The organism is Streptomyces vilmorinianum, assembly GCF_005517195.1.
Lineage (GTDB): Bacteria > Actinomycetota > Actinomycetes > Streptomycetales > Streptomycetaceae > Streptomyces > Streptomyces vilmorinianum.
The window spans coordinates 7,582,047-7,639,088 of the sequence record NZ_CP040244.1 but is presented as its reverse complement, the minus strand read 5'-3'; the positions used below and the strand labels follow the sequence as shown (position 1 = coordinate 7,639,088).

Annotated in this window: 50 protein-coding genes (2 of these 50 running past the window's edge); 21 read left to right on the top strand and 29 right to left on the bottom strand. The window is 69.9% G+C overall.

The genetic code is table 11. The annotated features are described in order from the left end of the window. The 7 genes from trxA to FDM97_RS35535 all read right to left on the bottom strand — a co-directional run. Positions 1-236, bottom strand: partial view of a thioredoxin gene (gene trxA, locus FDM97_RS35565; RefSeq protein ID WP_137994561.1) — the 5' portion only. 106 nt of this gene lie to the left of the window's left edge; 236 of the gene's 342 nt are visible here — the first part of the coding sequence; its start codon is at positions 234-236; the stop codon falls past the left edge of the window. A 49-nt stretch (positions 237-285) separates the two neighbouring features. Continuing rightward, complete coding sequence (gene trxB / locus FDM97_RS35560; RefSeq protein ID WP_137994560.1) at positions 286-1,260, bottom strand: thioredoxin-disulfide reductase; 975 nt, start codon at positions 1,258-1,260, stop codon at positions 286-288. A gap of 127 nt (positions 1,261-1,387) precedes the next feature. After that, positions 1,388-2,305, bottom strand: coding sequence for a hypothetical protein (locus FDM97_RS35555; RefSeq protein WP_137994559.1), 918 nt, complete (start codon positions 2,303-2,305; stop codon positions 1,388-1,390). Next, positions 2,302-3,006, bottom strand: coding sequence for an RNA polymerase sigma factor SigM (gene sigM / locus FDM97_RS35550; RefSeq protein WP_137994558.1), 705 nt, complete (start codon positions 3,004-3,006; stop codon positions 2,302-2,304). The genes FDM97_RS35555 and sigM overlap by 4 nt, the downstream gene beginning before the upstream one ends. A gap of 25 nt (positions 3,007-3,031) precedes the next feature. After that, positions 3,032-4,744: a protein kinase family protein gene (locus FDM97_RS35545; protein ID WP_137994557.1), complete on the bottom strand. Its 1,713-nt coding sequence runs from the start codon at positions 4,742-4,744 to the stop codon at positions 3,032-3,034. 118 nt (positions 4,745-4,862) lie between these two features. Next, a complete protein-coding gene (gene murJ / locus FDM97_RS35540; protein WP_137994556.1) occupies positions 4,863-7,070 on the bottom strand; it encodes a murein biosynthesis integral membrane protein MurJ in 2,208 nt (735 codons plus the stop codon). Positions 7,071-7,116: 46 nt separating this feature from the next. After that, complete coding sequence (locus FDM97_RS35535) at positions 7,117-9,474, bottom strand: DUF6049 family protein (protein ID WP_137994555.1); 2,358 nt, start codon at positions 9,472-9,474, stop codon at positions 7,117-7,119. Positions 9,475-9,654: 180 nt separating this feature from the next. Here FDM97_RS35535 and FDM97_RS35530 point away from each other — a divergent pair, with 180 nt between their 5' ends. Next, complete coding sequence (locus FDM97_RS35530) at positions 9,655-11,097, top strand: CCA tRNA nucleotidyltransferase (RefSeq protein ID WP_137994554.1); 1,443 nt, start codon at positions 9,655-9,657, stop codon at positions 11,095-11,097. A 74-nt stretch (positions 11,098-11,171) separates the two neighbouring features. On the opposite strand, the gene FDM97_RS35525 is transcribed toward FDM97_RS35530, so the two are convergent. From FDM97_RS35525 to FDM97_RS35515, 3 genes are all read right to left on the bottom strand, one after another. Next, a complete protein-coding gene (locus FDM97_RS35525) occupies positions 11,172-12,431 on the bottom strand; it encodes an MFS transporter (protein WP_137994553.1) in 1,260 nt (419 codons plus the stop codon). 77 nt (positions 12,432-12,508) lie between these two features. Next, the gene (locus FDM97_RS35520; protein ID WP_137994552.1) at positions 12,509-13,591 is read right to left on the bottom strand and encodes an inositol-3-phosphate synthase; all 1,083 of its coding nucleotides are present in this window, start codon (positions 13,589-13,591) and stop codon (positions 12,509-12,511) included. Positions 13,592-13,640: 49 nt separating this feature from the next. Continuing rightward, a complete protein-coding gene (locus tag FDM97_RS35515) occupies positions 13,641-14,330 on the bottom strand; it encodes a PadR family transcriptional regulator (protein ID WP_137994551.1) in 690 nt (229 codons plus the stop codon). Between the two features lie 367 nt (positions 14,331-14,697). Between FDM97_RS35515 and FDM97_RS35510 the strand changes: the two genes are divergently transcribed. Both FDM97_RS35510 and FDM97_RS35505 read left to right on the top strand, forming a co-directional pair. Beyond that, entirely contained in the window at positions 14,698-17,418 is a 2,721-nt protein-coding gene (locus tag FDM97_RS35510) for a transglycosylase domain-containing protein (protein ID WP_137994550.1), read from the top strand. Positions 17,419-17,551: 133 nt separating this feature from the next. Further along, on the top strand, positions 17,552-19,045 hold the full coding sequence (locus FDM97_RS35505; RefSeq protein ID WP_137994549.1) for a glycosyltransferase family 87 protein: 1,494 nt from the start codon (positions 17,552-17,554) through the stop codon (positions 19,043-19,045). A gap of 62 nt (positions 19,046-19,107) precedes the next feature. On the opposite strand, the gene FDM97_RS35500 is transcribed toward FDM97_RS35505, so the two are convergent. The 3 genes from FDM97_RS35500 to FDM97_RS35490 form a co-directional block, all read right to left on the bottom strand. Continuing rightward, on the bottom strand, positions 19,108-20,139 hold the full coding sequence (locus FDM97_RS35500) for an alanine racemase (RefSeq protein ID WP_137994548.1): 1,032 nt from the start codon (positions 20,137-20,139) through the stop codon (positions 19,108-19,110). Positions 20,140-20,236: 97 nt separating this feature from the next. Then, positions 20,237-21,355, bottom strand: a complete 1,119-nt coding sequence (locus tag FDM97_RS35495) for a lipid II:glycine glycyltransferase FemX (RefSeq protein ID WP_137994547.1) — start codon at positions 21,353-21,355, stop codon at positions 20,237-20,239. A 131-nt stretch (positions 21,356-21,486) separates the two neighbouring features. Continuing rightward, on the bottom strand, positions 21,487-21,786 hold the full coding sequence (locus FDM97_RS35490) for a hypothetical protein (protein WP_137994546.1): 300 nt from the start codon (positions 21,784-21,786) through the stop codon (positions 21,487-21,489). Positions 21,787-22,070: 284 nt separating this feature from the next. Here FDM97_RS35490 and rpsF point away from each other — a divergent pair, with 284 nt between their 5' ends. The 4 genes from rpsF (at position 22,071) to rplI (ending at position 23,777) form a co-directional block, all read left to right on the top strand. Further along, positions 22,071-22,361, top strand: a complete 291-nt coding sequence (rpsF, locus tag FDM97_RS35485) for a 30S ribosomal protein S6 (protein WP_004950685.1) — start codon at positions 22,071-22,073, stop codon at positions 22,359-22,361. Positions 22,362-22,435: 74 nt separating this feature from the next. Continuing rightward, a complete protein-coding gene (locus tag FDM97_RS35480; RefSeq protein ID WP_137994545.1) occupies positions 22,436-23,017 on the top strand; it encodes a single-stranded DNA-binding protein in 582 nt (193 codons plus the stop codon). Positions 23,018-23,075: 58 nt separating this feature from the next. Further along, the gene (gene rpsR / locus FDM97_RS35475; protein WP_005315025.1) at positions 23,076-23,312 is read left to right on the top strand and encodes a 30S ribosomal protein S18; all 237 of its coding nucleotides are present in this window, start codon (positions 23,076-23,078) and stop codon (positions 23,310-23,312) included. Between the two features lie 18 nt (positions 23,313-23,330). Next, positions 23,331-23,777, top strand: a complete 447-nt coding sequence (gene rplI, locus FDM97_RS35470; protein WP_137994544.1) for a 50S ribosomal protein L9 — start codon at positions 23,331-23,333, stop codon at positions 23,775-23,777. Between the two features lie 90 nt (positions 23,778-23,867). On the opposite strand, the gene FDM97_RS35465 is transcribed toward rplI, so the two are convergent. Beyond that, the gene (locus FDM97_RS35465; protein WP_137994543.1) at positions 23,868-25,205 is read right to left on the bottom strand and encodes an MATE family efflux transporter; all 1,338 of its coding nucleotides are present in this window, start codon (positions 25,203-25,205) and stop codon (positions 23,868-23,870) included. Positions 25,206-25,630: 425 nt separating this feature from the next. Between FDM97_RS35465 and dnaB the strand changes: the two genes are divergently transcribed. Together dnaB and FDM97_RS35450 are read left to right on the top strand one after the other, a co-directional pair. Next, on the top strand, positions 25,631-27,118 hold the full coding sequence (gene dnaB, locus FDM97_RS35455) for a replicative DNA helicase (RefSeq protein WP_137994542.1): 1,488 nt from the start codon (positions 25,631-25,633) through the stop codon (positions 27,116-27,118). A 92-nt stretch (positions 27,119-27,210) separates the two neighbouring features. After that, positions 27,211-28,593 carry a serine hydrolase domain-containing protein gene (locus tag FDM97_RS35450; RefSeq protein ID WP_137994541.1) on the top strand — a complete coding sequence of 461 codons (1,383 nt, stop codon included), beginning with the start codon at positions 27,211-27,213 and terminating at the stop codon, positions 28,591-28,593. 101 nt (positions 28,594-28,694) lie between these two features. On the opposite strand, the gene FDM97_RS35445 is transcribed toward FDM97_RS35450, so the two are convergent. The 4 genes from FDM97_RS35445 to FDM97_RS35430 form a co-directional block, all read right to left on the bottom strand. Continuing rightward, positions 28,695-29,147, bottom strand: a complete 453-nt coding sequence (locus FDM97_RS35445) for a GNAT family N-acetyltransferase (RefSeq protein WP_137994540.1) — start codon at positions 29,145-29,147, stop codon at positions 28,695-28,697. 32 nt (positions 29,148-29,179) lie between these two features. Beyond that, a complete protein-coding gene (locus FDM97_RS35440; RefSeq protein ID WP_137994539.1) occupies positions 29,180-29,638 on the bottom strand; it encodes a MarR family winged helix-turn-helix transcriptional regulator in 459 nt (152 codons plus the stop codon). A gap of 79 nt (positions 29,639-29,717) precedes the next feature. Next, positions 29,718-30,590 (bottom strand): GNAT family N-acetyltransferase, encoded by an 873-nt coding sequence (locus FDM97_RS35435; RefSeq protein ID WP_137994538.1) that lies wholly within the window; start codon positions 30,588-30,590, stop codon positions 29,718-29,720. 5 nt (positions 30,591-30,595) lie between these two features. Beyond that, the gene (locus FDM97_RS35430) at positions 30,596-31,123 is read right to left on the bottom strand and encodes a DUF2269 domain-containing protein (protein ID WP_137994537.1); all 528 of its coding nucleotides are present in this window, start codon (positions 31,121-31,123) and stop codon (positions 30,596-30,598) included. A 77-nt stretch (positions 31,124-31,200) separates the two neighbouring features. Here FDM97_RS35430 and FDM97_RS35425 point away from each other — a divergent pair, with 77 nt between their 5' ends. Both FDM97_RS35425 and FDM97_RS35420 read left to right on the top strand, forming a co-directional pair. Continuing rightward, positions 31,201-31,854 carry an HAD family hydrolase gene (locus FDM97_RS35425; protein ID WP_137994536.1) on the top strand — a complete coding sequence of 218 codons (654 nt, stop codon included), beginning with the start codon at positions 31,201-31,203 and terminating at the stop codon, positions 31,852-31,854. A gap of 86 nt (positions 31,855-31,940) precedes the next feature. Continuing rightward, entirely contained in the window at positions 31,941-33,128 is a 1,188-nt protein-coding gene (locus tag FDM97_RS35420; RefSeq protein WP_137994535.1) for a globin domain-containing protein, read from the top strand. 16 nt (positions 33,129-33,144) lie between these two features. Here the strand turns inward: FDM97_RS35420 and FDM97_RS35415 are convergent, their stop codons facing one another. The 5 genes from FDM97_RS35415 to FDM97_RS35395 all read right to left on the bottom strand — a co-directional run bounded on the left by FDM97_RS35415 (position 33,145) and on the right by FDM97_RS35395 (position 36,802). Next, complete coding sequence (locus tag FDM97_RS35415; protein ID WP_137994534.1) at positions 33,145-33,624, bottom strand: NUDIX domain-containing protein; 480 nt, start codon at positions 33,622-33,624, stop codon at positions 33,145-33,147. A gap of 35 nt (positions 33,625-33,659) precedes the next feature. Continuing rightward, on the bottom strand, positions 33,660-34,556 hold the full coding sequence (locus FDM97_RS35410; RefSeq protein ID WP_137994533.1) for a LysR family transcriptional regulator: 897 nt from the start codon (positions 34,554-34,556) through the stop codon (positions 33,660-33,662). 216 nt (positions 34,557-34,772) lie between these two features. Beyond that, positions 34,773-35,927, bottom strand: a complete 1,155-nt coding sequence (locus tag FDM97_RS35405) for a cystathionine gamma-lyase (protein ID WP_137994532.1) — start codon at positions 35,925-35,927, stop codon at positions 34,773-34,775. Beyond that, the gene (locus FDM97_RS35400) at positions 35,924-36,415 is read right to left on the bottom strand and encodes a low molecular weight protein-tyrosine-phosphatase (protein ID WP_137994531.1); all 492 of its coding nucleotides are present in this window, start codon (positions 36,413-36,415) and stop codon (positions 35,924-35,926) included. Before FDM97_RS35400 ends, FDM97_RS35405 begins: the two co-directional genes overlap by 4 nt. A gap of 9 nt (positions 36,416-36,424) precedes the next feature. Then, complete coding sequence (locus FDM97_RS35395) at positions 36,425-36,802, bottom strand: phage holin family protein (RefSeq protein ID WP_137994530.1); 378 nt, start codon at positions 36,800-36,802, stop codon at positions 36,425-36,427. Positions 36,803-36,853: 51 nt separating this feature from the next. Here FDM97_RS35395 and FDM97_RS35390 point away from each other — a divergent pair, with 51 nt between their 5' ends. The 4 genes from FDM97_RS35390 (at position 36,854) to FDM97_RS35375 (ending at position 39,179) form a co-directional block, all read left to right on the top strand. Further along, the gene (locus FDM97_RS35390) at positions 36,854-37,171 is read left to right on the top strand and encodes a cupin domain-containing protein (protein ID WP_137994529.1); all 318 of its coding nucleotides are present in this window, start codon (positions 36,854-36,856) and stop codon (positions 37,169-37,171) included. Positions 37,172-37,336: 165 nt separating this feature from the next. Then, positions 37,337-37,555: a DUF5326 family protein gene (locus tag FDM97_RS35385; protein ID WP_137994528.1), complete on the top strand. Its 219-nt coding sequence runs from the start codon at positions 37,337-37,339 to the stop codon at positions 37,553-37,555. 280 nt (positions 37,556-37,835) lie between these two features. Continuing rightward, positions 37,836-38,606: an IclR family transcriptional regulator gene (locus FDM97_RS35380; protein ID WP_175439355.1), complete on the top strand. Its 771-nt coding sequence runs from the start codon at positions 37,836-37,838 to the stop codon at positions 38,604-38,606. 138 nt (positions 38,607-38,744) lie between these two features. Next, positions 38,745-39,179, top strand: a complete 435-nt coding sequence (locus tag FDM97_RS35375) for an SsgA family sporulation/cell division regulator (protein WP_137995219.1) — start codon at positions 38,745-38,747, stop codon at positions 39,177-39,179. Positions 39,180-39,211: 32 nt separating this feature from the next. Here the strand turns inward: FDM97_RS35375 and FDM97_RS35370 are convergent, their stop codons facing one another. Further along, positions 39,212-40,552: a YibE/F family protein gene (locus FDM97_RS35370; RefSeq protein WP_254705874.1), complete on the bottom strand. Its 1,341-nt coding sequence runs from the start codon at positions 40,550-40,552 to the stop codon at positions 39,212-39,214. Positions 40,553-40,732: 180 nt separating this feature from the next. Between FDM97_RS35370 and thiC the strand changes: the two genes are divergently transcribed. Next, positions 40,733-42,505 (top strand): phosphomethylpyrimidine synthase ThiC, encoded by a 1,773-nt coding sequence (thiC, locus tag FDM97_RS35365; protein WP_137994526.1) that lies wholly within the window; start codon positions 40,733-40,735, stop codon positions 42,503-42,505. 87 nt (positions 42,506-42,592) lie between these two features. On the opposite strand, the gene FDM97_RS35360 is transcribed toward thiC, so the two are convergent. The 3 genes from FDM97_RS35360 to FDM97_RS35350 all read right to left on the bottom strand — a co-directional run bounded on the left by FDM97_RS35360 (position 42,593) and on the right by FDM97_RS35350 (position 46,050). Then, the gene (locus tag FDM97_RS35360; RefSeq protein WP_137994525.1) at positions 42,593-43,426 is read right to left on the bottom strand and encodes a hypothetical protein; all 834 of its coding nucleotides are present in this window, start codon (positions 43,424-43,426) and stop codon (positions 42,593-42,595) included. A gap of 159 nt (positions 43,427-43,585) precedes the next feature. Beyond that, on the bottom strand, positions 43,586-44,671 hold the full coding sequence (locus tag FDM97_RS35355) for a metallophosphoesterase (protein ID WP_254706006.1): 1,086 nt from the start codon (positions 44,669-44,671) through the stop codon (positions 43,586-43,588). A 272-nt stretch (positions 44,672-44,943) separates the two neighbouring features. Then, positions 44,944-46,050, bottom strand: a complete 1,107-nt coding sequence (locus tag FDM97_RS35350) for a LacI family DNA-binding transcriptional regulator (RefSeq protein ID WP_137994523.1) — start codon at positions 46,048-46,050, stop codon at positions 44,944-44,946. A 378-nt stretch (positions 46,051-46,428) separates the two neighbouring features. Between FDM97_RS35350 and hisC the strand changes: the two genes are divergently transcribed. Then, positions 46,429-47,526 carry a histidinol-phosphate transaminase gene (gene hisC, locus FDM97_RS35345; RefSeq protein ID WP_137995218.1) on the top strand — a complete coding sequence of 366 codons (1,098 nt, stop codon included), beginning with the start codon at positions 46,429-46,431 and terminating at the stop codon, positions 47,524-47,526. 29 nt (positions 47,527-47,555) lie between these two features. On the opposite strand, the gene FDM97_RS35340 is transcribed toward hisC, so the two are convergent. Beyond that, complete coding sequence (locus FDM97_RS35340; protein WP_137994522.1) at positions 47,556-47,936, bottom strand: cyclophilin-like fold protein; 381 nt, start codon at positions 47,934-47,936, stop codon at positions 47,556-47,558. A 227-nt stretch (positions 47,937-48,163) separates the two neighbouring features. On the opposite strand from FDM97_RS35340, the gene FDM97_RS35335 reads away from it, so the two are divergent. From FDM97_RS35335 to FDM97_RS35320, 4 genes are read left to right on the top strand one after another with little or no spacing between them, the layout of a single operon-like run. Continuing rightward, on the top strand, positions 48,164-49,672 hold the full coding sequence (locus FDM97_RS35335; RefSeq protein WP_137994521.1) for a cytochrome ubiquinol oxidase subunit I: 1,509 nt from the start codon (positions 48,164-48,166) through the stop codon (positions 49,670-49,672). A gap of 18 nt (positions 49,673-49,690) precedes the next feature. Further along, a complete protein-coding gene (gene cydB / locus FDM97_RS35330) occupies positions 49,691-50,698 on the top strand; it encodes a cytochrome d ubiquinol oxidase subunit II (protein WP_137994520.1) in 1,008 nt (335 codons plus the stop codon). 15 nt (positions 50,699-50,713) lie between these two features. Then, complete coding sequence (gene cydD / locus FDM97_RS35325; RefSeq protein ID WP_137994519.1) at positions 50,714-54,385, top strand: thiol reductant ABC exporter subunit CydD; 3,672 nt, start codon at positions 50,714-50,716, stop codon at positions 54,383-54,385. 60 nt (positions 54,386-54,445) lie between these two features. Further along, positions 54,446-56,158, top strand: a complete 1,713-nt coding sequence (locus tag FDM97_RS35320) for a sensor histidine kinase (protein WP_137994518.1) — start codon at positions 54,446-54,448, stop codon at positions 56,156-56,158. A gap of 44 nt (positions 56,159-56,202) precedes the next feature. Here FDM97_RS35320 and FDM97_RS35315 read toward each other — a convergent pair whose 3' ends face one another. Further along, a protein-coding gene (locus FDM97_RS35315; protein ID WP_137994517.1) for an HAD family hydrolase crosses the window boundary here: on the bottom strand, positions 56,203-57,042 show its 3' portion. It continues 21 nt past the right edge of the window; the window shows 840 of its 861 coding nt (coding positions 22-861); its start codon lies beyond the right edge, outside the window; it ends in the stop codon at positions 56,203-56,205.

Here is a 57,042-nt window from a genome sequence, read left to right as displayed (position 1 = left end):
TTCAGCGTCGGGATCGACATGACGCCGTACTTGGCAGCCGTGGCCGGGTTCTCGTCGATGTTGAGCTTCACAACCTCGATCTCGCCGTGCTCGGCGGCGATGGCCTCGAGCGACGGGGCGATCTGGCGGCACGGTCCGCACCAGGCGGCCCAGAAGTCCACCAGGACGGGCTTGTCGCTCTTGAGGACGTCGTCCTCGAAGGAAGCGTCGGTCACGTTCTTCAGGGCGCCGGCCACGGCGACCTCCTTAACTTCGCGGGGTGTGGGGTGGTGACAGCCGGGTGGGTCAGACCGCAGGGGTCGTCGCCGGCTCGGCGAGCTTCTCTCCGTCGGCAAGGGCGGCCAGGAAGCGCTCGGCGTCGAGCGCGGAGGAGCAGCCGGTGCCGGCGGCGGTGATCGCCTGGCGGTAGGTGTGGTCGACGACGTCACCGGCTCCGAAGACACCGGGGATGTTCGTCCGCGTGGACGGGGCGTCGACCTTGAGGTAGCCCTCCTCGTCCAGCTCCAGCTGGCCCTTGAAGAGCTCGGTGCGCGGGTCGTGGCCCACGGCGATGAAGAGACCGGTCACCGGCAGCTCGCTGGTCTCGCCCGTCTTGGTGTTGCGCAGGGTCAGACCGGAGAGCTTCTGCTCGCCGTGGATCTCGGCGACCTCGCTGTCCCAGGCGAACTTGATCTTCGGGTCGGCGAAGGCGCGCTCCTGCATCGCCTTGGAGGCACGCAGGGAGTCACGGCGGTGGACGATCGTGACGGACTTGGCGAAGCGCGAGAGGAAGGTGGCCTCCTCCATCGCGGTGTCGCCGCCGCCGACGACGGCGATGTCCTGGTCCTTGAAGAAGAACCCGTCGCAGGTGGCGCACCAGGAGACACCGCGGCCGGAAAGCTCGTCCTCCTTGGGCAGCCCGAGCTTGCGGTGCTGGGAGCCGGTGGTGACGATGACGGCCTTCGCGCGGTGCACGGTGCCGGCGGTGTCCGTGACGGTCTTGATCTCGCCGGTCAGGTCCACGGCGACGACGTCGTCGGGAACCAGCTCGGCGCCGAAGCGCTCGGCCTGGGCGCGCATGTTGTCCATCAGGTCGGGGCCCATGATGCCGTCACGGAAGCCGGGGAAGTTCTCCACGTCGGTCGTGTTCATCAGGGCGCCACCAGCGGTGACTGCACCCTCGAAGACCAGCGGCTTCAGCGACGCACGCGCCGTGTAGAGCGCAGCGGTGTAACCCGCGGGCCCGGAGCCGATGATGATCACGTTACGGACGTCGCTCACGGGTTTCTTCCTCGTCTCTGCAGACTGCCTACTGCCTACGGGGCGGTCGGATCGGTGACTCTCACCCCACCCAACGGATCCTACGGGGCGAGCATTCCCGAGTCCGCCGCGCGGCACGGCGTCGAGTTCAGGAGCGAGGGTAGGTCTGCGTCAGCAGGACCTCGGCCCTGCCCTTCCCGCCGGCGTCGGCGCAGGAGGCGTCCAGCACGTAGGCCTGCACCTGGGTGCCTTCGGCGGCGTGCGGCAGGACGAGGAGATAGGCAGGAGTCCCCTGGTAGTCGCCCCTCTGGAAGGCGATCACCGGGTCCGTGCGGCCCGTACCGGCCTTGACGCACTCGGGCAGGGCCTCGGTCGGGCCCCGCCTCGTGGCGTCGCCGCCCTCGACCGACATCGACTCCGGCTCGATGTCCTGGGGGGCCTTGAAGGTGCCTTCCGGATGCAGGAGCCCCTGGACCCGGTCTTCGACGGGCTCGCCGTTGAACCGGTTCGTGGCGAGGCTGTCGGCAGCGGACTGCTTGTCGCCCGGATCGCTCCCGCTGAGGGTCTGTACCCCTCCCTGGACGAAGAAGAGAGTCAACCCCAGGGCTGCGGCACCGAAGACCGCGCCGAGCGCTGCGACCCGGCGGCGCCGACCCTTGCCGGGACGACCCGGACCGGTGGCGGCGCGAGCGCGGCCGGCAGGCCGGTCGGTGGCCGCCGTGGCGTGCGTGGCGGAAGGGTGAGCTTCGGCGTGAGCGACCGCTGTTTCACGTGAAACATGACCGCCGGTGTCCGGCGTGGTGGCGTTCAGCAGCGCTTCGGCGGCCAGCGCGGCATCGATACGGCCGGCGATCTCGGCGGGCATGCGCGGTGGGCCGGGGAGCGTGCCGAGCAGTCCCCGGATCTCCTCCAGGGAGGTCCGGACATCCGCACAGAGAGAACAGCCGTCGACATGCCGGCGGACGGCCGCGGCGCGGGACGGTGAGAGCAGCCCCTCGGTGAGGTCGGAGATCTCCGAGACGTCCGGGTGCTGGGTTGTTTCGGCCCTGCCGGTCGTGGAAGTCACGCGCGCCCACCTCCGCCCTTCACAGCAGCCGGACCATTCGGTCCGGTATCCGATGGCCCCGACACCGGTGGGACGGATGTCCCCGGCGTCCGGTTCCTTCCCCGGTCGGGGCCTTCGTTACCCACCGTGTCGGCGCGCAGATGGCTGAGCATGGGCAGCAGTCGTGCCCGCCCGCGCGCGCAGCGGCTCTTCACCGTTCCAGTGGGGACATCGAGGATGCGGGCCGCCTCGGCGACGGGATACCCCTGCATGTCGACCAGGACGAGGGCGGCCCGCTGCTCCTCGGGGAGTTTGGCGAGTGCCGCCAGCAGCTCACGGTGGAGGTCCTGGCGCTCGGCGGGCGCCTCGGCCGACTCGGCGGGCTCGAGGAGCTGCTCGAAGCGCTCCGTGTCGTCCATGGGCGAGGTCCTGCGAGAGGCGGACTTGCGGGCCCGGTCGAGGCAGGCGTTCACCGTGATGCGGTGCAGCCAGGTGGTGACGGCCGACTGGCCGCGGAAGGTATGCGCGGCCCGGAAGGCCGAGACGAGGGCGTCCTGGACGGCGTCAGCGGCCTCCTCGCGGTCCCCCAGCGTCCGCAGCGCCACCGCCCACAGCCGATCGCGGTGTCGCCGCACCAGCTCACCGAAGGCGTCGGGATCGCCGGCGACATGGCGCGCCAGGAGTTCCTGGTCGCTGGTGCCGCTGCCTATGGCTTCGTCCAACGGTGAGCCCCCTCCCCGGATGTCGTCAGCTGGTGATCTTGATGTCCGAGATTTGGCCCCGGTAGCCGGCGCCGCTGTTCGGCAGATCGGTCAACCAGACGAGAACGTAGCGCGTCTTCAGCGGCTTGGCCGGGACGAGGCTCACCTGGCTTCCCGACGTCTCGGCCTGCTTGGTGTAGCCGTCGGGCTGATCCGGCTGGGACGAGGCGTCCTCGGGGGCCGTACGCAGCTCGACGGACGTGGTGCCCTGGAAGGTGACCTCGACCTTGGCGACCTGCTGGACCGTGCCGAGGTCGAGGATGATGCCGACACCGTCCTTCAGGTTGCCGAACTTCGAGTAGCGGTCGTAGCGGCTGGTCTGCCACGAGGTGCTCGGGTCGCCGTCGTAGGCGTTCTTTATCTGGTGGGGGTTCTCCCCGCCGTCGGTGCCCTGCGGGTCGAAGTCGCGGGCGTCGACGATCTTGACGGGCTTGCCGGACGCCGGGTCCTTCTCGTCGTCCTCGTTGTTCTGCGGCTGAGTCGTCTGCGGGGGCTCGGGCGCGTTCTTCTGGTCGAGGAGCCGGTCCGCGATCTGCCAGCTGCCCAGTCCGAGCGCGGCGATGAGCAGCGCCGATACGGCCCACTTCAGGGCCTTGCCCGTGCGGCTCTGGAGCGGCGCGGGGGGCGCGACCACCGGCTGGGCGGCCGCGATGCCCGGGCGGGGCTGAGGACGGCCGTACGTGCCCTGCTGGTAGGTCGTGCGCTGGTACTCGGGCGGAGCGGGGAACTCGGGCTCCGGTGGACGGATGCGGGGCATCGCCGCCACGGCCTTGGCGAGCTCGTCCGGGGTCGTGCAGGGCGGTTCCTGGCGTGAGGCGGTGGCCCCGTCGTTGGCCAGGGCGCGCATGGCGATCTCGGACAGACCGCGGTGCACTCCGGCCCGTACCTGGTCGGGGGCGAGCAGGCCCACGCCCTTGGGGAGCCCGGAGAGCCCGTAGGCATCGTTCTCGTACGGCCAGCGCTGGGTCAGCGCGGCGTAGAGCAGGGCGCCGATCGCCTCGGTGTCGGTGCGCTGGGGCCGCTCGGCGCTGATGCCGCGCAGCGCGGCGTTCACGGCCAGGCCGCGGATCCGGTACTGGCCGGTGGAGCTGCGCAGGACGGCGCTCGGGGTGAGGCGGAGGTGCGCAAGGCCTTCGCGGTGCGCGGCGGCCATGGCCTGGGAGACCTGGCTGACGAGCTGATAGGCGTCGTGCGGCTCCAGCGGACCTGCGGCGAGCAGGGTCGTCAGCTCGGTGGAGTCGGGAAGCCACTCGTGCACCACGTACACGAGGTCGTTCTCCTCGACGGCGTCGAGGACCTGGACGAAACGGGGGTCTCCGAGGAGCGCCGAGGAGCGCGCCGCGGCGAGGACCGAACGCGCCCGGGGGTGGTCGGCCGGCAGCAGATGGACGCCGACCGCACGACGCAGCTTCTCGTCGACGGCACGCCAACTGCTGAAACCGTCCAGACGAGTGACGCACTCCTCCAGGCGGTAGCGCCTGGCCAACTTGTGGCCGCTGTGCAGCTCAGGTGTCTCGATGGAAGGCTGTTCGCCGTTCTGCCGGTTACCGGCCTTGTCCTCTGCGACCTCGGCGGACGTGTCCGCCGTGTCCTGCGCTTCCGCCACCCCGTCGGTCGCGGCCTTGTCCGCCTTCGCGGTCAGCGGGTCGTCACCGCTGTTGTCGGCCACGTCGACGGCAGCCGTGCTACGTTCCGCCACCGTCGTTCCTGCCTCCCCATCCGTTGCGCCACATCCAACAGCCATGCCAATTGTGCCCACAGTCGGCCGCTATGCACGACACACGGCGGCCGACGATGGTTGTGCGTGACTGGCTTTCCTACCGTCCCAGGCGCCCACGGACCATACCGACCATGGAGTTCAGCTCTTCGATCCGCATGCGCTTGGCCGCCACGAAGAAGACGCCGAGCAGCGTGACTCCGCCGACGAGCAGGGCCACGAGCGAGCCGAGAGCGTCCTCGCCGAGGGCCTTCAGGATGCCGAAGCCGACCGCGCCGGCCACGATCGCGGCAGGCAGCGAGGCGAGGCAGAGGCGGGCGTAGGTCCGCATGACATGGGCGCCGTCCAGGTCGCCGCCCAGCCGGTTGCGCAGGCGGCGCCAGGCGACGCCGACGCCGACCGCGTAGGCCAGACCGTACGCGGCGGCCATGCCGACGACGGCCCACTGGGCCGGGAGCACGAAGTAACAGGCCGCCGAGGCAGCCGCGTTGACGGCGGCGACGATGACGGTGTTGTAGAAGGGCGTCCGGGTGTCCTCGTACGCGTAGAAGCCGCGCAGCACGACGTACTGGACGGAGTACGGGATCAGGCCGAGGCCGAAGGCCATGAGGATGAAGCCCATGCCCCGGGCGGCTTCGAGGCCGCTGGAGGCGTAGAGCAGGGTGCTCATCGGCACGCCGAGCGCGAGGAAGGCGAAGGCCACCGGGACGATCGCGACGGCGGAGTTCCGCAGGCCCTGCGAGATGTCGTCACGGACGGCGCCGGGGTCGTTGTCGTGGGCCGCGCGGGAGATGCGGGGCAGCAGCGCGGCCATGACCGAGACGGTGATGATGGCCTGCGGCATGCCCCAGATCAGCTGGGCGTTGGAGTACGCGAGGAAGCCGGCGCCGTCCTTGCCGGACTCCTCACCGGCCGCCGTGGCGAGCTGGGTCACGACCAGCACACCCGCCTGGTTGGCGAGGACGAACAGCACGGTCCACTTGGCCAGTTTGACGGTCTTGCCGAGGCCGTGGCCCTTCCAGTCGAAGCGGGGCCGGAACCGGAAGCCCGTCTCGCGGAGGTAGGGGATCATCGCGAGCGCCTGCACGACCAGGCCGAGCAGGGTGCCGATGCCGAGGAGGCGGATGCCGTCGTCCGGGATGGTCTGCACACCCATGTGGGAGTCGGCGGAGGTGCCGTAGACCCAGATGAACAGGCCGAACGTGACGATCATGACGATGTTGTTGAGGACCGGGGTCCACATCATCGCGCCGAACTTGCCCCGGGCGTTGAGGATCTGACCCATCACCACATGCACACCCATGAAGAAGATGGTGGGCAGGCAGTAGCGGGCGAAGGTCACGGCGACGCTGTTGGCGGCGGCATCGTCGGCGATGGTGTTCGACATCAGCCGGATGAGCAGCGGGGCCGCGAAGACGGCGATGGCCACGATCAGGCCGAGCGCCACCATGACCAGAGTCAGCAGCCGGTTGGCGTAGGCCTCGCCGCCGTCCTCGTCGTTCTTCATCGAGCGGACGAGCTGCGGCACGAAGACCGAGTTGAGACCGCCGCCGACCGTGAGGATGTAGATCATCGTCGGCAGGGTGTACGCGACGGTGAACGTGTCACCGAGCAGGGCGGCGCCGAGCGCGCCGGTGATCACCAGGCTGCGGACGAAGCCGGTGAGACGGGAGACGAGGGTGCCGGCCGCCATCACGGCGCTCGACTTCAGAAGCCCGGAGGCGCGGCCGGACTTCTTCGGGGCGGGGGCGGGCATCGGATTCGGCTCCGGGGCGGGCGGGGGCACCTGGCCGGGGGTCTGCTGGTCCCGGTAGAGGTGCGCGAAGGCGTCCGGCTCGGGCTCCTCGTCGCCGGCCCGGGTCACCAGGTCGTCCACGCCGGTGAACTGGACGGTGCGGGCGTCGTCGCCGTACGGCAGACGACGCGAGGGGCCGTCCGGCTCGGGGGCCGGGGTCTGTGCCCAGACCCGCGGGTCCGGGGCGTGCGGGGGCGTGGCCGGCTGCTGGTACAGCGGCTGCGGCTCCTGGTAGGTGCCCGGAGGGGGCGGGGGGTGCGCGGCGCGGTCGTAGAGAGCCTCGGTCACCGGGTCCTGTGCCGAGAGATCCTGCGCCCGGTAGGGATCGTGGGTGTAGGCGTCCTGGACGTAGGGGTCCTGGGCGTACTGGTTCTGGGCGTAGGGGTCCTGGGCGGGCTGCTGCGGCGGGGGAACCGGCCCCTGGCCGGGTCCCGGGGTCGCCGCGGGCGTTCCGCCGGACGGCTCGGTGCCGCCCGCGCCCTGGCCGCGGTCACCGTCGTACGGCGCGTTCATTGGTTACCCCACCTCATCGTCCCCGGCCGACCGGCCACGACATCGCTCAACGGTCCACTTTCTCACCCGGGCCCGACGGGTCGCCGCTTTCGGGACCGGTGTCCGGTGTCGGGTCACTCGGCTGCTCGGGAACGTCGCCCTCCACGGCCTCCACCTCGGTCTCCGCGGCTTCCGCCCCGGTCTCTGCCGGGACTTCTTCCTGGGCCTCGTCCTGGGTTTCCGCCTCGGCGTTCCTGGCGGCCGCGCGCTTGCGCTGGGTGTACATGCGCGCTCCGGCGAGAACGAGGAGCAGCACGCCTCCGGCGATGACGAGCATCACGGTCGCGGTGATCTCGGAGACCTTCACCGTGAAGGTCATCGGCTCTCCGTACGGCGTGCCGTCCTCGGTGAACAGCTGGGCCGTCATCGGCACCGGGCCGTTGGCGTTGGCCGAGGCGGTGAACTTCACGGACTGGCTGTGCCCGCCGTTGATCTTCACCGGGAGCTCGGCGACGGCGTCGCCGCCGTTGAGCTTCAGACGGGGCTTGTTGCCGGAGGTCAGCCTCAGCACCAGGTGGTCCACGCCTTGCAGCAGCTTGTTCTGCACGGTCACCGGGATGGTGGCGCTGCGGCCCGACAGCGTGAGATCCGACTTCTTGATCAGCTGAACCTCTTTGGTGAGGCTCTTGAGGTACTCGTGGACCGTGATCCGGTACAGCGAAGCCGCGGGGGCCTGACCACGCCAGGACGTGGACATCTCGCGGCTGATCGCGTTGCCGAACGGGGTCACCACGCGGTCCGGCTGGGTCAGGATGACCTTGAAGTCGTCCAGGTCCTCGCGGGTGTTCTTCATGTCGCGGAAGGCCTCGACCGGCAGCTCCTGCTTGCGCAGCGACTGCGGATACCGGGAGCCGCCGGGCACCGTGGTCGTCGCGTCCGGGTCCGGCTTCACGGCGGCGGCCGCGATCAGATCGAGGGGCTGGGTCCAGCGCTGGGCCGAAAGTCCGCGCAGCGCGTTCGCCATGGTCTGCGCCTGGGCGGTCGTCGGGAGCCGCTGCGGAGCGACCACGACGCTGCGCTGCTGGTCGGGCTGCTCCAGGGTCACCGCGAGCGACTGGGCCAGGAACTCCTGGACGGCGAGGGTGGAGTTCCCGGTGGAGAGCATGTCGCCCTCGAACGCCGTCGAGAGGTAGGCGTCACTGACGACCGCGGTGGTGCCGCCGCCGATGGGGCGTGCGGCGGTCGGGGTGTACGGGAGGTCGTCCCGGAAGCTGTCGCTGCGGGCGATCACCTTGCGGGCGCCTGCCGAGGTGGCGACATCCATGATCGAGGGGTCGACGGCCCCGTCGACGGGCCAGGAGAAGTCGGTGGACGGCTTCACATGGAGGATGGTCTCCACGGTCGTCCCGGCCAGCTCGGTCGCCGGCCGGAGGTGGCTCAGCGAGCCGGGGACGTCCTTGCCCCGGTGAGCGAGCGAGGCGATGTCCGGGTCGGCGAACGGCAGGGCGACGATCTTGCGGCCCACCACGGCCTTCTCCAGCGCGTCCAGCCAACGCTCGGCGACCGCCTGGTTGGTCCCCGGCACCGTGCCCGTGCCGTTCTTGACCTGGTAGCTCCTCGTCATGGCATCGACGGTGGCCAGCAGGTCCGGGTCGATCACCCAGGTGACAGGGAGTTCCTTGCCCAGCGTGACCATGTGGTCCAGCCGCCCGCCGGGGGCGAGCTCGGCGGCCAGCTCGTCGTTCTCGAAGACCGGGGTCTGCTGATCGTCCGTGCCGGTCTCCGCCGAGACATGAGCCGAGGAGATCAGCGGCCAGAGGTAGGTCAGCTGGGTCTTCTTCTCCGCCGCCTCGGGCTGGTAGGGCAGGAAGGTCCGCTCGATCCCGAGCACCTGCTCCCCGGACTGGGACTGCGTCTGTCCCGAGAGCGAGACGCCCAGCTGGTAGACACCCTCGTCCTCGAGCCCGAGCTTGGAGACCGGTACGGAGAGCTTGAACTCCTGGCTGAGTCCGGCTGCCAGCCGGGGGATCTTGACCGTGTAGCCGCCGCCCAGGGGGGCGGGATCGCTGCCCGGCCGGAAGCCGGTACGACCCGAGACGTCCTCGATCTCGCTCCGGCTCGTCATCCGGGGACCGACCCTGACGTCGACCGTGGCGTCGGTCACGGTCTGCTTGCTCTGGTTGGTCACGGTCCCGGAGACGGTGACCGTGTCGCCTTCCACCGGAGCGCTCGGCGAGAGCGTGTCGAGAGACACATCGACGGTCCGGGAGCCGGTGGCGCTCTCGGCGGCGGTGACCGAGGGGGTCGCCGCGCCCTGCAGCAGTCCGGCCAGCAGGGGCGCCCCCGCCAGGAGGGACGCCGTGCGGCGCAGCCACAGACGGGCAGGTGAGGGAAGGGTCCCCTGGATGTCTGCCGCCTCGGCCACGCGTTCGCCCATCCTCGTCGTATCAGTGGTGCCGGTGGTTCCCCGTTGCTGTGTCCACGCATGGTAACGAGGCACGCCACGGCCAAGTGCCGGGGACTGCTCCAGCTGATGGGACGAGCCCGTCCGGCCGGGAGAAAACGAGGACGCCGCCGCGGGCCGGGGCACGTACCCTTTTCTGTTGTGCCGAACGCCAACGAAGACACCCCGACTGAACTGAGCCAGGTGCAACGCCGCGCGGTCAGCGAACTGCTGCGTGTGTCCCCTGTCGCCGACGACCTCGCCGTCCGATTCCAGGAGGCGGGGTTCAGCCTCGCCCTGGTCGGCGGCTCGGTACGGGACGCGTTGCTCGGCCGGCTCGGCAACGACCTCGACTTCACGACCGATGCCCGCCCCGAGGACGTACTGAAGATCGTCCGTCCGTGGGCCGACTCGGTCTGGGAGGTCGGGATCGCCTTCGGCACCGTCGGCTGCCAGAAGAGCGGCTACCAGATCGAGGTGACGACCTACCGGTCCGAGGCGTACGACCGCACCTCGCGCAAGCCGGAGGTCTCCTACGGCGACTCCATCGAGGAGGACCTCGTCCGGCGTGACTTCACGGTCAACGCCATGGCCGTGGCTCTCCCGGAGAAGGAGTTCATCGACCCGCACGGCGGCCTCGACGACCTTGCCGCACGTGTCCTGCGCACGCCTGGAACGCCGGAGGAGTCCTTCTCCGACGACCCGCTGCGCATGATGCGCGCCGCCCGCTTCGCCGCCCAGCTCGACTTCGAGGTGGCCCCCGAGGTCGTCACGGCGATGACGGAGATGGCCGGCCGCCTGGAGATCGTCTCCGCCGAGCGCGTCCGTGAGGAGCTCAACAAGCTCCTGATCTCCACCCACCCCCGCAAGGGCCTCGGTCTGCTGGTCGACACCGGCCTTGCCGACCATGTGCTGCCCGAACTGCCGGCCCTGCGACTCGAGAGCGACGAGCACCACCGGCACAAGGACGTCTACGAGCACTCCCTGACCGTCCTGGACCAGGCGATCGACCTGGAGGAGGACGGGCCGGACCTCGTGCTGCGCCTCGCCGCCCTGCTCCACGACATCGGTAAGCCGCGCACCCGCCGCTTCGAGAAGGACGGCCGGGTCTCGTTCCATCATCACGAGGTGGTCGGCGCGAAGATGACCAAGAAGCGCATGACCGCGCTGAAGTACTCCAACGAGATGATCAAGGACGTCTCGCGGCTCGTGGAGCTGCACCTCCGCTTCCACGGTTACGGGACGGGCGAGTGGACCGACTCGGCGGTGCGCCGCTACGTCCGTGACGCCGGCCCGCTGCTCTCGCGCCTGCACAAGCTGACCCGCTCGGACTGCACGACGCGGAACAAGCGCAAGGCCGGTGCCCTCTCGCGCGCCTACGACGGACTGGAGGAGCGGATCGCTCAGCTCCAGGAGCAGGAGGAGCTGGACGCGATCCGGCCCGACCTGGACGGCAACCAGATCCAGGAGATCCTCGGCATCCGGCCCGGCCCGGGCGTCGGGCAGGCGTACAAGTTCCTGCTGGAGCTGCGCCTGGAGAACGGGCCGATGGAGCACGAGGCGGCCGTCGCGGCGCTCAAGGAGTGGTGGACGGCTCAGAACTGAGCCGGATCGGTCGATGTTTCACGTGAAACATCGACCGAGCGGCGCGTGGGAGGGGTGATGTTTCACGTGAAACATCACCCCTCCTGCCGTCCGCGCGCCAGCATCAGCGCGATCGAGGCGTAGAGCGCGGCGACCAGCACGAGCAGCGGGACGGACCGGCCGTCCGGCGGCAGCATCAGCGCCGCGATCCCGGCGGCGCCGACGAAGGCGACGTTGAAGAGCACGTCGTAGAGCGAGAAGACCCGTCCACGGAAGGCATCGTCCACGGTCTTCTGCACCACCGTGTCCGTCGCGATCTTGGATCCCTGGGTGGTGAGCCCCAGCAGGAACGCCGCGATCAGCAGAGGGGTCTGCGCGAAGGGCAGGCCCAGAGCGGGCTCCAGAACGGCTGCCGAACCCGCGCACACGGTCATCCAGCCGAAGGGGCCGAAGCGTCCGATCGCCCAGGGGGAGACGACGGCCGCCGCGAAGAACCCGGCCCCGGAGAAGGCGACGGCCAGACCCAGCAGTGCCAGGCCTTCCGACTCCGTGGAGCTCCAGGCGTAGCGGCAGAGCATCAGGACGGTCACCGTCAGCGCGCCGTAGCAGAAACGCATCAGGGTCACCGCGGCCAGAGCGCGGGCCGCGGGCCGCCGCTCGGCCAGATGGCGCAGTCCTTCCCTGAGCCCACGGGCCGTCGAGGTCAGGGCGGCGCCGAGTCGGGGCTGGACCAGTTCGGGATCGGGGCCGAGGAGGTCCCTGGGCATCCGCAGCGAGGCGAGGGCGGAGCAGAGGTAGAGGAGAGCGCCGAGGAGCACGACGGCGGCATCGGAGTCCTCGGAGAGCAGGCGTACCCCGAAGGCCAGACCGCCGCCCGCGGTCGCGGCCACCGTGCCGGCGGTCGGCGAGAGCGAGTTGGCCACGACCAGCCGGTCGGCGTCGACGACGCGTGGCAGTGAGGCCGAGAGACCCGCGAGGACGAAGCGGTTGACGGCGGTCACCGACAGGGCGGAGCCGTAGAAGAGCCAGTCGGGCACGGAGGCGAGCATCAGTACCGCCGTGACGGAGGCGAGGAGTGCCCGCAGCAGATTCCCGTAGAGGAAGACCTGGCGTCGTTGCCAGCGGTCCAGGAGCACTCCGGCGAAGGGGCCGATGACGGAGTACGGGAGCAGGAGCACGGCCATGGCGGACGCGATGGCGGCGGGGGAGGTCTGCTTCTCGGGGGAGAAGACGACGTACGTGGCCAGCGCCACCTGGTAGACCCCGTCGGCGCACTGCGAGAGCAGGCGGACGGCCAGCAGGCGGCGGAAGTTCCTCAGGCGCAGGAGTACGCGCAGATCACGTACGACGGGCATGGCAGCAAGACTCACATACGAAGAGGGCCCCCGGGCGAAAGACCGGGGACCCTCGATCGACGATGTCGATCAGCGTCTTAGCGCTCGACCTCGCCCTTGATGAACTTCTCGACGTTGGCGAAGGCCTCGTCGTCGAAGTACTGCACCGGCGGGGACTTCATGAAGTACGAGGACGCGGAGAGGATCGGGCCGCCGATGCCCCGGTCCTTGGCGATCTTCGCGGCGCGCAGGGCGTCGATGATGACACCGGCCGAGTTCGGGGAGTCCCACACCTCGAGCTTGTACTCCAGGTTCAGCGGAACGTCACCGAAGGCGCGGCCCTCGAGGCGGACGTATGCCCACTTGCGGTCGTCCAGCCAGGCCACGTAGTCCGACGGGCCGATGTGGACGTTCTTCTCGCCCAGCTCGCGGTCGGGGATCTGCGAGGTGACGGCCTGGGTCTTCGAGATCTTCTTGGACTCGAGGCGGTCGCGCTCGAGCATGTTCTTGAAGTCCATGTTGCCGCCGACGTTGAGCTGCATGGTGCGCTCAAGACGGACACCGCGGTCCTCGAACAGCTTCGCCATCACACGGTGCGTGATGGTGGCGCCGACCTGGGACTTGATGTCGTCACCGACGATCGGGACGCCGGCCTCGGTGAACTTGTCCGCCCACTCCTTGGTGCCGGCGATGAAGACCGGCAGAGCGTTGACGAACGCGACCTTGGCGTCGATGGCGCACTGCGCGTAGAACTTCGCAGCGTCCTCGGAGCCCACGGGCAGGTAGCAGACGAGCACGTCGACCTGCTTGTCCTTGAGGACCTGGACGACGTCGACGGGAGCCTCGGCGGACTCCTCGATCGTCATGCGGTAGTACTTGCCGAGCCCGTCGAGGGTGTGGCCGCGCTGCACCGTGACGCCCGTGTTCGGGACGTCGCAGATCTTGATGGTGTTGTTCTCGCTGGCGCCGATGGCGTCGGAGAGGTCGAGGCCGACCTTCTTGGCGTCGACGTCGAAGGCGGCGACGAACTCGACGTCACCGACGTGGTAGTCGCCGAACTGGACGTGCATCAGGCCGGGCACCTTGGTCGCCGGGTCGGCGTCCTTGTAGTACTCGACGCCCTGCACCAGCGAGGCGGCGCAGTTGCCCACGCCGACGATGGCTACGCGAACCGAACCCATTTCCGGTTGCTCCCTGTGTGATCGTGGAAGCCCTGCGAGGTGCAGGGTTTCACTTGGCGGTGTCGTCGGACGGATCCGGCCGGGTACTGCCCCCGTGCCGGGGCAGGCCGCCCGTTTCTCCAGAATCGTTGTCGTGTCGAGCGGCGCCCTCGGGGGCGTCGGGGCCGGATCGCTGATCCCGCCCCGCCCGCTCGCTCTCGATGAGCTCGTTCAGCCAGCGCACTTCGCGCTCCACGGACTCCATTCCGTGGCGCTGCAGCTCAAGCGTGTAGTCGTCGAGGCGCTCGCGCGTACGGGCCAGAGAGGCGCGCATCTTCTCCAGGCGCTCCTCCAGCCGACTGCGGCGTCCTTCCAGTACCCGCATCCGCACCTCTCGCTCGGTCTGACCGAAGAAGGCGAAGCGGGCGGCGAAGTGTTCGTCCTCCCAGGCGTCAGGGCCGGTGTGGGAGAGGAGCTCTTCGAAGTGCTCCTTACCTTCGGCCGTCAACCGGTAGACGATCTTGGCGCGGCGCCCTGCGAGTGAAGCGGCGAGAGCGTCCTCGGGGGCGCTGCCCGGCTCTTCGATCAACCAGCCGCTGGCGACCAGCGTCTTGAGGCAGGGATAGAGGGTCCCGTAGCTGAAGGCCCGGAAGATGCCGAGCGAGGTGTTGAGCCGCTTCCGCAGCTCGTACCCGTGCATCGGCGCCTCGCGGAGCAGTCCGAGGACGGCGAACTCGAGGATTCCCGAGCGCCTGCTCATCCGTCGCCTCCTCCACCCTCGGGACCCTTATGCCGTACTGATGTATCGACTCGATACATCCTGACGATAGAACGGCCACCCTGCTGCGACAAGTGGGGCTGCAGTGACCGGCGTCACATCGTCAATTCACAGCAATCGACTTGCCTGATTTGGGGTGAACTTCGGCCCTAGGTGGGTTTTGGCCGTGCGTACTCTTGCGGCATGCAGACCACCGGGAACCGAGCGACGCCGCAGGGCGTCAGTGATGCGGGTGACCGGCTGCGGTACGGAGGGGCCTCTGGTGAGGCCCGGACGTACGCATTTCGGGGGGACCGGAACTCAACTGCCGCTTCCAGGCGTACACGCCTGCCCGAGGAGTAGTCGTTCGATGAGCGAGCACCGTCGCAAATTGCCGCAGTCGCAGCCGCCGAGTGGCGGCCGCGCGGCGGCCCGGCGCGCCGCCCAGCAGCCTATGGGCCGCAGGTCGGCTGAGGCCCGGGATGTCAGTACCGGATTCCCTTCGTCAGGGTACGGAGAGGAGCGCCCCTACGGTGGGCGGGCCGAGGCCCGGCGCGCCGCGCAGCGTGGCGGCGGCCGTCGCCGTGCGCCCGACGGCGGAGGCGTGGGCGGCCACGGGGGTGGCCGGCGCGGTGGTGGGGGCGGCGGACAGGGCGGTGGCCCGGGCCGTGGCCGCGGTGGCGGCCGTCCGCCGGGCAGGAAGAGGCTGATCGACTACCCGCGGTACGACAAGTACGGCTGGCGTCGCTGGGTGCCCTCGTGGAAGCTCGTCACGGGGCTGTTCCTGGCGTTCGTCGGCAGTCTGATGGGTGCGGCGACGATCGCGTACTCCCAGGTGGTGATCCCCAAGGAGGATCAGGCCGCTACGGCGCAGAACAACGTCTACTACTGGTCCGACGGCACGCAGATGGCCGCGACCGGTGGCGAGGTCAACCGGCAGATCATCGGGATCGGCGAGATCCCCCTGCACATGCAGAACGCGGTGATCTCGGCCGAGAACAAGACGTTCCGGGAGGACTCCGGCATTGACCCGATGGGCATCGGCCGCGCCGTGTGGAACATGGCCAAGGGCGGTCAGACCCAGGGCGGCTCGACGATCACCCAGCAGTACGTGAAGAACAACCGGCTGAACGACCAGTCGCAGACCCTGACCCGAAAGGTCCAGGAGCTCTTCATCTCCATAAAGGTCGGCGCCGAGCTGGAGAAGCCCGAGATCATGGCGGGCTATCTGAACACCGCGTACTACGGTCGCGGCGCCTACGGCATCCAGGCCGCGGCGCGGACCTATTTCGAGAAGGACGCGAAGGAGCTCAACGTCAGCGAGTGCGCCTTCCTCGCCTCGCTGCTGAAGGGCGCCACCTACTTCGACCCGGCCGGCCTGCCCCAGATCGACCCGAAGGCGGACGCGAAGTCCAACACCGAGCGGGCCACGAAGCGGTGGGACTGGATTCTCGGCGAGATGGTCAAGGACGGCCACCTCACGGCCGAGGAGCGGGCGAAGTACCCGACCTTCCCCAAGGTGAAGCCGCCGAGGAAGAACGCGGCGTTGACCGGTCAGATCGGCTACCTGGTGAGGACGGCCGAAGCCAACTTCATCAACAACAGCGACGTCACCGCGGAGAAGCTGGCCCAGGGCGGCTACGAGATCCACACGACCTTCGACAAGAAGAAGGTCAAGGCTCTCGAGGAGTCCATCAAGAAGGTCTACGACGAGTACATCGACCCGAAGAAGCGGCCGAAGACGGACACCCACGTCCAGTTCGGCGGTGCCTCGGTCGATCCGAAGACCGGCAAGATCGTCGCCATCTACGGCGGCACCGACGCCACCAAGCACTTCACCAACAACGCCGACCAGACCGGTGCGCAGGTCGGATCGACCTTCAAGCCGTTCGTGCTGGCCGCGGCCATGGAGTACGGCGTACGGGACCCGTCCGAGGGCAAGGTGCAGGACGCCACCACCCGCACGATCGTCGACCCCGACAAGAGCCGCTACTCCGGCAAGAACAAGCTGAAGATCAAGAACTACGACCGCACGGTCTGGCACAACGAGAAGGGCGAGGAGTGGCTCCAGACCAATGACGACGACGCGAGCTACGGCCCCATGAGCCTGCGCGAGGCGATGATCCGATCGGCCAACTCGCCCTATGTGCAGCTCGGCATGGACATCGGGATCGACAAGGTCCGCGAGACGGCCGTCAAGGCCGGACTGCGCGAGAACTCGCTGGTGAAGTCGGACGTGCCGTCGTTCTCCCTCGGTATCTCCGACCCGAGCGCGATCCGGATGGCCGGCGCGTACGCGACCTTCGCGAACAACGGTGAGCGCAACGACCCGTACTCCGTGACCGAGGTCAAGGAGAAGGGCGTGAGCATCTACAAGCACGAGGCCAAGACCGAGCGCGCCTTCTCCACGGCCATCGCCAGCAACGTCACCGACGTCCTGCGGGACGTCGTCGAGAACCCGAAGGGCACCGGCCGTAAGGCCGCCATCCCGGGCCGTGACGTGGCCGGCAAGACCGGTACCACCGACGGCAACAACTCGGCCTGGTTCGTGGGCTACACCCCGAACCTCTCGACGGCGATCGACATGTACCGGTTCGACGACGACGAGACCAAGGAAGGTCGCAAGTTCGAGTCCATGTTCGGTACGGGTGACCAGCCCAAGATCCACGGTTCGTCCTTCCCCTCGCGGATCTGGAAGGACTACATGACCGACGCGCTCGAGGGCATGAAGGTCGAGTCCTTCCCGGAGCCGGAGGAGCTGGACGCCGAGGCGGTCTTCGGTGGCGGTGCCCCCAGCCCGACCCCGACCCCGACCGAGACCCCGTCCGAGACGCCGTCGGCCACTCCGTCGACCACGCCGTCCGCGACGCCCAGCAAGACGCCGGGCAAGCCGGACAAGACCTGTGACGTGTGGGACTGGCAGTGCAGCACCACCAGCGGCCAGGACGGTGGCGCCACGTCGGGCAACGACAGCGGTGGGACGACCGACGGCGGTGCGACAGGGACACCCACGTCACCGACGCCGACCGACACGTCGACCGACAGTGGAGGCAAACCCAACGGCGGAACCGGCTGGCTGAGCGGCGGCTGATCACGCTGATCCGTCCGCCGGGCCCCGCCCGGTGAGGCTCTGAGGGCCGCCGTATCCGACACGTACCTCCAGGTGCGTGGCCGGGTGCGGCGGCCCTCACCGTTTCCCGGGGACGTACGGCAGGATGTCCCCCATGCCGAGCCTCCACAAGACGAGTCCGCCGCAGGACGGGCCGCAGGACCCGCCGGTGGTGTGCCCCACCCACCGCGACGAGGTCGCCGCGGCGGGCAGCGCGCTGATCGGCGGGCCGGTCGGCCGCCGGGCCCTGCTCGGTGCCGGCCCCCTCACCCCTGTGCGGGTGATCGCACTGGTGGCCATCGGGATGTTTGCGCTGGGAATGGTGCAGAAGATCCCGTGTTACGACTGGGCCTGGTTCCGGGGCACCACCTCGCAGTACACCCACGCCTGCTACTCCGACATTCCGCACCTCTTCGTCGGGCGTGGTTTCTCCGAGGGCCTGGTGCCGTACTTCGACCGTCTGAGCGGCGACATAGAGTTCCTGGAGTACCCGGTCCTGACCGGTCTGTTCATGAAGGTCGCGGCCTGGCTCACGCCCGGTGGCGGCGACATCATGCACCGCGAGCAGACGTACTGGATGATCAACGCGGCCATGCTGATGGTCTGCGCCGCCGTCATGGCCGTCTGCGTCGCCCGTACCCACCGCCGCCGGCCCTGGGACGGACTGCTGGTCGCCCTGGCACCCGCGTTCGCGCTCACCGCCACCATCAACTGGGATCTGCTGGCCGTCGCGCTGACCGCCGCCGCCGTGCTGATGTGGTCGCGCGGCCGTCCGCTCGCCTTCGGCATCCTGATCGGTCTCGCGACCGCCGCCAAGTTCTATCCGATACTGCTTCTCGGCCCTCTCCTGCTGCTGTGCTGGCGGGCCTGGAAATGGCGGGAGTACGGGGCGGCGCTGCTCGGCGCGGCCGGTGCGTGGCTCGTGGTGAATCTGCCGGTGATGATCCTCGCGCCCGAGGGGTGGAAGCAGTTCTACGCCTTCAGCACCGAGCGGAATGTGGACTTCGGTTCTGTCTGGCTGTTGATCAGCCAGCGCACCGGTGAGGCGATCGCGCCCGGGACGGCCAACACGTACGCGATACTGCTGATGCTGCTGGCCTGCGCGGGCCTCGCCGTGCTGACGCTCACCGCGCCCCGCCGCCCCCGCTTCGCGCAGCTGGCCTTCCTGATCGTGGCCGCGTTCGTGCTGACCAACAAGGTGTACTCGCCGCAGTACGTCCTGTGGCTCATCCCCCTGGCCGCTCTGGCCCGGCCCCGCTGGCGCGACTTCCTGGTCTGGCAGGCGTGCGAGGTCATGTACTTCCTCGGCATCTGGATGTACCTGGCCTTCACCACCAGCGGCAACAAGCAGGGCCTGCCGACGGACGGCTACCACTTCGTAGTCGTCCTGCATCTGCTCGGAACGCTCTACCTGTGTGCCGTGATCGTGCGCGACATCCTGGCGCCCGAGCGGGACGTGGTGCGGCAGGACGGCTCGGACGACCCCTCCGGGGGCGTCCTGGACGGCGCGGAGGACGTCTTCGTACGGGGAAGGGCCGCGCATCCCGCCCGGCACGCGGCCACGGCCGTGGAGGGGCCGCAGGTGGAGTGGGGAGTCCCCCGGGAGTAGCGCGGGACTCCCGGCGGATCAGCGGCGGCTGAGCGGCGGATCAGCGGCGGCTGAGCGGCGGATCAGCGCTCGACGAGCCGGTCGTACTGCGTCGTGGTGTGCCGCAGATGGGCCACCAGCTCGTCGCCGACCTTCGGCTCCTGGGCGTCGGACGGGACGAACAGGATCGACACCTGCATGTGCGGCGGTTCGGCGAACCAGCGCTGCTTGCCGGCCCAGACGAACGGCGAAAGGTTCCGGTTGACGGTCGCCAGGCCGGCGCGGGCCACGCCCTTCGCGCGCGGCATCACCCCGTGCATCGCCTTGGGAGCCTCCAGGCCCACTCCGTGCGACGTACCGCCGGCGACGACCACCAGCCAGCCGTCGGAGGCGGCCTTCTGCTGGCGGTAGCCGAAGCGGTCGCCCTTGGCGACCCGGGTGACGTCCAGGACGGAGCCGCGGTACTCGGTGGCATCGTGGTCGCCCAGCCACAGCCGGGTGCCGATCCGGGCGCGGAAGCGGGTCTGCGGGAACTGCTGCCGGAGCCGGGCCTGCTCCTCGGCCCGCAGGTGGCTCACGAACATGGTGTGCAGCGGCAGCCGGGCGGCCCGCAGCCGGTCCATCCAGCCGATGACCTCCTCGACCGCGTCGGTGCCGTCCGTGCGGTCCAGGGGCAGGTGGAGGGCGAAGCCCTCCAGCCGTACGTCCTCGATGGCGGCGTGCAGCCGGCCCAGGTCCTCCTCCAGGACGCCGTGGCGCTTCATCGAGCTCATGCACTCGATGACGACACGGGCGCCCACGAGGGCGTGCACGCCGTCCACGGACGACACGGAGCGGATCACCCGGTCCGGCAGCGGCACCGGCTCCTCGCCACGCCGGAAGGGGGTGAGGACGAGCAGGTCGCCGCCGAACCAGTCCTTGATCTTCGCGGCCTCGTACGTGGTGCCCACGGCCAGCATGTCCGCGCCGAACCGGGACGCCTCGTCGGCCAGCCGCTCATGGCCGAACCCGTAACCGTTGCCCTTGCAGACCGGGATCAGGCCGGGGAACTGGTCGATCACGGACTTCTGGTGCGCCCGCCAGCGAGCGGTGTCGACATAGAGGGAGAGCGCCATGGCCGGCCCGGAACCTTTCTGATGGCTGCGGTGTATCAAAGGTATGTACGAGACCTACGAGATTACGTACGAGATTACGGGCGAGACTACGCAACCGTCAGCGACGCGACATGTAGATGTCGAGCGCCTTGTGCAGGAGCTTGTTGAGCGGGAAGTCCCACTCGCCGACGTACTCGACGGCCTCGCCGCCCGTGCCGACCTTGAACTGGATCAGTCCGAAGAGGTGGTCGGTCTCGTCGAGCGAGTCCGAGATGCCGCGCAGGTCGTAGACGGTCGCGCCCATGGCGTAGGCGTCACGCAGCATCCGCCACTGCATCGCGTTCGAGGGCCGGACCTCGCGGCCGATGTTGTCGGAGGCTCCGTAGGAGTACCAGACGTGTCCGCCGACGACGAGCATGGTGGCGGCGGAGAGGTTCACGCCGTTGTGGCGGGCGAAGTACAGCCGCATGCGGTTGGGGTCCTCGTTGTTGAGGACGGTCCACATGCGCTGGAAGTAGGAGAGCGGACGCGGACGGAAGTGGTCGCGGACGGCCGTGATCTCGTACAGGCGCTGCCACTCGGCCAGGTCCTCGTAGCCGCCCTGGACGACCTCGACACCGGCCTTCTCGGCCTTCTTGATGTTGCGGCGCCACAGCTGGTTGAAGCCCTTGAGGACATCGTCGAGCGAGCGGTTCGCGAGCGGTACCTGGAAGACATAGCGGGGCTGGACGTCACCGAAGCCGGCGCCGCCGTCCTCGCCCTGCTGCCAGCCCATCTTCCGCAGCCGGTCGGCGACTTCGAAGGCACGCGGCTCGATGTGCGTGGCCTCGACATCCTTCAGGCGCTTCACGTCCGGGTCCTGGATGCCGGACTTGATGGCGGCCGAGTCCCAGCGCCGGATGACGACCGGCGGGCCCATCTTCACGGAGAAGGCGCCCTGCTGCTTGAGATGCGCGAGCATCGGCTGCAGCCAGTCGTCCAGGTTCGGGGCGTACCAGTTGATGACCGGGCCCTCGGGCAGATACGCCAAGTAGCGCTTGATCTTCGGCAGCTGACGGTAGAGCACGAGGCCCGTGCCGACGAGCTCGCCGGACTTGTCGAACCAACCCAGGTTCTCCGAGCGCCACTCGGTCTTCACATCAGCCCACGCCGGGACCTGGCAGTGGCTCGCCGCGGGCTGGCTCTGGATGAATGCCAGATGCTGCTCACGGCTGATGGTCCTCAGGGTCAGGCTCATGTCGGGGCGCTCCTCGGCAGGTGTGTCCCCATCGGTACAGGGGCTCCGGCTCTCGCGCCGAAGCCTACTGCGACCGGGGAGCGCCCCGAGGGGCCGCGTGGCCCTTGGGCCGGCGGCCCACCCGGCATGCCTCAGGCGAGGCCCCCGTAGAACATGCCGAGGTAGAAGCCCACCGCCGAGGCGCCGAGCCCGATGATCAGGACGAAACGTTCCCTGGTGGTCACGGAGATGAACTGGCCGGACGCACCGGTCACGATGCCGATCAGCCCGGTCCAGGAAGCCAGCACATGCAGATCGTGGAACTGCGCTGTGATGAAGGAGAGGACGCCGAGGAAGAGCGTCACCGCCATCAGGGTGTCCTGGAGCGGGTGGGGCTTGCCATCGGTGGCGAGTAGGGAATGTCCGGGGTCGGGTTGCATTGCCTGGGCCATGGGGCACCTCCTGGCGTGCCTGCCGGAAGGCGGCGCATCGTAGCGCCGCCGACATCCGTTGTGTACAGATTGCGTCCCCTCACCACCGGATTTCAACCGGAAGCGGATGTGCGGGTACTCTGTACGGTCTGCACCGGTGTCTGCCCAGGTCCGTCCAGGACCACGACGGCCTCCTCACTCGCTGAGGGGGGTTGTCAGTGGCGGCGGATACCGTTGCTTACGCATCACGACCCTCCTGCCACGGAACGACCGTGGCCGCTGAGTCCAAAGGAGGTGGGTTCCACATGCGTCACTACGAGGTGATGGTCATCCTCGACCCCGATCTCGAGGAGCGCGCTGTCTCCCCGCTGATCGAGAACTTCCTCTCCGTCGTCCGTGAGGGCAACGGAAAGGTCGAGAAGGTCGACACCTGGGGCCGTCGTCGTCTCGCCTACGAGATCAAGAAGAAGCCCGAGGGCATCTACTCGGTCATCGACCTGCAGGCCGAGCCTGCGGTCGTCAAGGAGCTCGACCGCCAGATGAACCTGAACGAGTCGGTCCTCCGGACCAAGGTCCTCCGTCCCGAGACCCACTGAGCACCTAGCTCAGAGGTCATCGGGTTCGAGTAGCAGTAAGCAGCCAGAAGCAATCCCGCCGAGAGGTTCACCCAATGGCAGGCGAGACCGTCATCACGGTCGTCGGCAATCTTGTCGACGACCCCGAGCTGCGCTTCACCCCGTCCGGTGCGGCGGTCGCGAAGTTCCGTATCGCGTCCACCCCCCGCACCTTCGACCGTCAGACCAATGAGTGGAAGGACGGCGAGAGCCTGTTCCTGACCTGCTCGGTCTGGCGTCAGGCGGCGGAGAACGTCGCCGAGTCGCTCCAGCGAGGCATGCGCGTTGTCGTGCAGGGCCGTCTGAAGCAGCGGTCCTATGAGGACCGCGAGGGCGTCAAGCGCACGGTCTACGAGCTGGACGTCGAGGAAGTCGGCCCCAGCCTCAAGAACGCCACGGCCAAGGTCACCAAGACCACCGGTCGTGGTGGCCAGGGTGGCTACGGCGGCGGTGGCCAGCAGGGCGGCGGCAGCTGGGGCGGAAGCTCCGGTGGTGGCCAGCAGGGTGGTGGCGGTGCTCCCGCCGACGACCCGTGGGCGACCAGCGCGCCGGCCGGCGGTCAGCAGCCGCAGGGCGGCGGGGGCGGCTGGGGTGGAAACTCCAGCGGCGGCGGCTACTCGGACGAGCCGCCCTTCTAGGGCACTCCCCTCGAAGGCAGCTCGTACCCCCACTTCTTGATCACACAGGAGAAACACCATGGCGAAGCCGCCTGTGCGCAAGCCTAAGAAGAAGGTCTGCGCGTTCTGCAAGGACAAGACCGCGTACGTGGACTACAAGGACACGAACATGCTGCGGAAGTTCATTTCCGACCGCGGCAAGATCCGTGCCCGCCGCGTGACCGGCAACTGCACGCAGCACCAGCGTGACGTCGCCACGGCCGTCAAGAACAGCCGTGAGATGGCGCTGCTGCCCTACACGTCCACCGCGCGATAAGGGAAGGGTGACCGAATAATGAAGATCATCCTGACCCACGAGGTCTCTGGCCTCGGTGCCGCCGGCGATGTCGTCGACGTCAAGGACGGTTACGCTCGCAACTACCTGGTCCCGCGTGGTTTCGCGATCCGCTGGACCAAGGGTGGCGAGAAGGACGTGGCGCAGATCCGCCGCGCCCGCAAGATCCACGAGATCGCGACCATCGAGCAGGCCAACGAGATCAAGGCCCAGCTCGAGGGCGTGAAGGTGCGTCTGGCCGTTCGCTCCGGCGACGCCGGCCGCCTCTTCGGCTCCGTGACCCCGGCCGACATCGCCTCGGCGATCAAGTCCGCGGGTGGCCCCGACGTCGACAAGCGTCGCGTCGAGCTCGGTTCGCCGATCAAGACCCTGGGCTCGCACCAGGTGTCCGTGCGTCTGCACCCCGAGGTTGCCGCGAAGCTCGGCGTCGAGGTCGTCGCCGCGTAACGCTGCTCTCAGCAGTACGGAAGGGCCGCACCCCTCGGGGTGCGGCCCTTCCGCCGTTTCGCGTGAAACAGGGCGTTTCACGTGAAACATTCACCGTGTGGCTCCGGTGACGATCCACCGGCCCGAGCGCGAGCGCAGCCAGAGCGTCAGCATCCGGACGGTCATCATCAGCGTCATCGCCCACCAGAGCGCGGTGAGCCCGCCGCCGAGAACGGGGACCAGCAGGGCGACCGGGGCGAAGACGGCCAGGGTGAGCAGCATGGCCCAGGCGAGGTAGGGGCCGTCCCCCGCGCCCATCAGGACGCCGTCGAGGACGAAGACCACCCCGGAGATGGGCTGGGACACCGCGACGACCAGCAGGGCCGGGAGGAGGGTGTCCTGGACCGTCGTGTCGCTGGTGAAGAGCGGGATGAAGAGCGGGCGGGCGACAACGAGGAGCGCGCCCAGCACGACGCCGGAGACCGCACCCCACTGGATCATGCGACGGCAGACCTGCCGGGCCCCCTCGGCGTCGTCGGCGCCGAGATAGCGGCCGATGATGGCCTGTCCGGCGATGGCGATCGCGTCCAGGGCGAAGGCCATCAGGCTCCACAGGGACAGGATGATCTGGTGCGCGGCGACCTCGGCATCACCCATGCGGGCCGCGACCGCGGTGGCGATCATCAGGACAGCCCGCAGGGAGAGCGTACGGACCAGGAGCGGTGCGCCGGCCTGAGCGCTGGCGCGTATGCCGGCCGCGTCCGGGCGCAGGGAGGCGCCGTGGCGTCTGGCGCCACGGACGACCACGACGAGATACGCGACGGCCATGCCGCACTGGGCGATCACGGTGCCCCAGGCGGAGCCGGCGATGCCCATCCCGGCGCCGTACACCAGACCGACGTTGAGGAGCGCGTTGGCTCCGAAGCCTCCGATGGCCACGTAGAGCGGTGTGCGGGTGTCCTGCAGGCCGCGCAGGACGCCGGTGGCGGCCAGGACGACGAGCATGGCGGGGATGCCGAGGCTGGAGATGCGGAGGTACGTGATGGCGTACGGGGCGGCGGTGTCGGAGGCGCCGAAGATGTCCACCAGCCAGGGAGCGGTGGGCAGGGTGAGGGCGACGACGGCTCCGCCCAGGAGGAGCGCGAGCCAGATGCCGTCCATGCCCTGACGGATGGCGGCCTGGAGGTCGCCCGCTCCTACGCGGCGGGCGACGGCGGCCGTGGTGGCATAGGCGAGGAAGACGAAGACGCTGACGGCGGTGGACAGCAGCGCGGCCGCGATGGCGAGACCGGCGAGCTGTGGGGTCCCGAGATGGCCGACAATGGCGCTGTCGACCATGAGGAAGAGCGGCTCGGCGACGAGCGCGCCGAACGCCGGGAGAGCGAGCGAGATGATCTCTCGGTCGTGCTGCCGGCGCACGGCTCTGGGGGTCGGGGGAGCCTGGGTCATGGGTTCAAAACTAATCTTCCACAGGTAAGAGATGCAAGTGGGCTAGGGTCCTTACAAATCTGTGGTGTGGAGCTTCGGGTGTGGGCCGTTTGTTCTGATCTTGGTCCGGAGCGAGAAGTTTTTCTCCCCCACAGCCCGTGGATGGAAAAGTCCCAGGTCAGAGCAGTGCCCTGGGGTGCGTTATGAGTTTGTCCACATGGCTGTCCCCCGGTCCGTGCACAGGTTCTGCGGAGTTCTCCACAGCATCTCGCCCGTAACCCACAGGACCTGTGGATAACCAGATTGGCTGACGGTGCCCGCGGGCCTACCGTGGTCCGGCGCCCGACGCGCCAGAAGCGGAGTCAAAGCCTCTTGTTTGTCCGAGCCGTGGCGTAAGAAAGAGTGGCACGGAGAGGTCCGCGGAGCGGACGGGAGGAGGCGGCTCGATGAGCATTCCCGAGCCCTTGGACGACCCCTGGGCCGACAGCGGACCGAGTGACCGGCTGCCCGTCACCCGCCCCCGCGGCGAGGGCCGTGGGCGCGGACGAGGCCGTGAGGACCAGCACGACCGCGGCAGCGACGGCGGCCCCTGGGACGGTGGTCTCTCCGGCTTCGAGCGGGTACCCCCGCAGGACCTCGACGCCGAGCAGTCCGTCCTCGGCGGCATGCTGCTCTCCAAGGACGCCATCGCGGACGTCGTGGAGATCATCAAGGGTCACGACTTCTACAAGCCCGCGCACGAGACGGTCTACGCGGCCATCCTCGACCTGTACGCCAAGGGCGAGCCGGCCGACCCGATCACCGTCGGCGCCGAGCTCACCAAGCGCGGCGAGATCACGCGCGTCGGCGGCGCCTCGTATCTGCACACGCTCGTCCAGTCGGTTCCGACCGCGGCCAACGCCGCGTACTACGCGGAGATCGTCCATGAGCGCGCCGTGCTGCGCCGCCTCGTGGAGGCCGGCACCAAGATCACGCAGATGGGATACGCGGCCGACGGCGACGTCGACGAGATCGTGAACTCGGCCCAGGCCGAGATCTACGCGGTCACCGAGCAGCGCACCACCGAGGACTATCTGCCGCTCGGCGACATCATGGAGGGCGCGCTCGACGAGATCGAGGCGATCGGCTCGCGCAGCGGCGAGATGACCGGTGTGCCGACCGGCTTCACCGACCTCGACCAGCTCACCAACGGTCTGCACCCCGGCCAGATGATCATCATCGCGGCCCGTCCCGCCATGGGTAAGTCGACGCTCGCCCTGGACTTCGCCCGGGCCTGTTCCATCAAGCACAACCTGCCCAGCGTCATCTTCTCCCTCGAAATGGGCCGCAACGAGATCGCGATGCGCCTGCTCTCGGCGGAGGCCCGGGTCGCGCTGCACCACATGCGCTCGGGCACCATGACCGACGAGGACTGGACCCGGCTGGCCCGCCGGATGCCGGACGTCTCGCAGGCCCCGCTCTACATCGACGACTCCCCGAACCTGTCGATGATGGAGATCCGCGCCAAGTGCCGCCGCCTCAAACAGCGTGCCGGGCTCAAGCTCGTGGTCATCGACTATCTCCAGCTGATGCAGTCGGGCGGCTCCAAGCGGGCCGAGAGCCGGCAGCAGGAGGTCTCGGACATGTCGCGAAACCTGAAGCTCCTGGCCAAGGAGCTCGAGCTGCCGGTGATCGCGCTCTCGCAGCTGAACCGTGGCCCCGAGCAGCGCACCGACAAGAAGCCGATGGTCTCCGACCTGCGTGAATCCGGCTCGATCGAGCAGGACGCGGACATGGTGATCCTGCTGCACCGCGAGGACGCGTACGAGAAGGAGTCACCGCGCGCGGGCGAGGCCGACATCATCGTGGGCAAGCACCGAAACGGCCCGACGGCGACGATCACGGTGGCCTTCCAGGGCCACTACTCACGCTTCGTCGACATGGCGCAGACCTGATCGGCCGGAACAACGTCTCCCGCGGTGCCCGGAGTGTCCGCCCCGCGTGAAATATGGTCGACTCCGGCGGGGCCGGGGCGTTGGATCGACCCATGACCTCACCTTTCGACGCTCTGCTCCCCAGCACCGAGCGAGCCCTGCTGCACCGTGTCGCCGTCGCCCAGTCCGAGGGGCGGTCGCCCTCCTTCGTCGGCGCGGTGGCGCGCGAGGGGAAGAAGGTGTGGAGCGGATCGCGCAGTTGTGTCGACGGGCATGCCCCGGACGCCGACACGCAGTACCGGATCGGCTCCCTCACCAAGGTGTTCACCGCCGTTCTGGTGCTGCGGCTCCGTGACGAGGGGCTGCTGGATCTGAACGACCCCCTGGAGAAGCACCTTTCGGGGACGGGCGTCGGTGACGTGACCATCGCGCAGCTTCTCGGGCACAGCGGGGGTCTCGCGGCAGAGACCCCGGCGCCCTGGTGGGAGCGGACGCCTGGGACCGTGCGGCCGGGCCTGGCCGATGTACTGGGCGACGCCCCTCTGGTCCACCCGGTGGGGCGCCGTCACCACTACTCCAACCCCGGCTACACCCTGCTCGGTTCGCTGGTCGAGGCGCTCCGCGGGGTGTCCTGGGAGGAGGCGCTGCGCGGCGAGATCCTGGAGCCGCTGGGGCTGACCCGTACGAGCACGCAGCCGGTCGCTCCCCACGCGGGTGGCTGGGCGGTGCACCCCTGGGCCGATGTCATGCTGCCCGAACCGTCCCAGGACCTGGGGCTGATGGCCCCGGCCGGGCAGCTCTGGTCGACGGCCGACGACCTCTGCCGGTTCGCCGGGTTCCTCGCCCGGGGCGACGAGCGGGTTCTGAGCGCGGCGTCCGTCGAGGAGATGCGTACGCCGGCGGCACCGCCCGGCGCAGGGGACTGGGAGGGCGGCTACGGCCTCGGCCTCCAACTGCTGCGCAAGGACGGCCGGACGCTGATCGGCCACACGGGTTCGCTGCCGGGCTTCGTCGCCTGTCTCTGGGTGAGCGTCGAGGACGGGGTCGCGGCGGTCGCGCTCGCCAATGCGACCTCCGGTCCGCTGACATCGGTGGTGGCCGCGGATCTCGTACGCATCGTGGCGGAGGCCGAACCCAGGTTCCCCGAGCCGTGGCGGCCGCTGCCCGCGGACGAGGTCGACCAGGAGCTGCTGGAACTCACCGGTCCCTGGTACTGGGGAACGTACGCGTACGGGCTACGACTTGGGGCCGACCGGAGCGTGGTTCTCGAGCCGCTGCGCGGCGCCGGGCGGCGGGCGAGTTTCCGGGCGCTGCCCGGCGGTGGATGGATCGGACTGAACGGCTACTACGCGGGGGAGACGCTGCGGGTGGTGCGACGAGCCGACGGCTCGGTGAGCCATCTCGATCTGGCGTCCTTCGTCTTCACGCGCGAGCCGTACGAGCAGGGCGAGGCGGTGCCCGGTGGAGTGGACGAGGCGGGCTGGCGCGGTCTCTGAGCCGATGTTTCACGTGAAACGCCAGGCCGGGGGGCGTGTGTGCCCTCCGGGGGCCTGCCCGTGAAGGCCCTCAAGGCGCCCTCAAGGCGCCCTCAAGGCCTTCAGAGGCTCAGCTTGAAGCCCACATGGGATGCCTCGAACCCGAGTCGCTCGTAGAAGCGGTGGGCGTCCGTGCGGGTGGCGTCGGAGGTCAGCTGCACCAACTGGCAGTGCTGACGCCGGGATTCGTCGACGGCCCACTCGATGAGCCGCGTTCCCAGACCGCCGCCGCGCTCCTCCGCGTGGATACGGACGCCTTCGATGACCGACCGTGTGGAGCCACGGCGGGAGAGCCCGGGAATGATCGTGAGCTGAAGCGTGCCGGCGACCTTGCTCCCGCGCACGGCCACGACCAGATGCTGGTTCGGGTCCTGGGCGAGCCGCTCGAAGGCCGCGGTGTAGGGGGTGAGGTCGTCGGGGGACTCCCGCTGGGCGCCCAGCGGATCGTCGGCGAGCATGGCGACGATGTGGGGGAGATCCTCCGCGGTGGCAGGCCGTATCTCAAGATCGCTCATGAGGCGCAGCGTACGCCCCCGGATCCGTCCGGCTAGGCCGGAACGTGGAGTCCTTCGACGACGCGGACCAGGGGAGCCAGCTCCGGATTCTTCGCCGCCTCGTCGAGGGCCTCGCGCAGCGCCCCGTCGTTGGTGGGCCGGGCCTCTTCGAGCAGCTTCAGACCGGCTTCGGTGACATCGGTGTAGATGCCGCGCCGGTCGGTGGTGCAGAGGTAGCGCGTGAGCAGACCGCGGTCCTCCAGGCGGGTCACCAGCCGTGTGGTGGCGCTCTGGCTGAGTACGACGGCGTCGGCGACCTGCTTCATCTGGAGATGGCCGCCGGGACCGCTGTGCTGGCGGCTGAGCACATCGAGCAGCGAGAACTCGCGCACGCTCAGGCCGTGCGCGGCCTCCAGCGCGCGCTCGATGTGGGATTCGATCCTGCCGTGCAGCAGCGAGAGGGCGCACCAGCCCTGGGAGAGGGCGGTGAGAGCGGGGTCGGTCGCGGTCATGGTCTCTCCTCGGTCCGGAGCGGCTTCTCCCAGGGTAGGCGATGCCTGCAAAAGCCCGCGCGCGCAAATAACCCGGGTTCTATCCGGCCGCCACCGTCAGCGGGGCGAAGCGGCGGGTCCAGTCGCCCGGGAGCCCAGGCAGCGAGCGCACCATGACCGCGTTGAACGCGATGGAGTCGAGCCCGTTCGCCTTGAGCCAGGTCAGCAACGAGGTGTGGCGTACATCGATGTCCGTGCGCAGGGGGCGGTCCGTGGCGGCGGCCAGGGAGGCGACGAGGGACTGCGCTGTCGCCGTGTCGCGGGCGATCAGGGGGCCGATGACATGGGTGTCCATGTTCGGCCAGGCCGCGGCGAAGCCGGTGATCTCGCCGTCCTCCTCGGCGACGCGGAGCTCGTCCGCGAAGGCCGGGAGACGGGTGATCATCGGCGTGCGGTCCAGCCCGAAGATCTCGGTGTCCAGGCGCAGGATCGCCTGGAGGTCTTCCGCCGTTGCAGGGCGGGTCGGGATGCCGGGGGCCGGTTCCGTGGGGGTGAAGCGACCACTGACCATCTCCGCGCGGCCCGTCTCGACGAAGCCCAGCTGCTCGTAGAGCGGCTTCCCGTTCGGGGTCGCGTGCAGCGTGAGCGGGGTGTCCCCGGCCTCCGCGAGCACATGGCGCATCAGCCGGCGCCCCACGCCCCGGCGGGCGTACCGCTCGGCGACCAGCACCATGCCGATCGCGGCCAGCCCCGGCCCGTAGGAGGTGACCACACACGCGGCGATCAGCCCCTTGCCGGCCGGGTCGTCGATGCCGTACCCCATGCCCGCCGTGAGCAGCAGGTTCCACTTGTGCTCCTCACGCGGCCAGCCCCGGTCCTCGGAGAGATCGGCGCAGGCGGTGAGATCGCCCGAGGTGAGACCCCGGATGGGGAGCTGGTCGAGTGGGGCGAGCGGGGCGGGCGACGTCGGCATGGGGATCAGGCTGTCTGATGCACTGATCGTCCGTCCACCGCTTTAGGAGAACTGGCCGATGCCCGCAGCCGACGGCCTCTCCGGGTCAGTCCCCAGGGCTTGAGCACCGAGATCGCCGTCATGAAGAGATATGCCGTCGTCGACACCGTCGGTGCCGCCACGAGGCTGATGTCGGCGACCCCGGCTGTCGCCGCATGCTCGATCTCCGGGCGCAGCGCGAAGACGGTCGCGGCGGCGGTGGCCAGGGTGATCCAGAACTTGATCCAGACCCAGCGGTGCCGGGCGAGACCCCAGGGCGTGCCCAGGGACAGCACCAGGCCACTTACCAGGGTCGCCACGGCGACCGGAGCCAGCAGCCAGTCCGCGAACACCTTCATCGCGCGGTAGGAGGCTTCTGTGAGCGTGGGATCGCCCGTCGTGTAGGCCGTGAGGCCGAGCGTCAGCAGTCCCACGCTGAGCCCGAGCCACGCCACGGAGACGGCGACATGGACGACGAGGAGAGCCCGCCGAGCGGGACGCTTGAGATGTTTCACGTGAAACACCGTGCCGCCCCACCCCCACGCCCCGCGTCTGACCGTGGGAGTAACCCCACGTACTAGCCTCGGCGTACATGACGACGTTCCCGGGCAGAGGCCGACTTCATCTCTTCGATCTCGACGGCACCCTGATCCGGGGGTCGGCGGCAGCCGTGGAGATCTCCCGGCAGCTCGGGCTCACCGAGGAGATTGCCGCTCTGGAGCGGGGATTCCTGCTGCAGGGGATGACGCCGGACGAGTTCGCCGTCCAGGCCCGTGAGCTCTGGTCCGCTCTGACGAAGGAGCAGGTCACCGCCGCCTTCGAGGGGGCTCCTTGGCTGGCGGGGATTCGTGAGGTCTGGGCGGACATCCGTGCCGAGGGAGGGCGGTGTGCGGTCATCTCCCTCTCGCCGGACTTCTTCGTCGAGCGTCTTCTCGACTGGGGTGTCGATTCCGCGCACGGTTCCCGATGGCCGTCGGTTCCGTTCACCGAGCCCATCCACCGGCCGGGCATTCTCGATGCCGCCGCGAAGGTGAGCATCGCGCACCGACTCTGCGCGGAGTACGGGCTGGGGCTGGAGGACTGTGTCGCGTACGGCGACTCGATGTCCGATGCGAAGCTCTTCGCCGCCGTCCCCGTGACCGTGGCGGTGAACGCGGACCGTCATCTGGCCGGGCTCTCCCGCCATGCCTATACGGGGGACGATCTGCGCGAGGCGTACGACCTGGTCCGAAAGAGCGCAGCCTAGTCTCAACCCCGGGGCGAATGCCCGAGAATTCCTCTTTCTGCCCGAACCGGTGGTCGAGCCTGTCACGCTGCGGCGACAAGAGCCGCATGCGCGAGGCGAGGCACACGATGGAAGAGGCCGTGGAGGACGCCGCGGAGGAGCCGCCCCGGATATCTCGGGGGCCCTCCCCCGACGCGATCCTCGTCCGCCGCACCCTGGCCGAGATCGCCCCCGTCGCCGACAAGGTGACCTCCTACTTCTACGCGCTGCTCTTCGTCCGCCGCCCGGAACTGCGCTCGATGTTCCCCGCGGCCATGGACGCCCAGCGCGACCGTCTTCTCAAGGCGCTGCTGACGGCGGCCGAGCATCTGGACGACGCCCCCGTGCTGACCGAGTACCTCCGGAACCTGGGGCGCGGACACCGCAAGTACGGCACGCGGCCCGCCCACTATCCGGCCGTCGGCGAGGCTCTGATCGGGGCGCTGGTCCGGTACGCCACCGGGACCTGGGACGAGGAGACCGAGGCCGCCTGGGTGCGTACGTACACCACGATCTCGCAGATCATGATCGACGCGGCGGCCGAGGACGAGCTGCGGGCGCCCGCCTGCTGGCAGGCCGAGGTCGTCTCGCACGATCTGCGGACCCCGGACGTCGCGGTGATCACGCTCCGCCCCGACCAGCCCTACCCCTTCCTCGCCGGCCAGTACACGACGCTGGAGACCCCCTGGTGGCCGCGCGTCTGGCGGCACTACTCCTTCGCCTCCGCGCCCCGGCCCGACGGTCTGCTCTCGCTGCACGTCAAGGCGGTCCCGGCCGGCTGGGTCTCGGGCGCCCTCGTCCACCGCGCGCGGCCGGGTGACGTCCTGCGCCTCGGGCCGCCCGCAGGGTCGATGACGGTCGACCACTCCACCGACAACGGGCTGCTCTGTCTGGGCGGCGGCACGGGGATCGCCCCGATCAGGGCCCTGGTCGAGGACGTCGCCGAGCACGGGGACCGGCGCTCGGTGGAGGTGTTCTACGGGGCGCGCAGCGACCATGACCTCTACGACATCGACACGATGATGCGGCTGCAGAAGACGTTCCCCTGGCTGTCGGTACGGCCGGTCACCGAGGACCAGGGTCAGCTGCCGGACGCCGTGCGGCAGTACGGGCCGTGGAACGAGTACGAGGCCTATCTGTCGGGTCCGCCCGGCATGATCCGCCGGGGGGTCGACACCCTGCGGGGCATCGGCATCCCCGCCGAGCGGATCCGCCACGACGCCCTGGAGGGCGTCGTGGCCGTGGGCGGCCCGTAGGCGACGCGCCGTGCGGTCAGCCCAGGTCGGGTGCGTGCATCGCGCGGACGCCCTCGATATTGCCGTCCAGGTAGTGGCGCAGGGACAGCGGGACGAGGTGGACGGCGGCGATGCCGACCCGGGTGAACGGCACCCGGACGATCTCGTACTCGCCGACCGGTTCCTCGATCTCGGGTCCGTGACGCAGCGAAGGGTCCATCGACTCGAGCCGGCAGACGAAGAAGTGCTGGACCTTCACCCCCGAGACGCCGCCGTCGACGATGTGCTCGACGGTGTCGACGAAGCAGGGGACCACGTCGGTGATCTTGGCGCCGAGTTCCTCGTGCACCTCGCGGTGGAGGGCCTCGACGACGGTGGTGTCCGAGGGCTCGACCCCGCCGCCGGGCGTCACCCAGTAGGGATCCATCCCCGGCTTGGTGCGCTTGATGAGGATGAGGTCGTTTCCATCGAGCAGAATGGCGCGTGCGGTGCGCTTGACCACAGGACGTTCGGTCATGGGAAGAAAATGGCCCGCCAGGGGTGTCCTGAAACTCACCAGTCTCCGGAGGCCCGCAGGAGCCACTCGTGCGCCCGCGCGATGTGCGGCAGGGCGAGGGTGCCGGCCCGGACGACCAGGAAGTACGTGCGCAGCGGAGGCACCGGCGGATCGAGCAGGGCCACGAGACGGCCCCCCTCCAGGGCTTCCTCGCACAGATAGCGGGGCAGGACGGCGAGCCCGGCCCCGGAGGCCGCGGATTCCAGGACGGCCCGCAGATCAGGCGCTATGACGGTGGCGGCCGCGGCCGGCTTGGTCTCGAAGACCGCCGCCCAGTAGCGGGAGACGAACGGCAGCGACTCGTGCACCTCCACCACCGGCAGCTGCTCCAGGACCACGGCGCCCTTGCGCAGCAGCACCTCGGGTGCGAGCCGGGCGGCCCACCGCGGCGCGGCGACGAGCACGTGCTCCTCGTCGCAGAGCGGGGTGGAGGTGAGCAGCCCGCCGCGCGGGCGGGTCGTGGCGATGGCCAGATCGTGATGGCCCGCGGCGAGTCCGTCGAGGATCTCCTCGGTGGTGCCGGAGAACGAGGCCCGTACGGCCAGGCCCTGGGAGACCAGGGGGGTGAGGGCGGGCAGGGCGCGCGCCGAGGTGAACTCGGGAGGCCCGGCGAGATGGAGGGTGCGTACCCCGCTCTCCTCGTCCAGGCCGGCCTCGGCGATCTCGACGAGCGCGTCCAGATGCGGGGCCGCGCGGTGGGCGAGCTCGTCGCCGATGGTGGTGGGGGTGACCCCACGGGCCTGTCTGAGAAAGAGCGGGCGCCCGAGCTGGCGCTCCAGGGTGCGGATCTGGCTGGTGACCGCGGGCTGGGAGAGTCCGAGCAGGGCCGCGGCGCGGGTGAAGGAGCCGGCCCGGTGCACCGTGACGAAGGTGCGCAGCAGGGCGAGATCCATGTCCGCCCCCTCCCAGCCGTGCGGCCGTTCGACTCAGGCGGTCGGCTGACGGCGCCTCAGGACCGTCCAACTATAAATAAGTCGATAGGTCTCTGTCGCTACCGTGATTGGACACTGACGCAGAGTCAACTAGCCTTGTTCAGGCGGGTCTCCGCGCGTGGAACCGGGGGCGTTCCGAGCCATGAGGGGGGAGGTTCGGAGCGCCCCCGTTCCGTGTCAGCCGGCTGCGGGGCCGGCCTTGTCGAGAGCGCGCAGCACGTCCGCGATCAGGTCGTCCGGGTCTTCCGCGCCGACGGAGAAGCGGATGAACCCCTCCGGGACGGCGTCGCCGCCCCACCGCCCGCGCCGTTCGGCCGTGGAGCGCACGCCGCCGAAGCTGGTGGCGTCGTCGACGAGACGCAGTCCGTCGAGGAACCGCTCCGCCCAGGCCCGGTCGGGGAGGGCGAAGGAGACCACGGGGCCGAAGCGTCGCATCTGCGTCGCCGCCACCGCGTGCGAGGGGTCACCGGGCAGCCCGGGATACCGCAGTCCGGTCACCTCACCGCGCTTGTCCAGCGCCTCCGCGAGGGCGAGGGCCGAGGCGCACTGCCGGTCGATGCGGAGCTGGAGCGTGGCCAGGGAGCGGTGGGCGAGCCATGCCTCCATGGGCCCGGGGATCGCCCCGACGATCTTGCGCCAGCGTCGAACCTCCGCCGCCCGCTGCGGATCACGGCAGCTCACATGGCCGAGCAGGATGTCGCCGTGCCCGGTCATGCCCTTGGTGTCACTGGCGACGGAGAAGTCCGCGCCGAGCTCCAGGGGCCGCTGGCCGAGCGGGGTGGCCAGGGTGTTGTCGACGGCGACCAGCGCCCCGCCCTCGTGCGCCGCCCGCACCAGACGGCGGATGTCGCAGACGTCGAGGCCGGGGTTGGACGGCGTCTCGATCCACAGCAGCCGTGCTCCGTCCAGGACGGAGAGCTGGGCGTCGCCGCCCGTCGGCGCGGTACGGACCTCGATCCCGTACGCCCGCAGCTGCTCGTGGACCAGCGGCAGCGCCTGGTAGCCGTCGTCCGGCATGACGACCGCGTCGCCGGCCTTGAGCTGGGAGAAGAGGACGGCGGAGATGGCGGCCATGCCCGAGGCGAAGACGAGCGTCTCGACGCCCGGCTCGCCCGGTGCCTCCAGCTCGCCGATGGCGCGTTCCAGATGGGTCCAGGTGGGGTTCTCGTCCCGCCCGTAGGTGTAGGGGCCGGTGGGGTCGCCCGGCAGATGGAAGTGGGCGGCGAAGACCGGCCCCGGCAGGGTCGGTTCGTACTTCACCGGCTCGGGGAGCCCGGCCCGCACCGCCCGTGTCCCGTCACCGAAGCCTCCGGCCCTTGCGTCCGTGCTCATACCGCCCGTTCCTCCACGTTCTCGCGCACCGCGGCGAGCAGCCCCTCGCTCGCCGCCTCCACCATCTCCAGGCACTCCTCGAAGCCGTCCCTTCCGCCGTAGTACGGGTCGGGTACGTCGAGATCGCCGGCCGCCGCCGGGTCGTACGAGCGCAGCAGCCGCACCTTCGCGGCGTCCTGCGGGGTCGGGGCGAGCCGCCGCAGAGCCCGCTGATGGCCCTCGTCGAGGGCGATCACCAGATCGAGCGCCGGGAACCAGGAGGCGCGGAACTGACGCGCGGTGTGCGCGGAGGCGTAGCCGTGGTCCTCCAGGACGGCGACCGTGCGCGGGTCGGCGCCGTCGCCCTCGTGCCAGCCCCCGGTGCCTGCGCTGTCCATCTCCACCGCGCCCGCCAGGCCGGCCTCCTCCACGCGGGCGCGGAAGACGGACTCGGCCATCGGCGAGCGGCAGATGTTGCCGGTGCAGACGAAACAGATGCGGTACGTCATCGTCCGCGCTCAGTCCCCGTCGGGGAGCACGACGTTGAGCGCCCAGGACACGACGGAGATGATCAGGCCGCCGAGGACAGCGGTCCAGAAGCCCTCGACATGGAAGCTGAGGTCGAGCTGGTCGGCCAGCCAGGAGGTGAGCAGCAGCATCAGGGCGTTGATCACCAGGGTGATCAGGCCGAGGGTGAGGATGAACAGCGGAAGCGAGATCAGCTTGACGATCGGCTTCACCAAGAAGTTCACCAGCCCGAAGACCAGGGCGACGAGGATGAGCGTCCAGGCCTTCTTGGCTGTGCTGTCACCGGTCAGGGTGATGTCCTGGAGCAGCCAGATGGCCACTGCCAGGGCGCCCGCGTTGGCGAGCGTCTTGACTACGAAATTCTTCATGTGTCTGATCGTGGCAGACATGATCGGGCCAAGGGCAGGGGCTGACGCACGATGAAGGCATTCCGACTGGACGAACTGGAGGCGGAGCGTGCCGCCAACGACGGCGCGTACCTCCAGTTCCTGCGTGAGCGGAACATGTCCGTCGGCCTGTACGCGCTCGACGCGGGCTCGCTCGATCCGCAGCAGCCGCACGGCCAGGACGAGGTGTACTTCGTCGTCAGCGGCCGGGCCTCGATCACGGTCGGGATGGAGACGACGCAGGTGGCGCGCGGCAGCGTGGTCTACGTGCCGGCCGGAGTGGCCCACAAGTTCCACCACATCACGGAGGACCTGCGGGTCATGGTCGTCTTCTCCCCGCCGGAGAGCTGAGATCCCCGCCGCGGGACTGAGGGGTACCCGCACGATTCCCTAGGGGGCGGATCAGGGGAGAGCAAGGGCTGCGAGGCCCCCGAGAGCACAGGTGCCGCCCCTAGCATCGAAGGTGTCCGGCGCAGAGCGCGCGGAACGGACTCTTCGGGAGATGAGGTAGGCGCGATGGCGGTTCGAGAGATTCTCGCGGGGATGCCCTGGTGGGTGAAGTGGGTCGCCATACCCGTCATCGCCCTGTTCGTCTTCGGCGGCCTGATCACCAGCATCGCGATGTTCGTGATCGGTCTGCTCTTCAAGGTGCTGGTCTTCGTCGCCCTCGTGGGCGGACTGATCTACGTCGTACGGAAGTTCATGCCGTCGTCGAGCCGGCGCGAGGACTGGTAGCACAAGCTACCCGTCGGTATGAACCAGCTGCCGGGTGTTAGCCCGGCCGAGGGACGCGGTGGTTGAAAGCGGGTCCCGGCCCCGGGGCTGCCATTAAAGTGGCACATCTCTGCCGCCCCGGGGAAAACCGGCGTAGACCTCAGCGTTGACCTGCGGTTCTTCACCTGTTCCCGGGCGGGTCCGCCCGTGGACCCCACCGGTTCCCAGGCCGCGGCGGGCGCGCGGGGGCGGCCCCCGCGGGCGGGTGCACAGCATCCGTCGTCACGCCTGGGGGTGACCTTTGGCCACGGCTTCGCAGACCGCCGTCCCTACCCTGATCGGCTCGGTGCAGCGGGCACTGAGACTTCTGGAGGCCGTGGGCTCCCATGAGGACGGAGCTCCCGCCAAACAGCTCGCGCGCGAGGCGGGACTCCCGCTTCCCACCGCGTACCACCTGCTCCGCACCCTGACGCACGAGGGCTATCTGCGCCGCGAGAAGGGCGTGTTCGTCTTCGGTGACGCCGCGGGCCGGCTGGCCGGTGGCGGGGTTCTGCAGAATCGTCGCACCAAGATCGAAGACTCCCTCGCGCACTGGCGCGACGAGATCGGCGTCCCCGTCTACTTCGCGATCTACCGCGACGGCGAGATCGAGCTCGTCGCCGTCGCCGACACTCCCTCCGCCCCCGCCGTGGACGAGTGGGCCGACTTCCGCGAGACCGGCCACGCCCATGCGATCGGCCAGTGCCTGCTCAGTCAACTCGATCTGAAGAGCCGTCAAGACCATCTCGACCGCCACCCGGTGGAAGCCATCACCCCGTACACGGTGCGTAACCGGCGTGCGCTTTTGGATCGTTTGGGCGGTATGGGGCGAATGGAGCCCCTGGTGGAGCGCCAGGAATATGCGCTGGGCACGGTCTGTGCCGCGATCCCCATCACCGCGGGGTCCGCGGCGGCCGCGATGGCGATTTCCCTCCCCCTTCACCAGGAAGAACGGTTGCTGCCCGCAGTCGATCGGCTACGCAACGAGATCGGAAGGCTCTTCAGCTCCTTCGCGTTCTCTATCAGTATCTGAAAAATCACTCCTTGTGATCTGCTAGCGGGTGCAGCACGATTGCGTCAAGAGGGCCATGGGGGATCATTCCTGGCCGTTTTCGTCACAGCTTTCAGCAGCTGTCTTTACACAACTGCTTCATCTACTGCGGGGTACATGATGCGAGAGTCGGTTCAGGCCGAGGTCCTGATGAGCTTCCTCGTCTCGGAGGAGCTCTCCTTCAGGATTCCGGTGGAACTGCGTTACGAGACCCGGGATCCCTACGCGGTGCGGATGACGTTCCACCTTCCCGGAGACGCGCCTGTGACCTGGGCGTTCGGCCGGGAGTTGCTGCTCGACGGGATCAACCGACCGAGCGGGGACGGCGATGTGCACATCGCGCCGACCGACCCCGAGGGTCTTTCGGACGTCTCCATCCGGCTCCAGGTCGGCAGCGACCACGCCCTGTTCCGGGCCGGCGTTCCTCCGCTCGTCGCCTTCCTCGACCGTACGGACAAGCTGGTTCCGCTCGGTCAGGAACGGACACTGGGCGACTTCGAGGACAATCTGGAGGCGGCGCTCGGCCGGATTCTGGCAGAGGAGAACGCGGGCTGAGGCGCCCCGCGATTCACCCGGCGCCGCCCCGGTCACTTCGCCCGGCGGCGGCGCCCACCCCTGACTGAACGCTTCTCCAGGGCCCCCGGCCGGTCGGCGGAGACCACAAGAGCCGCGAGAGCGGTGGTGACCGGCACCGAGGCGACCAGACCGATCGATCCCACGAGCGTGCGGACGATCTCCTCCGCCACCAGTTCGCTGTTGGCCACCGTCCCCACACTGCTCTGCGCGATCGAGAAGAGCAGCAGCAGGGGCAGGGCCGCACCGGCGTACGCGAGCACCAGCGTGTTCACCACGGACGCGATGTGGTCGCGACCGATCCGGATCCCGGCCCGGTACAGCGCGCGCGGCCCCATCCGGGGATCGGCCGCGTGCAGCTCCCAGACGGCCGAGGTCTGCGTCACCGTCACATCGTCGAGGACACCGAGCGAACCGATGATGACCCCGGCGAGCAGCAGGCCGGACATGTCGATGTCCGGGTAGAGACCGTGGATCAGGCCGGTGTAGTCGTCCGTGTTCCCGGTGAGCGCGGCCCAGCCGATGAAGAACGAGCCGAGCAGCCCGATCAGCATCAGCGAGATCAGCGTCCCGAGCACCGCGACCGAGGTACGGGCGGACAGGCCGTGGCACATGTAGAGCCCGATCAGCATGATCGCGCTCGATCCCACGACCGCCACGAGCAGCGGATTCGAGCCCTCCAGGATCGCCGGCAGGATGAAGAAGGTCAGTACCAGGAAACTCACGGCGAGCGAGATCAGCGCCATCACCCCGCGCATGCGGCCGACGAGCACGACCGCGAGCGCGAAGATCCCGGCGAGCACCGCCAGCGGAACCTTGCGGTTCACATCGGTGACCGAGTACTGCAGATCGCGCGGGGCGTCGGGGGCGTACGCCACCACCACCCCCTGCCCCTCCTCCAGCTGCCGGGGCGCGTCCGGCTGCACGATCTCGGTGAAGGTACGACCCTTGTCCGCACCGCTGGTGACCTCGATCGTCGCCCTCTCGCACTGCCCCTGCTGGGCGTTGACCGCCTCGCGCCCCTCGGGGGTGGAGGTGTCCCCGGTCGGCGGGACCTGAGCGGCGTTCACGTCCTTGCAGTCCACCTGCTCGACGGAGACGACCGTCCCCTGCTCGGTCTGCCGGTCGAAACCGACACCGGTGCGCGCGTGTTCCGGCGTACCGCCGGGCCACAGGACCACGAGCCCGACCACCACGGCCGTGGCGAACGGGATCAGGACCGCGGCGATGACCCTGCGCAGATGCCGGGATACGGGCGCGGCGGGCCCATGGCTGTGGGCGTGGCCGTGCCCGTGGCCGGCGTCGCCATGGCCGCCGTGCCCGTCGGGTTCTGGGGTCTGCTGCGTGGAAGTCACCGACCGATCATCGCAAGAACGTGGGGGGCCCACTGTTCAGCACGCCCGGGATGACGCTAGCGTGGTGGCACCTTTGCACACGCGGGAGCTCGGAGCACCGGGCTGAGAGGGCGCTGACGATTCGCTGCGCCGACCGCCGAACCTGTTACCGGGTAATGCCGGCGTAGGGAGATCGGTCTCATGACCATTCAGGATGCACGCACGCCTGCCGTCGGCCAGGACGAGCGGAAGCCGGGCTGGCACAAGGGGTACGTCGAGGGCTCGCGCCCCGACCTCAGGGTGCCGGTTCGCCAGGTGCACCTCACCAACGGCAAGGACGTGACCCTGTACGACACGTCCGGTCCGTACACCGACCCCACCATCGACACCGACGTACGGCGCGGTCTCCCGCCGCTGCGCGAGAACTGGATCATCGGCCGGGGCGACACCGAGGAGTACGCGGGCCGCCCGGTCCGCCCCGAGGACGACGGCATCAAGCACACCTCGCCGCGCGGGGGGCTGAAGAACCTCGACGCCGTCTTCCCGGGCCGTCCGCGCCAGCCCCGCCGGGGCCGCGGCGGCCAGGCCGTGACGCAGCTCGCGTACGCCCGCCGTGGCGAGATCACCCCGGAGATGGAGTACGTCGCGATCCGCGAGAACGTCTCCCCCGAGGTCGTACGGGAGGAGATCGCCGCAGGTCGCGCCGTGCTTCCGGCGAACGTCAACCACCCCGAGATCGAGCCGATGATCATCGGCAAGCGGTTCCTGGTGAAGGTCAACGCCAACATCGGCAACTCCGCGGTCACCTCCTCGATCGAGGAGGAGGTGGAGAAGATGACCTGGGCGACCAAGTGGGGCGCCGACACGGTCATGGACCTGTCCACCGGCCGCAACATCCACACCACCCGCGAGTGGGTGCTGCGCAACTCCCCCGTGCCGATCGGCACCGTGCCGCTCTACCAGGCCCTGGAGAAGGTCGACGGCAAGGCCGAGGAGCTGACCTGGGAGATCTACAAGGACACGGTCATCGAGCAGGCCGAGCAGGGCGTCGACTACATGACGGTCCACGCCGGCGTGCTGCTGCCGTACGTGCCGCTCACCGCCCGCCGCAAGACCGGCATCGTCTCGCGCGGCGGCTCGATCATGGCTGCCTGGTGCCTGGCGCACCACAAGGAGAACTTCCTCTACACGAACTTCGAGGAGCTCTGCGAGATCCTGGCGGCGTACGACGTCACGTACTCGCTGGGCGACGGTCTGCGGCCCGGCTCGATCGCCGACGCCAACGACGAGGCGCAGTTCGCGGAGCTGCGCACGCTCGGCGAGCTGAACACGATCGCCAAGCGCCACAACGTGCAGACGATGATCGAGGGCCCGGGCCACGTCCCGATGCACAAGATCAAGGAGAACATCGACCTCCAGCAGGAGATCTGCGAGGAGGCGCCGTTCTACACGCTCGGCCCGCTGACCACGGACGTCGCACCGGCGTACGACCACATCACCTCGGGCATCGGCGCCGCGATGATCGCCTGGTGGGGCACGGCGATGCTCTGCTACGTCACGCCCAAGGAGCACCTGGGCCTGCCCAACCGCGACGACGTGAAGACCGGTGTCATCACGTACAAGATCGCGGCGCACGCGGCCGACCTGGCCAAGGGGCACCCGGGCGCGCAGGAGTGGGACGACGCGCTGTCGGACGCGCGCTTCGAGTTCCGCTGGGAGGACCAGTTCAACCTGGCGCTCGACCCGGACACGGCCCGTGAGTTCCACGACGAGACGCTGCCGGCGGAGCCGGCGAAGACCGCGCACTTCTGCTCGATGTGCGGGCCGAAGTTCTGCTCGATGAAGATCTCGCAGGACATCCGGCGTGAGCACGGCGGCGATCTCAAGTCGGACGAGATCGAGGCCGGAATGGCGGAGAAGTCCGCCGAGTTCGCGGCCGCGGGCAACCGGGTGTACCTGCCGCTGGCGGAGTAGCCGGGCAGGCGTCCGTCCGTACGGGGCGGGGACGGACCGCACGGTCGCGGGGGGCCGTGCGGCACGGGCCCGCCCCCGGGAGCCGGATCACTCCGGCTGGTGCTCCGGGGGACCGAAGTCCGGACTGGTGAAGTCGGGGCTGGTGAAGGTCGGGCGGGTGCCCGAGGCGCCGTCGTTCGGGCTGGAGAAGTCCGGGCCGCTGTAGCCGATCTTCGGTATGCGGTCGGTGCGGTCGGTGCGGTCCGTGCGCTGCGGTGGCAGGGGCGAGGCCGGGGCGGCCAGTGCGTCCCGCAGGAACGGCAGGATGCCCCGTTCCAGCAGGGCGCGGCGCCAGGCTTCGCGGGCGCGGGAGAGTTCGTCGTCGACCTCACCGCCGGATGGATCGCCCGCGGCCACCTCCGTGGAGCGGTTGCGCAGCGCCGTGACGAGCAGTCCGACGGCCGCGCAGAACAGTCCGGCGGCGGCGACGGCACCGAAGAACCAGCCCGCCGTCAGCAGGGTCCCGGCGAACGCCAGGGTGGGTGCGAGGGCCTTGAGAACGGCGCCGACCAGCAGGAAGATCACCGCGGCCGTGCCGGCGAGCACCGGGGCGAGGACCGTGACGACGGCGACGATGCCCGCGCCAGGGCCGCCGCTCGCCCCGTCGCCCTCCGCCGCCAGGACGGCGCTCATGACACTCGTACCGCTCGGTGAGCGGCCTTCTTCGCGGACTTTCACGAAGTGGTCGTACTCGGTCGCCGCCGCAGTGGTGATCAGCGCCGTCGCGTTCAGCGCCATCGTGCGCAGCTGTTCGGCCGTGAGCCGTGTCCCGATCTCGGCGAGATCCGGACGGTCGTGCGCGTTGCGCAGTGCGTCGTCGAGGATGCGCTCGTACTCGGCACGGTCCTCGGTCAGCAGGTGCGGAGCCACGTTCATGTGCATCCCCCGATGCTCCGTAGGGCCGGATCGGCCGTGGAGGACGGCCGGTTGGGCGGAAACGGAGGAGAGCCTGCTACGGATGATCCGATGGTATTGCGGTTACGGCACAGGGTGACAGGGGGTTTCCCGAAATCGACTGCCCCGGATGCGGAGGGTTATGCGTCAGACGGGCAAGGGGAGTTGGACGACCAGAAGCTTTCCGGCCATGGTCACGCCGCCGTCCATGGCGATCGCCAGACCGTCCGCGTACACATGCGGACCGTCGACGACCGGGCCCGATCCGCCCTCGCCGTCCTCGGTGCCGACCTGGCCCAGGAGGTACGGGATGGGGCTGTGACCGTGCACGATCCGGCGGCCGCCGTAGGTGCCGAGCAGCTCCTGGACGGCCTGGGGTCCCCCGTCGTCGCGGAAGGCGAAGCGCTTGGTGAACTTCCGGAACAGGTCCCAGACCTCGTCGGCGTCGTTCCGGTTGAGGACCTCGTGGACCGTGTCGTTGACGTCCTCGATGGTGCCGCCGTAGTCGAGGTAGGCGGTGGTGTCGGAGTGCATCAGGAGGTGCCCGTCCGCCTCCACCATGGCGTCGAGCCGGGACATCCACTGCAGATGGACGTCCTGGAGGCGGTCCATGTCGTGCTTCTGGCCGCCGTTGAGCAGCCAGGCGGCCTGGAAGGTGGCCGTACCGGCGCCGGAGTTGACGGGGGTGTCCCCGAAGCGCTTCGCGCCGATGAGCAGCAGTTCGTGATTGCCCATCAGGGCCTTGCAGTAGCCGCCGGCGGCCGCGGCCTCCGCGGACAGCCGCATGACGAGGTCGATGACGCCGATGCCGTCGGGACCGCGGTCGGTGAAGTCGCCGAGGAACCACAGGCGGGCGTTGCCCGCGGCCCAGGCGCCGTTCTCGTCGATGAGGCCCTGCTCGCGCAGGGCGGCGATGAGCTCGTCGAGGTAGCCGTGGACGTCGCCGACCACGTAGAGCGGTCCGGGGCCCTCGCCGGCCGGGGCGGGCGCGGGGGCCGGGTCGGGGTCGACCCGGACCTGGACCGTGTCCCCCCGGTTGATGACCGGGAGGTCGCGCTCGGTGGGGGTGTAGCCCTCGGGGAGGTCCTCGTCCGGCAAGGCGTTGCCGGGGTGGCCGAGGGCGTGACCCTGCACGGGTACCCGGGCGTACGGCGGTACGCGGAAGTCCCGCAATGTCGCCGTGCGCACCACGGGTTCCTGCCCGGCCCCCTGAGTCATCGACCCCTCCACCACCGTCGCGATGCCCTGCACATCGCGGACCGGCCTGGTCGGGGTGGTCCGCGGTGTCGTGCGCCCATCATAGGAATGAGGGTCCGCCTGTGTGACGCACCAGGGGTGGTGAATCCGGGTCCACTCCGGGTTCACCGGTTGTTTCGCCCGAATTGAGAAGGTCCAGGCCAGGGTCGTCACCGGGTCGAGCCGGGTTTGAGCCCGGCCCGGACCTGTCTTCGGCGCGTGTGGCTGGTCCTCCGTCGGCCCTTCGTCGGCCCTTCGTCGGTCCTTCGCTAGTCCTTCGAGGGTGACCGGGGCGGGCTGACCGTCGTGCGGGGCGAACGCCTCTGGGAGGACGTCCGGACGATGAGCTCGGTCGGTATCACCTGTTCGACCGGTCCGTCGGTGTCGATCCCCTCGATGGCGTCGATGAGGAGCTGGACGACGGCGGTGCCGATCCGGCGGGGCTTGAGCGAGAGGGTCGTGATGGGTGGTTCGGTGTTGGCGTAGACGGTCGACTCGCTGCAGCAGACCAGCAGCAGGTCGTCCGGTACGCGCAGCCCGTAGCGGCGGGCGGCCGCCAGCAGATCGGTCCCGTTGGGGTCGAAGAGTCCGTAGACGGCGTCGGGGCGGTCGGGGCGGGCGAGCAGCCGGTCGGCCGCGACGGCGCCCGCGCACGGGTCGTGCGCCGGGTAGGCCTCGTAGACGGGGTCCTGTCCGACCCGCTCGCACCAGTTGAGGTACGCGGTGGTGGACAGGCGGGTGTAGGTGTCGGTGGTGGTGCCGGTGAGCAGGCCGATGCGGCGGGCGCCGGCGTCGGCGAGGTGGTCGAGCAGGTCGAGTACGGCGGCTTCGTGGTCGTTGTCGACCCAGGCGGTCACCGGGAGGGTGCCGGCCGGGCGCCCGTCGGAGACGACGGGGAGGCCCTGGCGGACGAGCTCGGTGACGACCGGGTCGTGATCGGAGGGGTCGATGACGACGGTGCCGTCGAGGGCGACGTTCGACCAGACGTCATGTCGGGAGGTGGCGGGGAGGATGACCAGGGCATAGCCGCGGGCGAGCGCGGCCGAGGTGGCGGCTCTGGCCATCTCCGCGAAGTACGCGAATTCGGTGAAGGTGAAAGGTTCATCCCCGTAGGTCGTCACGGTCAGGCCGATGAGGCCCGACTTGCCGGTACGGAGCGTGCGGGCCGCCGCGGATGGGCGGTAGCCCAGCCGGTCTGCGACCTCGCGGACGTGGCGGCGGGTGGCGTCCGGGAGCCGGCCCTTGCCGTTGAGCGCGTCGGAGACAGTCGTGATGGAGACTCCGGCGGCGGCGGCCACGTCCCGGATGCCCGCTCGTCCCTGCCGACTTCCCCGGGTCTGTGCCCGGCTCACCTGGTGCTTCCCTGCTGCTGTCATGGCGAGCCGATAGTAGGGCGAGGGCGGGTGGTTGGGCCGGTCGCATATTCACTCGTTGACAGGCACGTTTCTGCATGATCGACAATGGGAAATTGTCTGAGAAGTCAAGGGAGTTAAGGCGTCCGGCGTGGGATCTCTGGTTGTCGACGTGGATGAGCCTGCCCAGGGGGCGATGTCTCGAAGAGGTCTCAACTCACCTCTACGGGGGATGCGCGCCACGGCGCTCGCCACCGGCGCGCACCACCCGCGTCCGCGCTCCCTCACGTTTCCACAGCTTGACCCACCTGTTGTCCACAGCCCATTCGCAGCGGGGGCGAATCCTCATAAGGTGAGGAGTATTGGCGGTACGGACGGTCGAGGAGGACCACAGTGAGCTCAGTGAGCGAGACCGGCGGGACGAGCGCGGGCAGCCCGAAGCTGCGCGCCGTGCTGGACGGCATCCCCACCTACAAGCCGGGCAAGCCGGCCGCCGCGGGCGGCCCGGTCGCCTTCAAGCTGTCCTCCAACGAGAACCCGTATCCGCCGCTGCCGGGCGTGATGGAGAGCGCGCTGGCCGCGGCCGCGAACTTCAACCGGTACCCGGACATGGCCTGCACCGGCCTGATGCAGGAGCTCGCCGACCGCTTCGACGTGCCCGTCACGCACCTGGCCACCGGCACGGGCTCGGTCGGCATCGCGCAGTCGCTGATCCAGTCGACCGCGGGCCCGGGCGACGAGGTCATCTACGCCTGGCGGTCCTTCGAGGCGTACCCGATCATCACGCAGATCAGCGGGGCGACCTCGGTGCGGGTGCCGCTGACCGAGGGCGAGGTGCACGACCTCGACGCGATGGCCGAGGCGATCACCGACCGGACCCGGCTGATCTTCGTCTGCAACCCGAACAACCCCACGGGCACCGCGGTGCGCAGGGCGGAGCTGGAGCGCTTCCTCGACCGGGTGCCCTCCGACGTCCTGGTGGTGATCGACGAGGCGTACCGCGAGTTCGTCCGCGACACCGACATCCCGGACGGCATCGAGCTGTACCGCAACCGGCCGAACGTCGCCGTGCTGCGGACCTTCTCCAAGGCGTACGGACTGGCCGGGCTGCGGGTCGGCTTCGCGGTCGCCCATGAGCCGGTGGCGGCGGCGCTGCGCAAGACGGCGGTGCCGTTCGGTGTGACGCAGCTGGCGCAGGACGCGGCGGTGGCCTCCCTGCAGGCCGAGGATGAACTGATGGGGCGGGTCGGCTCGTTGGTGGCCGAGCGCGAGCGGGTCCGCGCGGGGCTCGTGGCCCAGGGCTGGACCGTGCCGGACACCCAGGCGAACTTCGTCTGGCTGCGGCTCGGTGAGCGGACGCTCGACTTCGCGGCGGAGTGCGAGCGGCACGGTGTGGTGGTGCGGCCGTTCGCGGGTGAGGGCGTGCGCATCACGATCGGTGAGTGCGAGGCGAACGACCTGTTCCTGAAGGCGGCGGAGGGCTTCCGCAAGGACGCCTGACCGGCGTGGTGGAGTGCGCGGGGGGCGGGTCAGTCCTCGACGTGCTCGACGCGGACGGGGTCGCCGTCCCGGACGGTGGCCAGAACGCGGGGGTCGCCGTCCAGCGAGCCCAGGAGATTGCACGGGCTCGCGAGCCGGCATTCGGAGCCCCGGGAGATCGGGGTGGGGCCGTAGGGGAGGGCCAGCGCGTCGCCCTCGGTCCAGAAGGCGACCGTGCCCGGTTCCACCACCTGCCGCGCGTCGGCTTCGACCGCGGTGGAGACGGGTGTGTCGAAGTAGACCTCCTCGCCCCAGGTCCGGGCGGTGGAGGAGATCGGCAGAGCCCCCACGAGCGCCTTGCTCGTGGGGGTTTCGTCGAGGGTGGCCGTGGTGTGACCGGCCGGCCAGGAGATACGGATCCGAAGAGTCATACCCCGAATTCAACAATATGTTGAAGGTCTCGGGAAGGGGGGACCTTCGGCCTGCGCGATGAGGGACCTCTGGGGGGACCCCCCGGTCTTACGTACGGATTTCGTATGAGCAATAATGCTTGTGAATGTGAACGCGTTCACAAGCGTGTCCTTGTTCCTCCCGAAACGGGTGGGTTCGAGGGGTCACACTGCCGAGGTGACCATGGCGAAATGTAAGGAGATGAGACGTGGACCTAGCTCTGGCGCCTGAGACTCTGGCGCGATGGCAGTTCGGCATCACCACCGTCTACCACTTCCTCTTCGTCCCCCTGACGATCTCCCTCGCCGCTCTCACCGCCGGTCTCCAGACCGCCTGGGTGCGTACGGAGAAGGAGAAGTACCTCAAGGCGACGAAGTTCTGGGGCAAGCTCTTCCTGATCAACATCGCGATGGGTGTGGTCACCGGCATCGTGCAGGAGTTCCAGTTCGGCATGAACTGGTCCGACTACTCGCGCTTCGTCGGTGACATCTTCGGCGCGCCGCTCGCCTTCGAGGCGCTGATCGCGTTCTTCTTCGAGTCCACCTTCATCGGGCTGTGGATCTTCGGCTGGGACAAGCTCCCCAAGAAGATCCACCTGGCCTGCATCTGGATGGTGTCGATCGGCACCATCCTCTCCGCGTACTTCATCCTGGCGGCCAACTCCTGGATGCAGCACCCGGTCGGCTACAAGATCAACGCTGAGCGGGGCAGGGCCGAGCTCACCGACTTCTGGCTGGTGCTGACCCAGAACACCGCGCTCACCCAGTTCTTCCACACCATGACGGCCGCCTTCCTGGTCGGCGGCGCGTTCATGGTGGGTATCTCCGCCTTCCACCTGGCGCGCAAGAAGCATGTCCCGGTGATGCGGACCTCGCTGCGGCTCGGCCTGATCACGCTGATCATCGCCGGCCTCGGCACGGCCATCAGCGGCGACCTGCTCGGCAAGGTCATGTTCAAGCAGCAGCCGATGAAGATGGCCGCCGCCGAGGCGCTCTGGGACGGCGAGGCGCCCGCGCCCTTCTCGATCTTCGCCTACGGAGACGTCGAAAAGGGCCACAACAAGGTCGCCATAGAGATTCCGGGACTGCTGTCCTTCCTGGCGAACGACGACTTCAGCTCGTACGTCCCCGGCATCAACGACGTCAACAAGGCCGAGCAGGAGCAGTTCGGGCCCGGCGACTACCGGCCCAACATCCCCGTCGCCTACTGGGGCTTCCGCTGGATGATCGGCTTCGGCATGGCCTCGCTGGCCATCGGCGTCGTCGGCCTCTGGCTGACCCGCAAGAAGTTCTTGCTGTCGCCGGGGATGCGGACCGGTGAGGACGAGGTGCCGAACCTGGTCCTGTTCAAGAGCAAGGCGCTCAACCCCCGGCTGACCACCTGGTACTGGATCATCGCCCTCTGGACCATGGCCTTCCCGCTGATCGCCAACTCCTGGGGCTGGATCTTCACCGAGATGGGCCGCCAGCCCTGGGTCGTCTACGGCGTGCTGCGCACCAGGGACGCGGTCTCCCCCGGCGTCTCGCAGGGCGAGGTCCTCGCCTCGATGATCACCTTCACGCTCGTCTACGCCGCTCTCGCCGTGATCGAGGTCAAGCTCCTGGTGAAGTACATCAAGGCCGGACCGCCCGAGCTCACCGAGGCCGACCTCAACCCGCCCACCAAGATCGGCGGGGACGACCGTGACGCCGACCGCCCCATGGCCTTCTCGTACTGAGGCTCAGGAGATCGAGGCATGGAACTCCACAACGTCTGGTTCGTACTCATCGCCGTCCTCTGGATCGGCTACTTCTTCCTCGAGGGATTCGACTTCGGGGTCGGTGTCCTGACCAAGCTGCTGGCGCGTGACCGCACCGAGAAGCGGGTCCTGATCAACACCATCGGTCCCGTCTGGGACGGCAACGAGGTGTGGCTGCTGACCGCCGGCGGCGCGACCTTCGCGGCGTTCCCCGAGTGGTACGCGACGCTCTTCTCCGGCTTCTACCTGCCGCTGCTGATCATCCTGATCTGTCTGATCGTCCGCGGTGTCGCCTTCGAGTACCGGGCGAAGCGGCCCGAGGAGAACTGGCAGCGCAACTGGGAGCAGGCCATCTTCTGGACCTCCCTGATCCCCGCGGTGCTGTGGGGCGTGGCCTTCGGCAACATCGTGCGCGGCGTGAAGATCGACGCGGAGATGGAGTACGTCGGCACCTTCGGCGACCTGCTCAACCCGTACGCGATCCTCGGCGGCCTGGTCACTCTGGCGCTCTTCACCTTCCACGGGGCGGTCTTCGCCGCGCTCAAGACGGTCGGGGACATCCGGGCCCGGTCGCAGGCGCTCGCCCTGAAGCTGGGTCTGGTCACGGCCGTGCTCGCGCTCGGCTTCCTGCTCTGGACCCAGGCCGACAAGGGCGACGCCTGGAGCCTGGCAGCGATGCTCGTCGCCGTGGTCGCGCTGGTCGGTGCGATCGGGGCGATCAAGGTGGGGCGCGAGGGCTGGTCGTTCGCGCTGTCGGGCATCACGATCGCCGCGGCGGTGGCGATGCTCTTCCTGACGCTCTTCCCGAACGTCATGCCGTCCTCGCTCGACCCCGCGTGGAGCCTTACGGTGACGAACGCGTCGTCGAGCCCGTACACGCTGAAGATCATGACGTGGTGTGCGGCGATCGCGACTCCGTTGGTGCTGCTCTACCAGGGCTGGACCTACTGGGTGTTCCGCAAGCGGATCGGCACGCAGCACATCGCGGCTGACGCTGCTCACTAGTGGGGGATGTTTCACGTGAAACCGATCGATCCGCGTCTGCTCCGGTACGCCCGGGCCACCCGTCTCTTCCTGGCGGCAGTGGTGGTTCTCGGCCTGGCCGGGGCGGCGCTGGTCGTCGCCCAGGCGATGCTCGTCGCCGAGGTGGTGGTGGGGGCCTTCCAGAAGGGCCTCTCGGTTTCCGGCCTGACCACGCCGTTGCTGCTGCTCGCGGCGGTGGCGGCGGGGCGGGGTCTGGTCTCCTGGCTGACCGAGCTGGCCGCCCACCGGGCGAGCGCGGCGGTCAAGTCCGAACTGCGGGGGCGGCTCCTGGAGCAGGCCGCCGCCCTGGGCCCGGGGTGGCTCAGCGGGCAGCGGGCCGGCTCGCTGGTCGCTCTGGCGACGCGCGGAGTGGACGCGCTCGACGACTACTTCTCGCGCTATCTGCCGCAGCTCGGGCTCGCGGTGGTCGTGCCGGTCGCCGTCCTGGCGAGAATCCTCACCGAGGACTGGGTCTCGGCGGCGGTCATCGTCGTGACGCTGCCGCTCATCCCCGTCTTCATGATCCTCATCGGCTGGTACACCCAGGCCCGGATGGACCGTCAGTGGAAGCTGCTGTCCCGGCTCTCCGGGCACTTCCTCGACGTGGTGGCGGGGTTGCCGACGCTCAAGGTGTTCGGACGGGCCAAGGCCCAGGCCGAGTCGATCCGCGCGATCACGGCGGAGTACCGGCGGGCGACGATGAAGACGCTGCGCATCGCGTTTCTGTCCTCCTTCGCCCTGGAGCTGCTGTCGACGCTGTCGGTGGCCCTGGTCGCGGTCGGCATCGGGATGCGGCTCGTCCACGGCGACCTCGACCTGTACACGGGTCTGGTCATTCTGATTCTGGCGCCCGAGGCCTATCTGCCGATCCGGCAGGTCGGGGCGCAGTACCACGCGGCGGCGGAAGGGCTGGCCGCCGCGGAGGAGATCTTCGAGGTCCTGGAGGCGCCGGCGCGTGCGGGCGGTACGGGCGCCGTGCCGGCGTCGCCGCGCATCGAGCTGGAGAACGTGACCGTCCGTCATGCGGGGCGCGCCGAAGCCTCCTTGGACGCGGCCTCGCTGGTCGTGGAGCCGGGCGAGACGGTGGCCCTGGTGGGGCCGAGCGGGGTCGGCAAGTCGACGCTGCTCGATGTGGTGCTGGGGTTCACGGCTCCGGAGGCGGGCGGCCACGTCCGTGTCGGGGGCGTGGAACTCGGCGCGCTGGACGTGGAGGAGTGGCGGTCGCGGATCGCCTGGGTGCCGCAGCGTCCGTATCTGTTCGCGGGCACCGTCGCCGAGAACGTCCGCCTCGCCCGCCCGGACGCCTCCGACGAGGCGGTACGGCAGGCTCTGCGGGACGCGGGTGCGGACGCGTTCGTCGCGGGGCTGCCGGAGGGCATCGGGACGCTGCTGGGTGAGGACGGGGCCGGCCTCTCCGCGGGCCAGCGCCAACGCCTCGCCCTGGCCCGCGCGTTCCTGGCCGACCGGCCCCTGCTGCTCCTGGACGAGCCCACGGCCGCGCTGGACGGCGAGACGGAGGCGGCCGTGGTCGACGCGGTCCGCCGCCTCGCGGCCGGCCGCACGGTGCTGTTGGTCGTGCACCGTCCTGCGCTGCTCGCGGTCGCGGACCACGTGGTGACACTGGGCCCCTCCGGGACCGTCGAGCCCTCCGGGGCGCGGGTCGCCCCGGGTGGGAGCGTCCTGCTGCGCGTGGACGGCGCCGCCGTGGCGACGGCCGCTGACAGGCCCGCCCTGGGCGCACCCCTGGGCGTCCAGGGCGAGCCGTTCGGGGCGTCGTCGGACGGGGGCGGCCGGCCGAGGAGGCCGCTGCCCGCCTCGGCGCCCGCCACGCCTCCGGCGGGCGGGCGTGGCGCTGCGCCCGGTGGGACGGTCGCGCCCCACGGCATGGCCGGGCCCGCCGGGCCCGCCGTCTTCCGGCGTGTGCGTGCCATGGCCGGGGAGCTCAAGGGGCGGATGGGGCTCGCCCTGTTGCTCGGGAGTCTGGCGCTGGGCTCGGCCGTCGGGCTCATGGCGGTGTCCGGGTGGCTCATCTCGCGCGCGTCCGAGCAGCCCCCCGTGCTGTATCTGATGGTGGCGGTCACCGCCACGCGGGCGTTCGGGATCGGGCGGGCCGTCTTCCGGTACGCCGAGCGGATCGTGTCTCACGACGCCGTGCTGCGGATGCTCGCCGAACTGCGGGTCGCCGTCTACCGGCGCCTGGAGCGCATCGCCCCCGCCGGGCTGCGCCGCACCCGCCGCGGCGATCTGCTGTCCCGGCTCGTCCAGGACGTCGACGCGCTCCAGGACTACTGGCTGCGCTGGCTGCTGCCCGCCGGTGCCGCGTTCCTGGTGGGGGCCGGCTCCGTCGGGTTCACCGCCTGGCTGCTGCCCGAGGCCGGGGCCGTACTCGCCGCGGGTCTGCTGGCCGCGGGGGTGGCCGTGCCGCTGCTGAGCGGGGCCCTCGCCCGACGGGCCGAGCGGCAGCTCGCACCGGCCCGCGGCGCCCTCGCGGTCACGGTCGTCGACCTGCTGCGCGGCTGCGCCGAACTCACGGTGGCCGGCGCGCTGAAGGACCGTATCGGGCGGGCCGGGGCAGCCGACCGTACGCTCACGTCCATCTCCTCCCGGCAGGCCGCCGCCACCGCGCTCGGGGCCGGGCTCTCGGCGCTGGCCTGCGGCCTGACGGTCGCCGCCGCCGCGCTCGTCGGCGTCCAGGCCGTCCGCGACGGACGCCTCGACGGCGTGACGCTCGCCGTCGTCGTCCTCACCCCGCTCGCCGCCTTCGAGGCCGTCACCGGCCTTCCGCTCGCCGTCCAGTACCGCCAGCGCGTCAGGCGCAGCGCCGAGCGGGTGTACGAGGTGCTCGACGCCCCCGTTCCCGTACACGAGCCCGCGCATCCCGCCGTACCGCCCGCGAGCCCCTTCCCGCTGGAGGTCGCGGGTCTCTCCGCCCGCCACGCGGGGCAGGGGCGGGAGGCGTTGAGCGGCTTCGCGCTGACCCTGGAGGCCGGGCGCCGGGTCGCCGTCGTCGGCGCCTCCGGCTCGGGAAAGACCACGCTCGCCCAGGTGTTGCTGCGCTTCCTCGACGCCGGCGCCGGTTCGTACACGCTCGGCGGGGTGCCGGCGGCGGAGCTCGACGGCGACGACGTCCGCCGCTTCGTCGGGCTCTGTGCCCAGGACGCGCACACGTTCGACAGCACCATCCGCGAGAACCTGCGGCTGGCGCGGACCGGCGCGAGCGACGAGGAGCTGCGGGCCGCGCTCGGCCGGGCCCGGCTCCTGGACTGGGTGGACGGGCTGCCGGACGGCCTCGACACGCTGGTCGGCGAACACGGCTCGCAGCTCTCCGGCGGACAGCGCCAACGCCTCGCGCTCGCCCGGGCCCTCCTCGCGGACTTCCCCGTCCTCGTCCTGGACGAGCCGGCCGAGCACCTGGACCTGGCCACGGCCGACGCGCTCACCGACGACCTGCTGCGGGCCACCGAGGGCCGCACCACCGTCCTGATCACCCACCGGCTGCGCGGCCTCGACGCCGTCGACGAGGTGGTGGTCCTGGACGAGGGCCGGACCGTGCAGCGCGGACCGTACGAGGAGCTGGCGCGGACCGAGGGCCCCCTGCGCCGGATGCTGGAACAGGAGCGGGAGAGCGATCTCCTGCTCGCGCGTCCGGGGCGGACGGCGGGGCGATGACGTGCCGACGACGGGTCAGCCGACTTTTCTCGCCAAATAGGACTTACTAGGCTCAAGCTCATGACCGCCGCCGTGCCCGATGTCCCGGACCCCCTGGAGACCGCGACCCAGGCCACCCGCAGCCTCCAGGGCCTGTCCACGGAGCTCACCGCGCGCGTGCCGCAGCTCCTGGAGGCCATGCGCTCGGTCGGCACCGGGCTCGAGCTGCACTCCACCCTCGACCGCATCTGCGAGACCGCGGCCGAGCTCGCCGGCGCCCGCTACGCCGCGATCGGCGTCGTCGACGAGGAGGGCAAGGGGCTCTCCGACTTCGTCACCTTCGGCGTCGACGACGCGGTCGCGCGCCGGATCGGGCGGCGCCCCGACGGTCATGCCGGGCTGCTGGGCGCCCTGATCCGCGAACCGCAGACGATCCGGCTCGCGGATCTGTCCACCGACCCGCGCGCCGCCGGATTCCCGCCGGGGCACCCGCCGATGCGGACCTTCGTCGGCGTCCCCATCCGGGTCCAGGGGGAGATCTTCGGCAACCTCTATCTCGCCGAGAAGAAGGACGGCGAGGAGTTCAACGACTACGACGTCCACATGGTCCGGGTCCTCGCCACCGAGGCCGGGATCGCCATCGGCAACGCCCGCCTCTACGAGGCCGCTCGTCAGCGGGAGCGCTGGATCGACGGCTCGGTGGCGGTCACCACCGCCCTGCTCTCCGGCGGTGACGCGGACGACGCCCTCGCGGTGGTCGCCGAACAGGCCCGCAGGCTCGCCGACGCGGCCGCCGGGATCGTGCTGCTGCCCGCCTCGGAGGGCGGCCTGGAGATCGTCGCCGTCTCTTCCGGCAGGCCGGCCACGTCGCTGGGCATGGTGATCCCGCCCGAGAGCGCCGTGGTGCAGCGGCTGCTCGCGGGCGAGGCGGTGTTCGTGGACGACGCCTCCACCGATCCGCGCATGATCAGCCGTCTCGCGGCGCAGTACGGGCCCTGCATGCTGCTGCCGCTGCACAGCGGCGGGAAGGTGCTCGGCGCGCTCGCCGTGCCACGCGTGCGTGGCGGCCGGCCGTTCACCGAGGCCGAGCGGACCCTGGCCACCCAGTTCGCCTCCCAGGCGGCCCTCGCGCTGATGATGGCCGACGCGCAGCGCGACCGGGAGCGTCTGGCCGTCTACGAGGACCGCGACCGGATCGCCCGTGACCTGCACGACCTCGTCATCCAGCGGCTGTTCGCTACCGGGATGATGCTGGAGAGCGCCCAGCGCAAGTCGCTCGTGCCCGCGGTGCGCGAGGGGGTCGGCAAGGCTGTGGACGAACTGGACGTGACCATCCAGGAGATCCGTACCGCCATCTTCGCCCTCCAGCAGGGCCCCGCCGAGGCGCCGTCCGGACTGCGCACCCGGGTGCTGCGGGAGATCAACATGGCGGCGGTGCCGCTCGGCTTCAAGCCCGCGCACCGCTTCCTCGGCGCGATCGACTCGACCGTGGGCGAACTCACCGGCAAGAACCTCGTCGCGGCCCTGCGGGAGGCCCTGTCCAACGCCTTCCGGCACGCGCGGGCCACCCGGATCGAGATCGTCGTCGACGCGGGGGCCGAGCTCCCGGACGGCGCCGCCGGGGTCCGGCTCTCGGTCGCGGACGACGGCGTGGGCATCCCGGAGGGCGGCCGGCGCAGCGGGCTGCGCAACCTGGCGCGGCGCGCGGAGTCGCTGGGCGGGTCGAGCTGGTGCGGTCCGGGCATCGGGGAGGACGGCGGCGGTACGACGGTGGTGTGGCAGGCGCCGCTGTAGACCCGGGGGCCCCTGGGGCAGTCGTCGAGGGGGGCCGCGAGGAGTCAGTCGTCGAGCGTGCCCGCGAGGATCCGCTCGATGACGACGGCCACGCCGTCCTCGTTGTTGGCGACCGTACGGCCCGAGGCGGCGGCGATGACGTCCGCGTGTGCGTTGCCCATCGCGTACGAGCGGCCGGCCCAGGTCAGCATCTCGATGTCGTTGGGCATGTCCCCGAAGGCGACGACCTCCTCGGCGGAGATGCCGCGCTCGGCGCAGCACAGGGCCAGGGTGGACGCCTTGGAGACCCCGAGGCCGCTGATCTCGAGGAGGGCGGTGGGGCTGGACCGTGTGAACGAGGCCAGGTCGCCGGCGGCCGCGCGGGCCGTGGCCAGGAAGGCGTCGGGGTCGAGGTCCGGGTGCTGGGCGAGCAGCTTGAGCAGCGGGGCGGCGGCGCCGGGCGCCTCTTCGAAGAGCAGCTTCTCGGCGGTGGCGACGGTCGCGCCCGGGTCGAGGAAGAAGGGCGGGTACTGCGGCTCGTAGTGGATGCCGGTGGTGAACTCGACCGCGAAGGAGACGCCGGGGGCGGCCGCGCGCAGCGCCGTCACGACGTCGAGCGCGATCTCCCGCTCCAGCGGACGTACCTCCAGAAACGTTCCGCCCGCGTGCAGGTCCACGACGGCCGCGCCGTTGGCGCAGATCGCGAGGCCGTGACCGTGGACGTGGTCGCTGACGACGTCCATCCAGCGGGCCGGACGCCCGGTGACGAAGAAGACCTCGACGCCGGCCCGCTCGGCGGCGGCGAGCGCCGCGACCGTACGCTCCGAGACGGACTTGTCGTCGCGCAGCAGCGTGCCGTCGAGGTCGGTGGCGATCAATCGCGGGGCGGGGGCCGGGGCGGCGCG

What these genes read in the sequence shown, in the direction of transcription:
- murJ (WP_137994556.1), bottom strand. Translation starts at nt 7,070, where the DNA reads ATGAACGCGCCGTACGACGGTGACCGCGGCCAGGGCGCGGGCGGCACC.
- FDM97_RS35525 (WP_137994553.1), bottom strand. Translation starts at nt 12,431, where the DNA reads ATGCCCGTCGTACGTGATCTGCGCGTACTCCTGCGCCTGAGGAACTTC.
- FDM97_RS35520 (WP_137994552.1), bottom strand. Translation starts at nt 13,591, where the DNA reads ATGGGTTCGGTTCGCGTAGCCATCGTCGGCGTGGGCAACTGCGCCGCC.
- FDM97_RS35515 (WP_137994551.1), bottom strand. Translation starts at nt 14,330, where the DNA reads ATGAGCAGGCGCTCGGGAATCCTCGAGTTCGCCGTCCTCGGACTGCTC.
- FDM97_RS35510 (WP_137994550.1), top strand. Translation starts at nt 14,698, where the DNA reads ATGAGCGAGCACCGTCGCAAATTGCCGCAGTCGCAGCCGCCGAGTGGC.
- FDM97_RS35505 (WP_137994549.1), top strand. Translation starts at nt 17,552, where the DNA reads ATGCCGAGCCTCCACAAGACGAGTCCGCCGCAGGACGGGCCGCAGGAC.
- FDM97_RS35500 (WP_137994548.1), bottom strand. Translation starts at nt 20,139, where the DNA reads ATGGCGCTCTCCCTCTATGTCGACACCGCTCGCTGGCGGGCGCACCAG.
- FDM97_RS35495 (WP_137994547.1), bottom strand. Translation starts at nt 21,355, where the DNA reads ATGAGCCTGACCCTGAGGACCATCAGCCGTGAGCAGCATCTGGCATTC.
- FDM97_RS35490 (WP_137994546.1), bottom strand. Translation starts at nt 21,786, where the DNA reads ATGGCCCAGGCAATGCAACCCGACCCCGGACATTCCCTACTCGCCACC.
- rpsF (WP_004950685.1), top strand. Translation starts at nt 22,071, where the DNA reads ATGCGTCACTACGAGGTGATGGTCATCCTCGACCCCGATCTCGAGGAG.
- FDM97_RS35480 (WP_137994545.1), top strand. Translation starts at nt 22,436, where the DNA reads ATGGCAGGCGAGACCGTCATCACGGTCGTCGGCAATCTTGTCGACGAC.
- rpsR (WP_005315025.1), top strand. Translation starts at nt 23,076, where the DNA reads ATGGCGAAGCCGCCTGTGCGCAAGCCTAAGAAGAAGGTCTGCGCGTTC.
- rplI (WP_137994544.1), top strand. Translation starts at nt 23,331, where the DNA reads ATGAAGATCATCCTGACCCACGAGGTCTCTGGCCTCGGTGCCGCCGGC.
- FDM97_RS35465 (WP_137994543.1), bottom strand. Translation starts at nt 25,205, where the DNA reads ATGACCCAGGCTCCCCCGACCCCCAGAGCCGTGCGCCGGCAGCACGAC.
- dnaB (WP_137994542.1), top strand. Translation starts at nt 25,631, where the DNA reads ATGAGCATTCCCGAGCCCTTGGACGACCCCTGGGCCGACAGCGGACCG.
- FDM97_RS35450 (WP_137994541.1), top strand. Translation starts at nt 27,211, where the DNA reads ATGACCTCACCTTTCGACGCTCTGCTCCCCAGCACCGAGCGAGCCCTG.
- FDM97_RS35445 (WP_137994540.1), bottom strand. Translation starts at nt 29,147, where the DNA reads ATGAGCGATCTTGAGATACGGCCTGCCACCGCGGAGGATCTCCCCCAC.
- FDM97_RS35440 (WP_137994539.1), bottom strand. Translation starts at nt 29,638, where the DNA reads ATGACCGCGACCGACCCCGCTCTCACCGCCCTCTCCCAGGGCTGGTGC.
- FDM97_RS35435 (WP_137994538.1), bottom strand. Translation starts at nt 30,590, where the DNA reads ATGCCGACGTCGCCCGCCCCGCTCGCCCCACTCGACCAGCTCCCCATC.
- FDM97_RS35425 (WP_137994536.1), top strand. Translation starts at nt 31,201, where the DNA reads ATGACGACGTTCCCGGGCAGAGGCCGACTTCATCTCTTCGATCTCGAC.
- FDM97_RS35420 (WP_137994535.1), top strand. Translation starts at nt 31,941, where the DNA reads ATGCGCGAGGCGAGGCACACGATGGAAGAGGCCGTGGAGGACGCCGCG.
- FDM97_RS35415 (WP_137994534.1), bottom strand. Translation starts at nt 33,624, where the DNA reads ATGACCGAACGTCCTGTGGTCAAGCGCACCGCACGCGCCATTCTGCTC.
- FDM97_RS35410 (WP_137994533.1), bottom strand. Translation starts at nt 34,556, where the DNA reads ATGGATCTCGCCCTGCTGCGCACCTTCGTCACGGTGCACCGGGCCGGC.
- FDM97_RS35405 (WP_137994532.1), bottom strand. Translation starts at nt 35,927, where the DNA reads ATGAGCACGGACGCAAGGGCCGGAGGCTTCGGTGACGGGACACGGGCG.
- FDM97_RS35400 (WP_137994531.1), bottom strand. Translation starts at nt 36,415, where the DNA reads ATGACGTACCGCATCTGTTTCGTCTGCACCGGCAACATCTGCCGCTCG.
- FDM97_RS35395 (WP_137994530.1), bottom strand. Translation starts at nt 36,802, where the DNA reads ATGAAGAATTTCGTAGTCAAGACGCTCGCCAACGCGGGCGCCCTGGCA.
- FDM97_RS35390 (WP_137994529.1), top strand. Translation starts at nt 36,854, where the DNA reads ATGAAGGCATTCCGACTGGACGAACTGGAGGCGGAGCGTGCCGCCAAC.
- FDM97_RS35385 (WP_137994528.1), top strand. Translation starts at nt 37,337, where the DNA reads ATGGCGGTTCGAGAGATTCTCGCGGGGATGCCCTGGTGGGTGAAGTGG.
- FDM97_RS35375 (WP_137995219.1), top strand. Translation starts at nt 38,745, where the DNA reads ATGCGAGAGTCGGTTCAGGCCGAGGTCCTGATGAGCTTCCTCGTCTCG.
- thiC (WP_137994526.1), top strand. Translation starts at nt 40,733, where the DNA reads ATGACCATTCAGGATGCACGCACGCCTGCCGTCGGCCAGGACGAGCGG.
- FDM97_RS35360 (WP_137994525.1), bottom strand. Translation starts at nt 43,426, where the DNA reads ATGCACATGAACGTGGCTCCGCACCTGCTGACCGAGGACCGTGCCGAG.
- FDM97_RS35350 (WP_137994523.1), bottom strand. Translation starts at nt 46,050, where the DNA reads ATGACAGCAGCAGGGAAGCACCAGGTGAGCCGGGCACAGACCCGGGGA.
- FDM97_RS35340 (WP_137994522.1), bottom strand. Translation starts at nt 47,936, where the DNA reads ATGACTCTTCGGATCCGTATCTCCTGGCCGGCCGGTCACACCACGGCC.
- cydB (WP_137994520.1), top strand. Translation starts at nt 49,691, where the DNA reads ATGGAACTCCACAACGTCTGGTTCGTACTCATCGCCGTCCTCTGGATC.
- FDM97_RS35320 (WP_137994518.1), top strand. Translation starts at nt 54,446, where the DNA reads ATGACCGCCGCCGTGCCCGATGTCCCGGACCCCCTGGAGACCGCGACC.